The organism is Pseudomonas sp. Ma2-10, from assembly GCF_054330215.1.
The window spans coordinates 1-57,671 of record NZ_JBTEYL010000012.1; the positions used below are offsets into that span (position 1 = coordinate 1).

The window sequence follows — 57,671 nt, forward strand, 5'->3', positions numbered from 1 at the left end:
AAGACTATGAAGCGTTGTTGCCGTGGAACTGCTCACCGCAAATGCCACGGTAAACCAAGGCCTCACCTTGCGGTAGGTGGGGTTTATGGATCAGTTACGGTTTTACGTAGGGTGGGTCGGGGTGAAGAGTTTTCATCGATTTTAGTCCTAACGTATGGATTGACGCCGCCAGAAATCGCTTCCACGCAATGGGTGGCGGCTGTACGCAGGTGTGGAAGACCGAGACGTTAGGCACCCGGCGCACTCGAAAGCGCCCCGCGCACAGCCACCATAAAACACAGACGATAAAACACGCCGAACTGGTGGCGCTTGATGCGCCTAACGATAGAAGGGCTTCCACGCCCTGTCACTGAATTTGCAGTGACAGCTAAGAGACTATCGATGAGGCGCGTTGCGCACCAGTTCATGGAAACCGCTACAGGTTGAAGGAAACTTCCGATGACCTTGCCCAGAAATTCCGCTGTCTCTAAGACCGTCTTCGCGGGCAAGCCACACTCCTACAGATCGCCACCGTACTGTGGGAGCGTGGCTTGCCCGCGATTGAGCGCGAAGCGGTCATAAAATCTATCCGACTCAGGGATAACAAGCCTTACCAGGTTGATTGGTCTTCAAGACTGGCCTTATGAAGGTCGTCTTTCCATTCAATAGTCGCTAAGCGAAAGATGTCCTCAAAAAATGTTCTGGTGTTCTCCATCTCATCCCAACCATCAGGAAATGAAGAATATGCTTCTGGGTCATATGCCAGCAGCGACTGAAAATAATAATTTTCGTCCTGGAGAGCTTCCTCCAGACTCTTTACCAACTCGCTGGTTCTTCAAGACTGGCCTTTTGAAGGTCCTCTTTCCACTCGATAGTTGCCAACCGATAAATATCTTCAAAAAAAGCTCTCGTATTTTCCATATCATCCCACCCACAGGGAAATGAGGAGTACGCCTCTGGCGTCGTACTTAAAAAGCGACTGAAAGTCGTAGTTTTTATCCTCAAGCGCCTTTTCCAAACACTTATAAAGTAAAAAGCGGTGTCGATAGGTACGTTTTCTAACCAGACAATACTTGAGTATTAATTCCTCCCTATCCGACGGATCATTCGGATTAAACTTCTCCAATCCCTCTCCAAGTGTTTCTTCACGATCATAAATATCGAAACACCCCAAAAAATATGAAGGCGTCGGTATATATGGCTGCCCAGTACCAAAATCAATAAGCATAACCCCCTCACTTAACCGGATACAACGTAAACGGAATGTCTTTATCACCAAACTTGAAAAAAACGGGACGGGTTTATTTATTTTAGAACTGCATAGTTTTTATTTCATTTCAGCCTCATATCGCAACAGGCATTCCAGAAGGACCTGCATGAATTTCCGTTGATCTTCAACCTCGTCATCAAAATAGGTTGTCAATTTATCAAAAACAGAATTAAAGCCCTCCTCCAGCCCCAAATAATATATCAATGTATCGATATACCACTCGCGATCACTGTCACTATAGGCAGTGAATTCTGGCCTCATTAGCATATCGAACAACTCAGCGAGCTCCGCCTCATCATTAACGTTTTTAGAAACTATTATCTCTTCTCTTTCAACGTCATCAACATTGTCAATGTCGAATAGAAAAAGCAGGCCGCGCAAGATAGAAAGCTTAGGTTGGCGTTTCATATTCAAAAATCCGCATAAGTTGTTATAGGAGCACCGGCTCTATCTAGTATGACGACTGCGTCTGTTTGTTTGCCATAGACCAAACCACCTCGCTTGTACCCCTCGCCTATTTGCTTACCCATATTCATTGGCTCTTTAGATGCAGCATGACCATTACGCCTGAATATTAGCTGAGCACGGTGAATAGCGTTCAACTGATCTCTATAACTAATAAAACGTGTCGCCGCACTAGGAATCTTTGGCTGACCAGCCCTTCTCCCGCTTGTGTATCTTTCAATAGCTCCCGTTGTAGGGTTTCGTCCGGTCGTTGCTCGCTCACGTTGCGACGCCAAACTAGTTTGCTTGCCATGTTTTTCTAGAAAATGAGCACCTGGAGTGGCCCTTTCCATCTCATCTAAACGTCGATATGCATTCGCTTCCGCCAGCTCATCGATACGCGCTCTTCGCTGATCCCCCGTCAGCTTCGGCAGCGCCGGCTCACCTTCATCAACCCTAGCGCCAGTCGTATCATCCGGCGCCGAACACCCAGGCTTATTCGGCGGCGGACAACTGCCGCTCAGCCCCAACGGATCAACCCACCCCGTCGGATTCGGTGTGTACTGGTACTGGTTCAGCCCGCCCGCCAACTTGATCGGGTCCGGCGTCAGATAGCGTCCAACCTCCGGATCATAGTACCGATGGCGGTTGTAGTGCAGGCCGCTTTCAGCGTCGAAGTACTGCCCCTGAAACCGTAACGGTTGCTCGAGTTGCTCGCCCCCACCGAACGTCTGGCGAGTGATTTTGCCGTAGGCGTTGTACTTCGCCGACCAGACAATCTCGCCACCAAAATCGGTGAGTTCCTGCGGTGTGCCGAGGTGGTCGAGTTGGTAGTAGAACGGGCAGGCTTTGCGCGGGCCTTTGCCGTCGAGCATGGCCAGTGGGCGGAAGCTGCCCGGTTCGTAGACGTAGCTGCGGTAGTGCTCGCGGCTGCTTTCGGCGATGAGGTGGTCGCCTTGCCAGAAAAAATCGGTGTTTTTGCCGTCGATGGTTTTGCTGATGCGACGACCGAAGGCGTCGTAGCGATAATTTGAGCAACGACCGTCCGGGGTGATGACGCCGACCAAGCGGTGCTGGCAGTCGTAGCGGTATTCGGTGACGAGTTTTTGCGCGGTGCCACGCCGTTCGCGGATCAAGTTGCCGAAGGCGTCGTAATCGTAGTGGCGGTCGCCTTGCATCAGCAGGCGATTGCCCTTGACGGTCGCGGCGCCGGGACGGTCCTGCATCAGCAGGTTGCCGGCGGGGTCATGGGCGAAGCTTTCCGGAGAGTCGTCGCGGGTGTGGCGGACGCGGGTCAGGCGGTTGAGCGGGTCGTATTGGTAATTGCGCTGGCCGTGACGGGTGTCGGCGATGCTGTCGAGATTGCCGTTGGCGCTGTAGGCATAGTCGCGGCGATACAGCGTTTGCTGCTGTTGACTGACAGCGTGGGCCTTTAGGCGACCCTGATCGTCGTAGGCATATTCGCTGAACACCTGACCCTGCTGGCGTTGCTGCTCGCGACCGAAGGCAAATTGATGGGTCGTGAGTCGCGAGCCGTTGAGGTCGATGGCCGTCAGCACCCCGCCCTTGGCATGGTGATAATCGAGTTTGCTGCCGTCCGGCAGGCGCAGGCGATTGAGCTGGCCGCAGGCGTCGTAGCCATAGCGCAGGGTGCCCCAGCCTTGGTGCTCGGTGATCAGGCGGTCCTGTTGGTCGTATTCGAACTCCAGCGGATGGTCGTGGCCATCGTCGACGCTGACCAGGCGGCCAAGGCTGTCGTAGCGGTATTCAACCTTGTTGCCGTCGGGCAGCGTTTTGACCAGCAGGCGTCCGGCCGAGTCCCGCTCGTAAGCGGTAATCAGCTGCGAGCCGTCATCACCGAACTCGGTTTTCTCCAGCAGTTGACCATTGAGGTCGTAGGCGTACGCCGTGCATTGGCCGTCGAATCCGGTTTCCTGTCGGATCAAGCCATTGGGCGTGTAGTCCAGCCGATATTGTTCGCCGGATTCGTTTTCGATTTCCGTGAGTAATAGCTGGGCGTTGTCGTAGCGGTACTTCAGCTGGGTGCCGTCGGCATTGATCCGGCGGCTGACCAGGTGCAGGTCGTCGATGTATTCGTAGCGCGTGACGCGGCCCAATTCATCGCGTTCGGCAGTGATCTTGCCGTAGGCGTTGTAGCTGAACGCGCGACTGGCGCCTGTAGGCAGCGTGGTCTGGATCAGTCGACCGACGGCATCCCATTGGTACTGGGTAACGGCACCGTGTTCGTCCTGACGGGTAATCTGCCGCCCCAACCCATCGTAGGAAAACCGCCGCACACCACCATCCGGCAGCGTTTCCTCAACCAACTGTCCCAAGCCATTCCAGACGAACACATGCCGGCTGGTGTCCGGGTAACGGATCGACAGCAACTGACCTTTGCCGTCGTAGTGATAGTGAGTGACATGCCCGTCGGGGTCGGTCGCTTCGATGACGTCACCGTGGGCGTTACGCTGATATGTCCACACCGCTTTGCCGCGAAACCGTGCGTGCAGGAAACCGTTGCGATACTCGTAGGCCGTCGGTTCGTCTTCTGGCGGAATCAGCGCAATAAGCCGTCCGACTTCGTCGTAGCGGTACTCAGTGACAGCGCCGAGCGGATCCTGCTCGGCAATCAGCCGACCGTTGTCGTCGTAAGCCTTGAGGTGTTCGCCACCGTCCAGCTCGACCTTGCGCACCAGCCGTGCGCGGTCGTCGTGGACGTAAACCTCTTCGCTGCCATCGATGTTCTGGACGGTGACACCGCCCTCGTCATCCCAGACGTAACGCGCGTCCATCTGCGAAAACGACGCCCAATGCCGGACACATCGGGCCGCTTTGCCGGACCTTTCCCACTCCCAGAAGAAACTCGCCCCACCGGTCAGTTGCCGCTGCAGGATGACGTGCTGATCGTCGTAGTCGTAGCGCTCGCCTTCGCCGGCAGCGTTGGTGGCTTCGATCAGTTGATCGCGCTCGTCGTAGCTGTAACTGACCAGTGTCTGCTCGGTGTGCCAAGCCTCGTCGAGGGTCTGGGCCGGGACAAAAACCTGATAGTCGATGGCGACCAAATGGCTGCGGTCATAGCGCAATCGCAAAGCACGGCCCGCGCCATTGTCGAGGCGTTTGATGCGGCCCTGGCGGTCGCGGGTGATGCGCAGGCGGTTGTCGTACGCATCGCTGATCGCTGTAAGAAAACCGTTAAGGAAGTGGTAGAAACGTGTCTCGTCACCCGCCTGGGCGAGGATCAGTTCTTCGGGTTCATCGCCGAGATAAATCGCCGCCCGCGAGAGGCTGTTGTGGATCGCCGGGCGTTCGCGGTTTGGCAGCGGAAAAGTCGTACGACGGTTTTCGTGGTCGATCCAGATGACGTGGTCGTCGTCGATCTCCAGTCGATGGGATAACGAATGACTCCAGCCAAAACCGAGGCCGCTGTCGATTTCGGCGGCGCTGGTGCGATAGAGCCGGGTGAAGTCGAACGGCAAAATCCCGTCCAGCGAGCGGTCGGTGAGGGTCAGCAGTTCTTCGCCGGTGACCATCGACACCGGGCAGTTGTTGGTGGCGGTTTTATCAACGGAATCGGCGCTGTCGCCGTTGGGGTTTTTCGCCTGATTCGACGCGTTGTCGTGGTGTTCGTCTTTTTTCAACGTGGAGTTCTTGCGGCCATACCAGCGCAATTGCATCCGACCTTGTTTCAGACCGGCCGCGACACCGCGCGCAGCGACTGTTTTGTAGCGATCGACGTAGGCCATGAAGTTGTTGATGATCGTGACCATCGACTTCACGAAGCCCATTGCGGCCTGAAAAATCTGCGCGCCGTACTTGGCCAGGCGCACTGTCAGCCAAGCAATGCCAACTCCAACCACGCTCAGCACCAAGCCAATCAACAAGTCGATGATCAATCCAACTACGACCTTGGAAATGGCTTCCGCCGAGGACCCGGCAAGTTGCGAAGGTGGCAATGCTTCAAGCCATAGCACTGCGGTGCGCATCAGCAAACACAGCGCTGCCTCGTCGCTGGCCAGCAACATGGCTTTTTCCATCAGGTCGGGGGCGGTTACAGCCAGACCGGCAAGTTGCCCAGCACTTTCGCCAAGCTTCTCGGCAAAAGCGTTGGGGTCCTTCAGGATGTCGCTGAGTTCACCGATGCCATCCCAAACCCCCTGAATGGCTGCCCAACCTCCTGCGAGCATTCCATTGCCTACAGCCGCTAATGACGATGACGCAGATTGCTGCGACCACTGCGGCTTAAAACCTGCCCACTCTTTGCGTAGCCAACTTTCCAGTTCTAGGGTCAGGCCGTCATAGGACAAGAAGAGATCATTAATTTGCTCGGGAGTGACTTCACTCTGGACATGAACACGATAGAACTTGCCAGGGGTGCCTTTGAACTGTCCTTTACCGTTTTCATCGAGCCCGACCGGTTTGCTCCCACCACCATCCATGGCAATCACATCGACCTGAATATTCCCCAACGGGATGTCATAGACAGATTCGAACTTGCTCTCGATCTCCAGAATTCCGTTCGCAGGACACCGCGCCAAACCCGAGAAAAAATCATCGTCGCGACTACTCACCGCTGTCGTCGTATCGCCAAGCTTTATCAGTCGCTCCATGCCCAACAGCGAAGGCATGTCCATCGCCCGGCTGACCTTGTCCGCATTCCGGCTCAAGAATTCGCCAAGCTGTTGGCGATACAAAACCAGTGTGTCCTTGAAACCGTCGAGCTCCTGCTCGATCCGTACAATCTGATCCATCAGTTCAGCTCCGTTATCAAGTAATCCACCAAGGCTAATTTCGGTGCTTGAGGCAGATCCGGTGCCTCCAGAAAGATCGCGACTTTGTGCCGCAATACGCTCGCCGAAAACGCCTCATAAAGATCAGGTCGGTCCTCGCTCAACCACATCAGCAAGTTGTTAATGCGGGTTGTTGCGGACTCGTTGGCGAGGTGCTTGAGCAGCGATTCGGATACTTCCCACCACGGAAGAACCCTGGAGGTTTTCAACGCACTGCCACCAATGTCGAGCGGCTGGCCGTTGATCAAACAGCGCCCGATCACCGGCATCAGCTGCGTAGCGTCAACCTCGGCCGACCGAAGAATCGGCAGCAAATAACGCCCATCCCAGAAGCGAAAAAACACCGCATCGCCGTTGGGCAGAAGGACTTGGGTAAGGCTGCGTAAATGCTCGACCAGCACCTCTTGAGAGGCAGAAGAAACCGCCAGCCAACCCCAGTCGCGAGACTCGGTATTGTCGACCCACTGCAGAAACTCACTGCCTGCAGCGACGATTCCGACATAGGGCATCACCGGTTCCCACTCGGCGTACGCGGTGTCGGCCCAGATCGGACTGGGTGCTTGAGCGGAGATCGAACGCTGCCAGGCTTTGAACGGTTCTGCGGCGCTCGCGCTGCTGAAAATCGCGAACAACTGCTCGGAAGGTTTGAGCGGTTGGCGATCCAGCCAGGCGAGGGGTGACAAGGCATCAGGCTGCACAGACACCCTCCTTGCAGCGCTCGCATTCCTCACAAAACGGCGCGTCGCTTTTCAGGCTCAGAATCTGCGCGGCACTCAGCAGCGCCGCCGGGGCAGCGACAAGTTTCAGCGGCGTATCCGGCGAGGTCGGCGCAGCGGCCATGGCCGGCATCAGCGCACCACCCACCTGAATCGGTACGCTACTGAAAATCCCGCCGGGGCCAATGTTGATCCACTGCCCGCCCGCCTGGATGGTGGCGCTGGCCCCGCCGTCGATCACCACTTGCTGGCCTGCGCTGACATGGAATTGCTGACTGGCATTCAGCGCTTGGCTGGTCACGCGAATGTGTCGATCACCCACGACCACCAAGTGATCGTCCAGCTTCACTTCGGTCTGGCGCTGGCCGTGAGTGATACGTTGCTCGTCGGCCTTCAGTTCATGGCGAGCAGTGCCGGTGACGACGATGCTGCGGGCGTTATCGACCTGCACCTGTTGATCATTCAGCACGTGCTGAGTCCAGTTTCGCTGTGCACGCAGGTAGATTTCCTCGGCGCCTTTGCGATCCTCGATGCGCAATTCGTTATAACCACCGCCACCGGGACTGCTCTGGCTGCGGAAAATGCTGCGAGTCTTGTCAGCGGGCAGATCGAGCGGCACCGGGGTAGCTGCGTTAGGCAAGCAACCCATCACCAGCGGTTTGTCGGCATCGGCGTCGACGAATCCCACCAGCACTTCCATGCCGACTCGCGGGATCATCACGCTGCCATAACGGTCGTGCGCCCAACCTGTGGCGACGCGCAGCCAACAACTGGAGTGCTCATCGAGCTGACCGTCGCGGTCCCAGGCGAGCTGAACCTTGACCCGACCGAACTCGTCGCAATGGATTTCGCTATCGGCCGGGCCGGTGACCACGGCGGGTTGATAGCCGAGCATCCGGGGCTTTGCTGGCCCCAGTGGCGGACGAAAGGAAACGTCCCACGGGGTCGCCAGAAAGGTATTGCGATAGCCCTGGAAATCGTCCGGACTGTCGCTGGTAACCGACTCTTCCAGCACTTGCGGCTGTCGGCCTCGGTGCTCAATGCCAGTGATCAGCCATAGATCGTTCCACGCCTGACGCGGGTGCTCGGCCATGTGCAGGAAGTGCCCGCTGACCAACGCCGATTCGTCGCCACGACCTTCGGCCTGACGGAAGTCGGCGTTGTGGCGTTCGAGTGCTCGTTGGGCCAGATGCCTGCCGAGTTCGCGGTCGGTGAATTGGCCCGGGAAGTGGTAATCCTCGAGCACCGGTCGCCGCTCACTGTCGAGGCGGCTTTCAAGTTGCAGGCGAGGTTTTTTGAAATCGTAGTCGCGACGGGTTACCGCTGTCGTTCGGGTTTCCAGTCGCACGTTGAAACGTTTGATGGCCGGCGCATCCGCCGCCATTCCGCTGCCCGGCAGGTATAGCGTTGGCTCGGCCAGACGAGGGAAAACCGTCTGGTCATCACCAAACACCAACAGGTGCCCCTCAAGGCTGTGCTGAAAGTGGTAGTGAATGCCGATTTCGGCACACAGCCGCTGGATGAACGCCAGGTCACTTTCGGCGTATTGCACGCAGTACTCGCGCGCTGGGTAGTCGCTGCCGAGCCGGAACTCGAAGGCATCGCGCTGGATGCCGTGATCCTTGAGAACTTGCGCGACGATCGCCGGCACGCTTTTGTGCTGGAAGATCCGCTGATTGATGCGCTGGCCGAGGTAGGTCAGACGCGGCACGAGACTGATTTGGTAACCCGTCAGGCGTTGTCCAGAATCGCTTTGACCGACGCGAAATATCTGGCCATGGATGCCGGAACCCTGCGCATCAAAACTCAGAAACGCCTGACGATGCAGGAGGTTTTCAAGCGCTATGTCGGGTCGCTCACTGACCAGTTCCAGGTCAAAACGGTAGGGCTCGCTGATGGCTTCCGTGCCCGAGAACTCAAGTACCTTGAGTTCGTTCTGGACGCCGTCGATCATCAATGTGAAACGCGGTTGATTGGCAGGAGCGAACATCCGATGTGTCTCTGCAGAATGAAGGCGGGCGATTCTGCATGAGCGACAAGGGGCGTTGATGGAGGGACAGGAAAATCAGATTCGCCCTACTTTTTTAGAGATTTTTCCTTCAACAATCAGTGTGTTTGGCTATAGACAACTCTTTCATCCCCCCGGGAACTGACAGTGCTTCGAGATTTGCGTGACCCAAAAAAAACGGCCCGCCTCCAAAAGGAAGCGGACCGTTTTTATCTACAGCTAAAGGTCAGAGCGTCAGCTCATCCCGATCACTTGTTCAGGCGGAAATCTGCCTCGGCAGCAGCGAAACGCTGAAGCATGCCTTTAGTAGGCTCACCCAGTTTGCTGACGAAGTAGATGGCCAGGCTGGCGAAGATGAAGCCTGGGATAATTTCGTACAGGCCCAGCAGGTTGAAGTGCTTCCAGACGATCACAGTGATCGCGCCAACCACGATACCGGCCAGTGCGCCGTTGCGGGTCATGTCTTTCCAGATCACGGAGATCAGGACCACCGGACCGAACGCGGCACCGAAACCGGCCCAAGCGTAGCTGACCAGACCCAGTACGCGGTTTTCCGGGTTAGCGGCCAACGCGATGGCGATCAGGGCAACCAGCAGCACCATGGCACGGCCGACCCAGACTAGCTCAACCTGGGAAGCGGTTTTGCGCAGGAAGGTTTTGTAGAAGTCTTCGGTCAGGGCGCTCGAACACACCAGCAATTGGCAGCTCAGGGTGCTCATCACCGCAGCCAGAATGGCCGACAGCAGGATACCGGCAACCCATGGGTTGAACAGGACTTTGGCCAGTTCGATGAATACGCGCTCCGGGTTTTCAGTCACAGGAGCGGCCAGTTCAGGGTGCGCCGCGAAGTAAGCAATACCGAAGAAACCTACCGCTACAGTGCCGCACAGGCACACGATCATCCAGGTCATGGCGATGCGACGGGCTTTAGCGATCGACTTGACCGAATCCGCCGCCATGAAGCGCGCCAGGATGTGCGGCTGGCCGAAGTAGCCCAGGCCCCAGCCCATCAGCGAGATGATGCCGATGAAGGTCGTGCCTTTTAACATGTCGAAGTTGCTTGGATCCTGCGCTTCGATCGCCAGGAACGTAGTGTCAACGCCACCGGTGGCCAGCAGCACGAAAATCGGCGTCAGCAACAGGGCGAAGATCATCAGGGTGGCTTGTACGGTGTCTGTCCAGCTGACTGCCAGGAAACCGCCGATGAAGGTGTAGGCAATTGTCGCAGCAGCACCGGCCCACAGCGCCGTCTCGTAGGGCATGCCGAAGGTGCTTTCAAACAGACGAGCGCCCGCCACGATGCCGGAAGCGCAGTAGATGGTGAAGAACACCAGGATCACGACGGCGGAGATGATTCGCAGCAGGCCGCTTTTGTCTTCGAAACGGCTGGAGAAGTAATCCGGCAGGGTTAGCGCATCACCGTTGTGTTCAGTCTGCACGCGCAGACGGCCGGCGACGAACAGCCAGTTCAGGTAAGCACCGATGACCAGACCGATGGCGATCCAGCCTTCGGAGAGACCGGACATGTAGATGGCGCCCGGCAGGCCCATCAACAACCAGCCGCTCATGTCGGAGGCGCCGGCGGACAATGCTGTCACGACGCTGCCCAGACTGCGACCGCCCAGAATGTAATCTGAAAGGTTGTTGGTGGAGCGATAGGCCATTAAGCCGATCAGCACCATTGCTGCGATGTAGATCACGAACGTGATCAGTGTTGGATTGCTTACGCTCATTAGGTTACGCCCTGGCTTTGTTTTTATGTAGCGGCGGCTGGTGAACCGCGCGCAAACGACGACGTTTGACAGACGGTCCTGGATCCCGCGCATTTATGACTGATGTTTCCCCAGGAAAGCCATCAGCCGGCACACCTGCCTTTTCTGACGGGTTGTACCTTGGGCGCGAATGCTATTCAACAAAGCAAATAAGGTGCAACCAGTTTCGCGCGAATAAGTTGCACCTAGTCGGTTTTATCCGGAAAAAACCTGTTTTTGCTCCCTTTTAGCGCAGTCTTGACGATTTACTAGAAGCAAAAGCACCAAGCAGGAGCGGTAAGTTCGTACCGGAATTGTTTTCCTGACGAGCTGCTTATAATTCCGACAAAAAAAGGGTTGCACCCGGTTGCACCTCGACGGTTGCGCGGCTAATCTTGCCGCCAGCTGATGCCACGCGGTCGTGGCAAACATGAGGATAAAAATATGGCTACCACCACCCTTGGGGTCAAACTTGACGACCCAACCCGCGAGCGCCTCAAGGCCGCCGCGACCTCGGTTGATCGAACGCCGCACTGGCTGATCAAGCAGGCAATTTTCAATTACCTGGAAAAACTCGAGGGTGGTGCAACCCTGACCGAGCTGAGCGGTTTGATCAGCAAAGACGCTGACGACGCTGGCGAAGTCCACGCTGACCCTGCGCACCAGTGCTTCCTGGAATTCGCTGAAAGCATCTTGCCGCAGTCGGTGCTGCGCGCCTCGATCACCGCCGCTTACCGTCGTCCTGAGCCGGAAGTCGTGCCGATGCTAATCGAGCAGGCTCGCCTGCCGGTTGCCATGGCCGAAGCCACCAACAAGCTGGCCGCTTCGATTGCCGAGAAGCTGCGCAATCAGAAGAGCGCCGGCGGCCGTGCAGGGATTGTTCAGGGCCTGTTGCAGGAATTTTCCCTGTCGTCCCAGGAAGGCGTGGCGCTGATGTGCCTGGCCGAAGCACTGTTGCGGATCCCGGACAAGGGCACCCGTGATGCGCTGATCCGCGACAAGATCAGCACCGGCAACTGGCACCCGCACTTGGGCAATAGCCCGTCGCTATTCGTCAACGCTGCCACCTGGGGCTTGCTGCTGACCGGCAAACTGGTCGCCACCCACAACGAAGCCGGCCTGACTTCGTCGTTGAGCCGCATCATCGGCAAGAGCGGTGAGCCGATGATCCGCAAGGGCGTCGACATGGCCATGCGCCTGATGGGCGAGCAATTCGTGACTGGCGAAACCATCGCCGAAGCCCTGGCCAACGCCAGCAAGTTCGAAGCCAAAGGCTTCCGCTATTCCTACGACATGCTGGGTGAAGCCGCACTCACCGAGCACGACGCCCAGAAGTACCTGGCCTCGTACGAACAAGCCATCCATTCGATTGGCAAAGCGTCCCACGGTCGTGGGATTTATGAAGGCCCGGGCATTTCGATCAAGCTGTCGGCCCTGCACCCGCGTTACAGCCGTGCCCAGTACGAGCGCGTGATGGAAGAGTTGTACCCGCGCCTGCTGTCGCTGACCCTGCTGGCCAAGCAATACGACATCGGTCTGAACATCGACGCCGAAGAAGCCGACCGCCTCGAGCTGTCGCTGGATCTGCTGGAGCGTCTGTGCTTCGAGCCGCAATTGACCGGCTGGAACGGCATCGGTTTCGTGATCCAGGCGTATCAAAAGCGTTGCCCGTACGTGATCGACTACGTGATCGACCTGGCTCGCCGCAGCCGTCATCGCCTGATGATCCGTCTGGTGAAAGGCGCGTACTGGGACAGCGAAATCAAGCGTGCTCAGGTCGAAGGCCTGGAAGGCTATCCGGTCTATACCCGCAAGGTGTACACCGACGTTTCCTACATCGCCTGCGCACGCAAACTGCTGTCGGTACCGGAAGTCATCTACCCGCAGTTCGCCACGCACAACGCCCACACCCTGTCGGCCATTTACCACATCGCCGGTCAGAACTATTACCCCGGCCAGTACGAGTTCCAATGCCTGCACGGCATGGGCGAACCACTGTACGAACAGGTTGTAGGTAAAGTTTCAGAAGGCAAGCTGAACCGTCCGTGCCGCGTGTACGCACCGGTCGGCACCCACGAAACGCTCTTGGCGTATCTGGTGCGTCGTCTGTTGGAAAACGGCGCGAACACCTCGTTCGTCAACCAGATCGCCGATCAGTCCATCTCGATTCAGGCGCTGGTGGCCGATCCAGTGGCCAGCATCGAGCAGATGGCGACGCTGGAAGGCGGCTTCGGCTTGCCACACCCGCGTATCCCGCTGCCGCGTGATCTTTATGGTGCCGAGCGCGCCAACTCCAGCGGCATCGACATGGCCAACGAACATCGTTTGGCTTCGCTGTCCTGCGCCTTGCTGTCCACCGCTCATAACCAATGGAAAGCCGCACCGATGCTCGGTTGCGCGTCCAGCACTGAAACCCCTGCGCCAGTCCTCAACCCGTCCGATCTGCGTGACGTGGTCGGCCATGTACAGGAAGCGACCGTCGACGACGTCGACAACGCGATCCAGTGCGCCCTGAATGCTGCGCCGATCTGGCAGGCCACTCCGCCCGCCGAACGTGCCGCGATTCTGGAACGTGCCGCCGATTTGATGGAAGGCGAAATCCAGCCGCTAATGGGCCTGCTGGCTCGCGAAGCCGGCAAGACCTTTGCCAACGCCATCGCCGAAGTGCGTGAAGCCGTGGACTTCCTGCGTTATTACGCGGTGCAGGCGCGCACCGATTTCACCAACGACGCCCATCGCCCATTGGGCCCAGTGGTGTGCATCAGCCCTTGGAACTTCCCGCTGGCCATCTTCAGTGGCCAGGTCGCTGCGGCACTGGCCGCCGGTAACCCGGTGCTGGCCAAGCCTGCGGAACAAACCCCGCTGGTAGCCGCTCAAGCCGTGCGCTTGCTGCTCGAAGCCGGGATTCCGGAAGGCGTGCTGCAACTGCTGCCGGGCCGCGGCGAAACCGTTGGCGCGCGTCTGGTCGGTGACGATCGGGTCAAAGGCGTGATGTTCACCGGTTCCACCGAAGTCGCTCGTTTGCTGCAACGCAACATCGCGGGTCGTCTGGACGCTCAAGGTCGCCCGATTCCACTGATCGCCGAAACCGGTGGCCAGAACGCAATGATCGTCGACTCCTCGGCACTGACCGAACAAGTTGTCATCGACGTGGTGTCGTCAGCCTTCGACAGCGCCGGTCAACGGTGCTCGGCTCTGCGTGTCTTGTGCTTGCAGGAAGATTCCGCCGACCGTGTCATCGAAATGCTCAAAGGTGCCATGGCTGAATGCCGTCTCGGTAACCCTGAGCGCCTGTCCGTGGACATCGGCCCGGTAATCGACGCCGAAGCCAAGGCGGGCATCGAGAAGCACATCCAGGGCATGCGCGACAAGGGTCGCAGCGTGTACCAGGTGGCCATTGCCAACACCGAAGAAGTCAAACGCGGCACCTTCGTGATGCCGACCCTGATCGAACTGGAAAGCTTCGATGAGCTGCAACGGGAGATCTTCGGTCCAGTGCTGCACGTGGTTCGCTACAAGCGCAAAGACATCGATCACCTGATCGGTCAGATCAACGCTTCCGGCTACGGCCTGACATTGGGCGTGCATACTCGCATCGACGAGACCATCGCCAAGGTGATCGACAACGTCAACGCCGGCAACGTCTACGTGAACCGCAACATTGTCGGTGCTGTGGTCGGCGTGCAGCCGTTCGGTGGTGAAGGCCTGTCGGGGACTGGCCCGAAGGCAGGTGGCCCGTTGTACCTGTACCGCCTGTTGTCGACGCGTCCTACCGATGCAATCGAACAATCCTTCGCTCGCGGTGATGCCATCGCGGCCCCGGATGTTCGTCTGCGTGATGCCATGAGCAAACCGCAGAAGGCGCTGCAAGCCTGGGCTGACAGCAACAAGTTTGCCGACCTGAGCACCCTGTGCACGCAGTTCGCGGCGCAATCGCAAAGCGGGATCACCCGTGTTCTGGCCGGCCCGACCGGCGAGCGCAACAGCTACGCCATCCTGCCCCGCGAACACGTGCTGTGCCTGGCGGAAGTCGAAGGCGATCTGCTGACGCAACTGGCAGCGGTACTGGCTGTAGGCGGCTCAGCGGTATGGCCGGAAGCTGAATTGACCAAGGCGTTGTTCGCACGTTTGCCGAAGGAAGTTCAGGCACGGATCAAGCTGGTTTCCGACTGGAATAAGGACGAAGTGCTGTTTGACGCGGTTCTGCATCACGGCCATTCCGATCAGTTGCGTGCGGTCTGCAAGCAAGTGGCCAAGCGTGCCGGTGCGATCGTTGGGGTTCATGGCTTGTCGCAAGGCGAAACCAACATTGCGCTGGAACGCCTGGTGATCGAGCGAGCGTTGAGCGTCAACACGGCGGCTGCAGGTGGTAATGCCAGCCTGATGACTATCGGCTAAACCGCAACAAGACCGGGCGTCCGCAATGGGTGCCCGGTATGCACAATCCCTTGTGGGAGCGAGCTTGCCCGCTCCCACATTAGTTGTTTTGGGTGCCTGGTAAGTCGCTGCGCTGATCTACCATCACGCTCATCAATCATCCTGTTCACCCCGCCCTCCGCATGCCTAGACTCGGCCCATTCCAAAAAGAAGGTAGGCCGCCATGTCTGAGACGTTGCTCAGTTCCCGTAATCTGGCTTTCGAGCTGTATGAAGTCCTCGATGCCGAAGGCCTGACTCAGCGTGAGCGTTTCGCCGAGCACAACCGCGAGACCTTCGACGCCGCCATCGGCACCGCTCGCCACATCGCCGAAAAGTTCTTCGCCCCGCACAATCGCAAGGGCGACGAGAACGAACCGCGCTACGAGAACGGTCAGGCGATTCTGATTCCGGAAGTGAAACCGGCGGTGGATGCCTTCCTTGAAGCCGGTTTCCTCAACGCCGCGCGCAGTTTCGATGCGGGCGGCATGCAACTTCCTACGCTGTTATCCCAAGCCTGCTTCGCACACTTTCAATCGGCCAACGCGGCGTCGACCTCTTATCCGTTCCTGACCATGGGCGCGGCGAACCTGATCGAAAGTTTCGGCACCGAGGAGCAGAAACAGCGCTTCCTGCAACCGATGATCGACGGACGCTTCTTCGGCACCATGGCGCTGACCGAACCGCATGCCGGCTCGTCGCTGTCGGATATTCGTACCCGCGCAGAGCCTGCGTCTGACGGCACCTATCGACTCAAGGGCAACAAGATTTTCATCTCTGGCGGTGATCACCCACTGTCGGAAAACATCGTGCACATGGTGCTGGCGAAATTGCCGGACGCACCGGCTGGTGTGAAAGGAATTTCGTTGTTCATCGTGCCCAAGTTTCTGGTCAACGAGGACGGCCGTCTGGGCAAGCGCAACGATGTACTGCTGGCCGGGCTGTTCCACAAAATGGGATGGCGCGGTACTACGTCCACCGCGCTGAACTTCGGCGACAACGGCGAGTGTGTCGGCTACCTCGTGGGCAAGCCTCATCACGGCTTGAGCTACATGTTCCAGATGATGAACGAGGCGCGGATAGGCGTCGGCATGGGCGCGGTGATGCTCGGTTATGCCGGGTATTTGTATTCTTTGGAATACGCCCGCGAGCGTCCGCAAGGTCGCGTGCCGGACAGCAAGGACCCGAATACCGCGCCGGTAGCGATCATTCAGCACGCCGACGTCAAACGCATGTTGCTGACCCAGAAAGCCTACGTCGAAGGCTCGTTCGACTTAGGGTTGTACGCGGCACGGTTGTTTGACGACACCACCACCCTTGAGACTGAAGCCGAGCGCAAACAGGCCCACGAACTGCTGGATTTGCTGACACCCATCATCAAATCCTGGCCGTCGGAGTTTTGCCTGAAGGCCAACGAACTGGCGATCCAGATACTCGGCGGCCATGGCTACACCCGCGAATACCCGGTGGAGCAGTATTACCGCGACAACCGCCTGAACCCGATTCACGAAGGGACTCACGGCATTCAATCGCTGGACTTATTGGGCCGTAAACTGGCACAGAACGGTGGTGCGGGGCTCAAGCAATTGATCCGTCTGATCGCCGATACCGCCGAACGCGCTCAAGCGTATGAATCGTTAACCGCGCTGCGTGAGCCGCTGGAAAAACTGGTGGCGCGTGTGCAATCGGTGACCATTGGTTTGCTGACGGATTTGGGCCAAGGCCAGGTTGCTAGCAGCCTGGCGAACTCGGCGCTGTACCTGAAAGTGTTCGGGCACACCGTGATTGGCTGGCGCTGGCTGGAGCAGGCGATTCGCGCTGAGGAAGGGCTGGCCAAAGGGAATGTGGCGGATGTGAGCTTCTATAGAGGCAAGCTGCAGGCGGCGCGGTATTTTCTGACATGGGAAGTGCCGGGTTGCCACCATGAATTGGCGATTCTTGAGGCTCGGGATGATGTGTGTCTGACGATGCGGGATGAATGGTTCTAAAGGGACGCAGAGCGTCCCAGGCCGCATTCCCACGCGAAGCGTGGGAATGATCATGTCAACCGAAAACTACCCATCTGTCGCGCCAGATCATCGGCCAACCGCTGTAACGTCTGACAGTCTTCACGGCACGCTCTGACCTCACCGGCGGTGGCATGGGCCAGATCGGAAATTCCCTGCACGTTCCGGTTAATTTCCTCCGTCACCGCCGACTGCTCTTCCGTCGCCGCCGCCACCTGATGGTTCATGTCGCTGATGCGCTCCACCTGGCCGGTAATCGCCGTCAAAGACGCCCCGGTCCGCTGGCTCGACTCGACACCCGTACCGGTCGCCGCTTGCCCGGAATGCATCGACGACACCGCGTTCTCCGCGCCTTGCTTGAGGCTGCCAATCATCTGCTGAATCTCATCGGTCGACGACTGCGTCCGTCGCGCCAACGTCCGCACCTCATCCGCGACTACCGCAAACCCACGCCCCATGTCCCCGGCCCGCGCCGCTTCGATAGCCGCGTTAAGCGCCAACAAGTTGGTCTGCTCGGAAATGCCGCGAATCACTGCCAGCACCTGATCGATGGATGCCACCTGATGGGCCAACTCACCCACCGCACTGGCAGCGAGGCCAATCTCATCGGACATGTTTTCAATATGCCGGATCGATCCGCCCACCACTTCCCGCGCCTGCATCGCCTCATCACGGGCAGTTTGTGAAGCCATCGCAGCGTTACCGGCATTCTGGGCAATTTCCTGCACGGTCAAGCCCATTTCGTGAACGGCGGTGGCGACCATGTCAGTCATTTCCTGCTGACGGCCGGAGCGTTCGGCCGTGTTGTCCACCACCCGCGCCACCTGGCCGACTGCCGTGCGTAAACGCTCGCTGGTGGTCAGTACTTCGCCGATCATGTCACGCTGGCTTTCCAGGAATCGATTGAAGCCGCGAGCCAGGTCACCCAGTTCATCGGCGCGACTGGAATCTAACCGGTGGGTCAAATCTCCACCACCGCTACCGATGGCTACCAGCGCTTCTGTTACCTGACGGATCGGCCGCACCAATCCACGGGCCAACAACACCACCAGCATCAGGCAAACCAGCGCCACCGCGAGGCCGATGCCGCTGCTCATCCACATCGCGCGGCGGGCTTCAGCATAGATCTGCGACTGTGGCACTTCGGCCACCAGGGTCCAGCCCAAGTCCCGCAATGGCAGGCTCAATGCCAGGAAATCTTCGCCTTCGCGTACAAAGCGGCTACTGGTGGCGGCTTTTTGAGCCATGGCCGCTTGCGCCGCCGAGGCACCGATCTGTTCGGCGAGTGTGCGCTTGCCACTGAACTGCGCTTGGGGGTGAACCTGGATCAAACCATCGGAACGCACGAGATAGACCTTGCCGCGCTCACCGAAGTTGAAGTTGTGGATCAGTTCCGACAGCTCTTTCATGCTCAGGCCTAGCCCGGCAACGCCCACGACTTTACCGGCCTGCTCGACTTTGAGGTCGATGAACAGCGCCAATTCTCCGGTCGCGGTGTCATTGTCGATATTAAGGGTGCGCGACTGGTTGCTGTCGAGGAACGCGTAGAACCAGGCGTCTTTGGGGTTGGAGCGGCTGAGGGTCCGGTCCAGGCCTTTTTCGGTGAAGTAGTGGTTTGAAGCGGTGCCGACGATCAGCGCGGTAAAGGCTTTGTGCTCGGCGCGGATGCCTTCCAGATAGGTCACGAAGGTGTTGGCCTGGTCACTGCTTTCGCCGCCGGCCAACCAGTCACGCACCATGCTATTGCTGGCGATGTCCTTGGCGGCGGTGAGGGGTTGAACGAGGATTCGCTCGATGTCGTTGCGTATCGCTTCGATGCTCGACGGTAGCGCTTGTTCGACCAGATAGCGCTCGGCGAGGCGGTTGACCACGAGGGTATAAATGCCAACCACGATCAGAATACTGACCAGCTGGGCGGTGCCCATGCTCAGGATCAACTGCCATTGAATACTGCGTCGCCAGAACTGCATGGAGCACCCCCAAAGAATAAGAGGCTGAAACACTGCAACAGCCGTGCCGATTGTATACAACGCAAGCGACAATTTATTCTTTGGTTGTGCGCAAAGCTGATCAGGCCTGATTGATCGTCTTGGCGATCACTTCAACCGTGGCGCTGACTTGCTCTTGGTAACGGTCGAGTTCCTGCTTGTGTTGTTTGCGCATTTCGATCTGCTGTGAGCAAAGATTCATCGCGGCCAGCACCAACAAGCGGTCACCGATCAGTGTCGGGTACTTCTTTTTGGTGTCGGCCAAGGCAGCCTTCAGCATTAACGCGGCGTCCAGCAGGGTTTGCTCTTCCCCGGCCGGCGCCTTGATCGAATAGTCCTCCCCCAGGATCGAGACGACGTTTACCCCTGCGGCGCCGTGATTCATGCGCTGACTGGGCCGGCGCTGACGCGCTCAACCAGGGCCTGAATGCGTGCAGCAGTGGCACCTTGTTTCTCTTCCTGTTCCATCAGGCTCAGCTGCAGGCTTTCGTTTTCATCCTTGGCCTGGGCCAGTTCTGCGCTCAGGGTTTGGTGGGTGCCGAGCAGGGCCTGGTTCTGTTGCACCAGGTCGCTGACCAGCTGTTCCAATTGGCTTAGGGATGCTTCCAACATTTGATTTTCCAGGCATTTTAAAAGGGCGCGTACGATAAAGAAAAGTCACCCCGGATGCCAGGGTTATACCGGCGCAAAGCCTTGATTTTCCTGACGAGCAACCTTTCTCGCGAACTGTAGAGACTGCGATTGGCGGATCTGGTTCCTGCACTTCGTCGCGGGGGCACTTATGCGACAAAAACGCGCAGAGCCTCAAGACTTTAGTCGTATGACCGATAAGTCCCCCATACAGCAGCCTCAGCTCCGCGCGGACGCGCTCATTTCGGTAAACACTATGTCCCTTCGTAATATGAATATCGCCCCTCGGGCGTTCCTCAGTTTTGCCCTGATCGGCGGCTTGATGATGGTTCTGGGGGTGTTTGCCTTGAATCAGATGAGCAAGATCCGCGGCGCCGCCGAGGACATCACGTCCAACAGCGTGCCGAGCATCAAAAGCCTCGACGAGTTCACGCAACTCACCTTGCGCCTGCGGGTGTTGTCTTACCGTTTGCTGGTGAACCGCGAGCCGAGCGTCCAGCAAAAGACCCTGGAGCTGCTGGACACTCGCAATCAGCAGATTCGCGCGGCTCAGGCGATTTACGAAAAACTGATCAGAACCCCGCAAGAGCGTTCGGTCTACGACCAGTACGTGCAGTTGCTCGGCCAGTACCGTCAGATAGAAGACCGGATGAAGGCTCTGTCGCGCAACAATCAGGTCGATGAATTGCGCACCCTGCTCAACACCGATCTGCTGACCAATTCCGAAGCGGTGAATGCCGTGTTGAGCCGCCTTCTGGAGATCAACACTCAGCAGACCCTCGACACCAATCAGCAAGCCGCCGACCAGTATTCATCGGCCTTCAACCTGGTGGTGACGCTGCTGATGATCGCCACCGGCCTGACGTTGTTGTGCGCTTGCTTACTGACCAACAGCATCACCAGGCCGATCGCCAACGCTCTGAGCGCCGCCGAAGAAATTGCCGAAGGCAACCTGACTCACCCGATCACCGTAGACGGTGAGGACGAAGCCGGCCGTTTGCTGTTAGCCATGTCGAAGATGCAGGAAAAACTGCGCGACACCCTGCAACGGATTTCCGGCTCCGCCACGCAACTGGCGTCCGCCGCTGAAGAGCTCAACAGCGTCACCGACGAAAGCGCCCGTGGCCTGACACAGCAGAACAACGAAATCGAACAGGCCGCCACCGCCGTCAATGAAATGACCAGCGCCGTGGAAGAAGTCGCGCGCAACGCGGTTAGCACCTCCGAAGCCTCGAAAAATGCCACCACCTCCGCCGGTGACGGCCGTGACCTGGTGCAGGAAACTGTCAGCGCCATCGAACGCATGAGCGCCGATGTGCAGAGCACCGCGACCCTGATCGGCGACCTGGCTAATGAGTCCCGTGACATCGGTAAAGTGCTGGACGTGATTCGCGGCCTGGCTGACCAGACCAACTTGCTGGCATTGAACGCAGCCATTGAAGCGGCCCGCGCCGGTGAGGCCGGTCGTGGTTTTGCCGTGGTAGCGGATGAAGTACGAGCCCTGGCGCATCGCACCCAGCAGTCGACCAGCGAAATCGAACGCATGATCGGCAGTATCCAGACCGGTACCGAACACGCGGTGGATTCGATGCGCAACAGCACCGAGCGGGCGGAATCGACCTTGAACATCGCCCGTGGTGCTGGCATGTCGCTGGACACTATTAATAGCGCCATCGTCGAAATCAACGAACGCAACCTGGTGATTGCCAGCGCTGCCGAAGAGCAGGCGCAGGTGGCCCGCGAAGTGGACCGCAATCTGGTGAACATTCGTGATCTGTCGGTGCAGTCGGCGACCGGGGCGAATCAGACGAGCGCTGCCAGCAATGAGTTGTCACGGCTGGCGCTGGACCTGAACAACATGGTTGGCCGGTTTAGTCTCTAAAGGACGATCGCTTCGCGTGGGAACGATCACAGCCCCTGCGTCTCCCCAACTGCAAAAGCTTTTTGACAGCATCACATTTCAACAGGTTAGAATCGCTGGCACGCAGACTGCATGGTCTGTTTGTGCCCGCCTTTAGCTTTCTGGAGTACTGCCTTTGAATGCGACGACCATCAACAGCCTGTTCTTGATCGGCGCGTTGCTGGTGGGTGCGAGCATTTTGGTGAGCTCACTTTCGTCCCGCCTCGGTATCCCGATTCTGGTGATCATCCTCGCGGTGGGCATGGCGGCCGGCGTCGACGGCGCCGGCATTATTTTCGATAACTACGCAACGGCTTATCTGGTCGGCAACCTCGCCCTGGCAGTCATCCTGCTCGACGGCGGCTTGCGCACCCGGGTTTCCAGCTTCCGCGTGGCGTTATGGCCAGCGCTGTCGCTAGCGACGGTCGGGGTGTTGATTACCACCGGGCTGACCGGCATGGCCGCCGCCTGGTTGTTCAATCTGAACCTGATTCAAGGCCTGCTGATCGGCGCTATCGTCGGCTCCACCGACGCCGCGGCGGTGTTCTCGCTGCTCGGCGGCAAAGGCCTGAACGAGCGGGTGTCCGCCAGCCTCGAGATCGAGTCCGGCAGCAACGACCCGATGGCGGTGTTCCTCACCGTGACCCTGATCGACATGCTCGCCAGCGGCCAGACCGGTCTGCACTGGAGCCTGTTGACCCACCTGCTGCGTGAGTTCGGTATCGGTGCCGTCATCGGCCTGGGCGGTGGCTGGGTCATGCTGCAACTGGTCAACCGTATCCACTTGGCCACCGGCCTTTATCCGATCCTGGTCATTGCTGGCGGATTGGTCGTGTTTGCCCTGACCAACACCTTGCACGGCAGCGGCTTTTTGGCGGTTTACCTGTGCGGCCTGGTCATCGGCAACCGCCCGGTGCGCAGCCGCCACGGCATGTTGCACATGCTCGATGGCATGGCCTGGCTGGCGCAAATCGGCATGTTCCTGGTACTGGGGCTGCTGGTAACGCCCCACGACTTGTTGCCGATTGCCCTGCCCGCTCTGGGTCTGGCGTTGTGGATGATTCTGTTTGCCCGGCCGTTGTCGGTGATCGTCGGCCTGCTGCCCTTCAAAGCGTTCCATGGGCGCGAGAAAGCGTTCATTTCCTGGGTCGGGTTACGCGGCGCGGTCCCGATCATTCTGGCGGTGTTCCCGCTGATGGCCGGCCTGCCCAACGCCCAGCTCTATTTCAACCTCGCCTTCTTTATCGTGCTGGTGTCGCTGCTGGTGCAGGGCACGAGCCTGCCGTGGGTGGCGAAGCTTTTGAAAGTGACTGTTCCGCCGGTGCCGGTGCCCATCTCCCGCGCAGCCCTGGAAGTGCACGTCACCAGCGAGTGGGAGCTGTTCGTTTATCGCCTCGGTGCCGAGAAATGGTGCATCGGCTCGCCCCTTCGTGAACTGAAAATGCCCGAAGGCACCCGGATTGCAGCACTGTTTCGTGGCCAGCAACTGCTCCATCCGTCGGGCAGTACGGTGCTCGAAGTCGACGATTTGCTGTGCGTAATCGGTCACGAACACAACCTTCCGGCCCTGGGAAAACTCTTCAGCCAGGCACCACAACGGGGTCTCGATTTGCGCTTCTTCGGCGACTTCGTACTCGAAGGAGACGCCCAGCTGGCCGCGGTTGCGGCGCTGTACGGGTTGAAAGTGGAAGGCATCGATCCGGACATGTCGCTCGGCCACTTCATTGCCCAGAAAGTAGGCGGTGCACCCGTAGTCGGTGACCAGGTGGAGTGGAACAACACCATCTGGACTGTCGCGGTCATGGAAGGGAACAAGATCGGCAAAGTGGGCGTCAGATTCCCCGAAGGAAGTCGCCCCGGTCCAGGCTTGTTCCTCTAAACTCCATACTTCGTCTCGTTTTAGATCGGTCTCTATGTCAACCCTGCGCACCTTTTTCGTTATGGCCCTGCTGGGCTTGAGTCTTGCTGTCGGTACATTGCAAGCGGCCGAACCGCCGTCCAGCGAAGCCGTGCAGGCGAGCCTGGATAAGATCGCCGACCGCAAACTGCCGGAAGCCGATCAGAAAGCCCTGCAGAGCCTCCTGCAAAACACGCTGACACAGCTCAACAACCAGCGTGATTACGAGCAGAAACTGGCCGATCTCAAGCAGAAACTGGCCAACGCCCCAAAGCAGAACATCGAGAACCAGCGAGAACTGGCCAAGCTCAAAGCCAGCAACGTGCTGCCAGTACCGCAGCGCTATGCCAAAGAGCCTATTCAACAACTGGAGCAAATGCTCACCGAGCGCTCCACCCAGCAAAGCGATCTACAGAAAGCTTTGTCTGACGCCAACAGTCTGGTGATTACTGCCCAGACCCGCCCCGAGCGCGCACAGGCCGAAATTTCCACCAGCCAGATACGCATCCAGCAGATCAACAACATCCTCAAGACGGGCAAGGAAGCCGGCAAGACCTTGACCTCAGAGCAACGCGACCTGCTCAACGCAGAGCTCGCGGCACTCAATGCCCTGATCCCGTTGCGTCGCCAAGAACTGGCTGGCAACAATCAACTGCAGGACCTGGGCAACAGCCAGCATGACTTGCTCTCGGAAAAATCCGACCGTCTGGATCAGGAAATCCAGGAGCTGCAAAACCTGATCAACCAGAAGCGCCTGGCCCAGTCCCAGGAGACCGTGACGCAGCAATCCATCGAAGCGCAGAAGTCCGGCGGCAGCAGCCTGCTGACGACGGAAAGCGCGGCCAACCTTAAGCTTTCTGACTACCTGCTCAAAAGTACTGACCGCCTCAACGAAGTCACCCAGCAGAACCTGCAGACCAAGCAGCAACTGGACAACGTGACCCAGAGCGACTCGGCGCTGGACGAGCAAATCAACGTGCTCAAGGGCAGCCTGCTGCTCTCCAAGATCCTTTACAAACAGAAACAGGCCCTGCCTCGCCTCAAGCTTGACCGTGACCTGGCCGACCAGATCGCCGACATTCGTCTCTATCAATTCGAAGTCAGCCAGCAACGGGAACTGCTCAGCAACCCGGCGACCTACGTCGACAATCTGCTGTCGACTCAGCCACCCGAGCAAGTCACCCCGCCATTGCGCAAGAGCCTGCTGGAACTGGCCTCGACCCGCGCCGACCTGCTGGAACGGCTGAACCGCGAACTCAGCGCGGTGCTCAACGAATCCATCACGTTGCAACTCAATCAGAAGCAACTGCTCAGCACCGCGCAAAGCCTGCGGGCGACCCTCGATGAGCAAATGTTCTGGATTCCCAGCAACAAACCGCTGGACCCGGAGTGGATGCGTGCCGTACCGAAGCGCCTGGAACGTCAGGTCACCACACTGCCGTGGGCTTCCAGCCTGAGCGAATTAAGTGATGGCCTGACCCAGCGGCCGCTGCTGTTCCTGCCCTTGGCGCTGTTGATCGGTGCCCTGCTGTGGCGGCGCAAAAACCTGTACGCCCGACTGAACAAAGTTCACCAGGACATCGGCCACTTCAAACGTGACAGTCAGTGGCACACACCGCAGGCAATCCTGATCAACATTCTGCTGGCAATGCCGATCGCCCTGGGGCTGGCCTTGTGTGGCCTGGCCTTGCAAATCGACGCCCGCGGACAGAACACGAATATGGGCGCGGCGTTGCTGCAAATGGCTCAGGCCTGGCTGGTGTTCTACACCGCCTACCGGACCCTCGCACCGGGCGGCGTGGCCGAACTGCATTTTCGCTGGGAAAAACCTCAGGTCGAATTCCTGCAAGGCTGGGTCCGTCGTCTCGGGCTGGTGGTCATGGCGTTGGTCGCGGTGGTGGCAGTCGCCGAGCTGCAACCCGCGGCCCTGGCCGATGACGTACTCGGCATGCCGGTGGTGCTGACCTGCTACGCGCTGATGGCCTGGTTGCTCGGCCGCCTGCTGATCAGCAGCCCGACTCACCAGAACGCTTCGCTGTTCCGCAAGGCCGTGGGGATGATGTTCACCGTCCTGCCTGTCGCGTTGTTCGTGGCGGTGTGCTTTGGCTACTACTACACCGCGCTGAAGCTCAGTGACCGGCTGATCAACACCCTTTACCTGCTGATGTTCTGGCTGGTGATCGAGGCCACCTTCGTGCGCGGCCTCAGCGTTGCGGCACGACGCCTGGCCTACCAGCGCGCCCTGGCCAAACGCCAGGCCGCGAAAGAGGCCGGTGACGGCGAAGCGGTGATCGAAGAGCCGACCCTGGATATCGAGAAGGTCAACGAACAGTCCCTGCGCCTGATCCGCCTGGCACTGCTTGGCGGTTTCATCGCGGCGTTGTACTGGGTCTGGTCGGACCTGATCTCGGTGTTTTCGTACCTGGATAACGTCACCCTCTACGAATACACCAGCGGCACCGGCGCCAACATGAGCATGGTGCCGATCAGCATTGGCGACATGCTCGGTGCGCTGATCATCATCGGCATCACCTTCGCCCTCGCACGCAACTTGCCGGGGCTGCTGGAAGTGTTGGTGCTGTCGAAGCTGGACCTGGCTCAGGGCAGTGCCTATGCCACCACCACCTTGCTGTCTTACGTGATCGCCGGCATCGGCTTCGTCTCGACCCTGTCGACACTCGGCGTGAGTTGGGACAAGTTGCAATGGCTGGTGGCAGCGCTGTCGGTGGGTCTCGGCTTCGGGATGCAGGAAATCTTCGCGAACTTCATCTCCGGGATCATGATCCTGTTCGAACGTCCGGTGCGGATTGGCGACACCATCACCATTGGTAACTTGTCCGGTACGGTGAGCAAGATCCGCATCCGCGCCACGACCATCACCGACTTCGACCGCAAGGACATCATCGTCCCGAACAAGACGTTCATTACAGGACAACTGATCAACTGGTCCCTGACCGACACCATCACCCGAGTGACCCTCAAGCTCGGTGTCGATTACGGCTCGGACCTGGACTTGGTCAAGGAACTGCTGCTCAGGGCCGCACGCGATAACCCGCGAGTGCTGAAAGACCCGGAGCCCCACGTGTTCTTCCTGAACTTCGGCGAAAGCACCCTCGACCACGAGTTGCGCATGCATGTTCGCGACCTCGGCGACCGTAACCCGGTGCTCGATGAGGTCAACCGCTTCATCAATCGCGAGTTCAAGAAACATCACATCAACATCTCGTTCCGGCAGTTGGAGGTTTACCTCAAGAATCTTCAGGGCCAAGAATACAAAATGGTACCCATCGAACCGGAAACCAAGAACATCGCACCCACGACCGATGGCAAACCGCTGCAAGAGCCGCCGGCCGCCAAGCTCGACTAAGCGGCTTATCCCTAGCAGAATGCTCGGACATTCTGCTGGAGATGGCCCTTGAAAGCCCTCGACGAACTGACTTTCGATAATCGCTTCGCCCGCCTGGGCGATACGTTTTCCACCCCCGTGCTGCCCGAGCCAATCGACAACCCGCGCCTGGTGGTAGCCAGCCCCGCCGCCATGGCGCTGCTCGATCTCGACCCTACCGTGGCCGAAACCCCGGAGTTCGCCGAACTGTTCAGCGGCCAAAAGCTCTGGGCTGACGCGATTCCGAGGGCGATGGTCTATTCAGGCCATCAGTTCGGTTCCTACAACCCACAGTTGGGCGATGGTCGCGGTTTGTTGCTGGGCGAGGTCTACAACGAAGCTGGCGAGCATTGGGACCTGCACCTCAAGGGGGCCGGCCAGACACCCTTTTCGCGCATGGGTGATGGGCGGGCGGTGCTGCGGTCCTCGATCCGCGAATTTCTCGCCTCCGAAGCCCTGCATGCCCTGAACATCCCGACTACCCGTGCACTGTGCGTGATCGGCTCCGACACGCCAGTGTGGCGCGAGAAGCAGGAACGGGCGGCCATGGTCCTGCGCATGGCGCCGAGCCATGTGCGTTTTGGGCATTTCGAATATTTCTACTACACCAAACGTCCCGAGAAGCAGAAAGAACTCGGCGACCACGTGCTGGCCATGCATTTCCCGGAATGCCTTGAACAGCCGGAACCGTACCTGGCGATGTTTCGCGAAATCGTCGAGCGCAATGCCGAACTGATCGCCAAATGGCAGGCTTATGGCTTCTGCCACGGCGTGATGAACACCGACAACATGTCGATCCTCGGCATTACCTTCGATTACGGCCCGTTCGCCTTCCTCGACGACTTCGATGCCCACTTCGTCTGCAACCACTCCGATGACCAGGGTCGGTACTCCTTCAGCAACCAGGTGCCGATCGGCCAGTGGAACCTCAGCGCCCTCGCCCAGGCCCTGACGCCGTTCATCAGTGTCCAAGCCCTGCGCGAAACCCTCGACCTGTACCTGCCGCTGTACCAGGCCCATTACCTGGACCTGATGCGCCGTCGCCTCGGCTTCACCACGGCCGAAGACGATGACCAGAAACTGCTGGAGCACCTGCTGCAACTGATGCAGGGCAGTGGCGTCGACTACAGCCTGTTCTTTCGCCGCTTGGGGGAAGAATCACCGGAACTGGCCGTCACCCGTTTGCGCGATGACTTCGTCGACATCAAAGGCTTCGATGCCTGGGGCGAGCTCTACATCGCTCGGGTGGCGCGTGAAGGCGAGGCTGATCAGGAACAACGCCGCAAACGAATGCATGCGGTCAATCCGCTGTACATCCTGCGTAATTACCTGGCGCAGAAAGCCATCGATGCGGCGGAGAGCGGCGACTATTCAGAGGTACGCCGGTTGCACGCGGTGCTGAGTAATCCGTTCGAGCAACAGCCGGGGATGGAGAGTTATGCCGAGCGACCGCCGGAGTGGGGCAAGCATTTGGAGATCAGTTGTTCGTCATAAAAGGCTCTGAAAAAGTGCTGCACATCACCTTAGATACAAGGTGATTTGCAGGGATGCCTGATTAACTGATGTAGGTGGCTGCATTAAGGAGCTCAGCGAAATGTTCCTGATATGTTTGTGCGTCGCCTATCTCAGAAGGGTTGTAAATTTCTTTCTGTACGAGCGCCATCTTTTCCTTTAGGGACACTCTGAAAAAGCCCCCGGTTTCTGGTGAAGTGAGGATTTGCGACAAGCACGTCGCGCCCGCGGACCTTTCACGGCTTGATAAAAGCAGTTTGCGACACCAGATCAGTTCTAGATTGCCCATTCATACAGAGCACGACTATGTCCGACCCACTCCTCATCCCCTGCCCCCACTGCAACGGCCTCAACCGCATCCCCGCCGAGCGCCTCAACGACCATCCAAAATGCGGCCGCTGCAAAGCCGAAGTTCTGCTGAATAAACCCTTCGAGTTGAAGCAAAGCGATTACGCCAGCCAGATCAAAGGTGATCTGCCGTTACTGGTGGACGTGTGGGCGGATTGGTGTGGGCCGTGCAAGTCGTTTGCCCCGGTGTTCGAACAGGCAGCGGTTCAATTGGCAGGCAAGTGTCGACTGGCCAAGCTGGACAGCGAGGCCAACCAGCCGTTGTCGGCGCAGCTGGGGATCCGTTCGATCCCGAGCCTGATTCTGTTCAAGAACGGCCGGGAAGTCGCGCGCCAGAGCGGTGCCTTCCCATTACCGCAGCTGATGAGCTGGTTGCGCAGCCAAGGGATCTGACGTCGAGTTGTCAGGCATTTTCCAGCAAGTTGTGCAGATCGACGAATTGCTGAGTCAGCTTATGACGTGGGTCGAGGTGAATCAGAGGCGTGTTGGCCTGGTGGGATTCACGCATGCGCACCGAACTGCCCAGGTACACCGGTAATACCGGCAGGCCTTCGGCGATAAGTTCGTCGAGAATTTGTTGGGGCAGACTGGCGCGAGCCTGGAACTGGTTGACGACGATACCTTCGACTTCCAGCCCTTCGTTATGGTCATCCTTCAATTCTTCGATCTCCGCCAACAGGCCGTACAGCGCCTGACGCGAAAAGCTGTCGCAGTCGAAGGGGATCAGCACACGATCAGCGGCAATCAATGCAGATACCGCGTAGAAATTCAACGCTGGCGGGGTATCGAGATAGATCCGGTCGTAATCGCTGTCCAGCTCCTCGAGCAATTTGCGCAGCTTGTTGATCTTGTGCTTGGCCTCAAGCTTGGGCTGCAAGTCAGCCAGCTCGGCAGTGGCAGTGATGACGTGGAGGTTGTCGAACGGGGTTTCGTAAATATCGACCTTGTTTTTCTTGGAGAACGGTCCAGAAGACAGGATCTGCTTGAAAAAATCAGCGATCCCCATCGGAATGTCATCACCGGTGAGCCCCGTCAGGTACTGAGTGGAGTTGGCCTGGGCATCGAGATCCACCAATAGGGTGCGATAGCCCTCGCTGGCACTGACCGCGGCCAGATTGCAGGCAATGCTGGATTTTCCTACGCCACCTTTCTGATTGAACACCACGCGCCGCATGTCAAAACCTCCGTGTATCAAAGAATGACCGAGTGTAGTAGTCCACGGCGCTGCTTAGCTACCTCGCCAGCATCGGGACTACACAGTCATCGGCAATCTCTCAATAAAAAAGCCACTAACTCTGCCGTTGACCACTGACAGAGCCGACAGACATACGCACCACGATGTGGATAATGGCCAAACGACAGCCATGCACGAACCAACCGGTATATTTCATTGAGCAAAATGTAACCATCATTTGCTACACGCCCGCCGCAACGGGATAATGCGCGCCACTCGGCGCTAAGCGCTACGTAAGGGAGTCCGCGTTTTTTGCGACTCACCGCGTCAAGGAAGCCCGCAGGGGCGGGATAAATGTCTGTGATCAATTTCAACATCGCCCAATGGCGCGCGTGGGCCCCTGGGCTCGAAAGCGTGGACGATTGGCAGGCCTGGAGCCGACAACCGGTCGTGCTTGCGAGCAGCGATGCAGCCCCCGACGTCTCGTTTCTGCCGGCCATGCAGCGCCGGCGACTCAGTCGCCTGGCGCGGATGACGTTCAGTGTCGGCTGGCCCTTGGCCGATGGCCGCCAGGACCTACCGTTGGTCTTTATTTCTCGCCACGGCGAAACCTCTCGCACCTTCGATATTCTCAGTGATCTGGCTGCCGATCAGCCGCTGTCGCCGACTCAATTCAGCCTGTCGGTGCACAACGCGATCATCGGCCTGTGGTCGATCATGCGCGGCGAAACCAGCGAAATGACGGCTCTCGCTGCAGCCGGCGATGGCCTTGAACACGGCATGCTAGAGGCCGCCGCTTTGATTTCCGAGGGCGCTCCCGCAGTACTGCTGATCGTCACCGAAGAGCAACCGCCCGAGCCCTACGCGACCTGGATCGACGACGTGCCGTTCCCTTACGCGGTCGGCCTGCTGATCACCCCCGGAAACGACTGGCAGTTGTCCCTGAACAGCGCCTCGGATGAATTGTCCAAAGCCCACTGGCCCCATGCCCTGAACCTATTGCGTACCCTGCTCGGCCAGCAGACAACCTGCCAACATGCCTGGAAAAATCGTGAATGGACCTGGCAACGCAACCTGTAACCGATAAAACCCGCGACGCCTATTACTGGCGCCTGCTGGCTACCGCCGCAAGCTTCACCCTGTTCGGGTTGGGCGGGCTGTGCCTGCGGCTTGTGGTTTTCCCGTTACTGAACTGCCTGCCCGGCGATGCCCGGACACACCGGCGGCGAGCGCGACATACCGTCGCCCGTCTGTTCTGGTTTTTTGTGCGATTCATGGCTCGCACCGGCGTGCTGACTTACGACATCCAGGGTGCCGAAAAACTCGGTCGAGCGGGGCAAATGATCATTGCCAATCACCCATCGCTGATTGATGTGGTGTTCCTGATCGGCCTGGTGCGACACGCCAACTGCGTGGTCAAGAAAAGCCTCTGGGAGAACCCTTTTACCCGAGGCCCGCTGCGCAGCATCGAATACATCAGCAACGACGGCAGCATGGACATGCTCGATGCCGCTGCCGACACACTGAAAAGCGGCCAGACCCTGATCATCTTTCCTGAAGGCACCCGCACTCAGCCCGGTCAGGCGCCAACCTTCCATCGGGGTGCGGCGGCAATCGCTCTGCGCGGTGCGAAAATCCTCACGCCGGTGATTATCAAGGTCAGCCCGACCACGTTAACCAAAGCCGAGCCCTGGTATCGGATCCCCAAACGCCGTGTGCACTTCAGTTTCCGTGTCGGGGCCGATATAGACCCACAAGCCTTCGCCGCGTGTGGCCCAGCTCCTCAGGCCTCGCGCAAGCTCAATGACTATTTGCATCATTACTATATTAAGGAGCTCGCCGAAGATGAGCGATCTACACCGTGAAATCAAAGAACTGATCATCGACGCCCTGGGCCTTGAAGACATCAGCGCACAAGACATCGGCGACGACCAGACGCTGTTCGGCGAAGGCTTGGGCCTGGATTCGGTAGACGCTCTGGAACTCGGCCTGGCGATCCAGAAAAAGTACGGCATCAAAATCGACGCCGACGCCAAAGACACCCGCAATCACTTCAGCAACGTGGCAAGCCTTGCGGCGTTCGTCACTGCAAAACAGGCAGCTTGAGACCGGACCATGCAAACTCGTGACGACATCTTCAACACCCTGCGCGATGCTCTGGTTGAACTCTTTGAGCTGGACCCCGAGCGCATAAGCCTCGAATCCAACCTGTATCAGGACCTGGAAATCGACAGCATTGACGCGGTCGACCTGATCGATCACATCAAACGCCAGACCGGCAAGAAAATCGCTGCCGAAGAGTTCAAATCGGTGCGTACCGTCAGCGACGTGGTCGAGGCGGTCTACCGTCTGGTTCAGCCGGCCGCATGAGCCGATTGATCGGCCTCGGCCTGCTGCTGGCGGGCCTGCTGTATCCCTTCGCGGTGTATTTCGGCATGGAACATTTCGCGCCGTGGCAGTTTGGTCTGCTGCTGGGCAGCCTGTGGCTGGCCCGGGCACTGCTCGGTACGCGCAAACCCGGCAGCTTGTGGATGGCAGTCACCGCGATTGCTTTTTGCCTGTTGCTGGCGTTGTTCGACAGCCCGCTGCTGCTGCGCTGGTACCCGGTGCTGATCAGCGCATTCATGCTCGCACTGTTTGGCCTGAGCTTGATCGTTGGTCCGCCGATCATCGAACGCCTGGCGCGTTTGCGCGAACCGCAACTACCGGCCAAGGCGATTGTTTATACCCGCCAGGTGACGATCGTCTGGTGCGTGTTTTTCTTCTTGAACGGATTGCTCGCCGCCGCCCTGACTCTCTGGGCGCCGCTAAGTTGGTGGATGTTGTACACCGGCCTGATTTCCTACGGATTGATGGGCCTGCTGTTTGCCATTGAATGGCTTATACGACAACGGGTACGAGGCCACCCATGAATTGGATAAAACTTGAGCATCTGTTGCTCAAGGCGCAACCGGAGCGTGCTGTGACGGCCGAACCGGCACTGAATCACGCACAGCTTTGCGAACAGGCATTAAGCCTCGCCGCAGGCCTGCAAGCCCAGGGCGTGCGGCGTATTGCCGTGCACCTTGAGGACGCCGCTGACCTGGCAATTGCCCTGTTGGGTGCCTGGCGCGCCGGGGTCAGCGTGCTGCTGCCCGCAGACCTGCAAGCCCAGACTCGCCAGCGCTGGTCGACCGAAGTCGATCTGTGGCTGACCGATCAAGCTGATGATGCGCAACTGAGCGATTATCGGCATCCGCCGTTGATGGCCGCCGTGCTGGACCTGGATTGCTGTTCGTTGAGCCTGTGCACGTCCGGCTCCAGTGGCGAACCCAAGCGCATCGATAAAACCCTGCGCCAACTGGCCAATGAAGTCCAAGCGCTGGAGCAACTCTGGGGGGCCGATCTTGGCGCGGCTTGCATCATCGGCAGCGTCGCCACTCAACATATTTATGGATTGTTGTTTCGAGTGCTGTGGCCGCTGTGCGCCGGGCGCACGTTTGTGCGCAAGCAGCTGGCATTCCCTGAAGACCTGCAGCGCGCCAGCCGCGAACACCCGGTGTTCGCCTGGGTCGCCAGCCCGGCGCTGCTCAAGCGCATGGGCGACAACCTCGACTGGCCCGCTTTAAGTGCGGTTCGCCGGGTATTTTCCTCCGGTGGTGCCTTGCCGGCCGAGGCCGCACAAAGCCTTCAGCAACGCCTGCAGCAATGGCCGACAGAAATCCTCGGCAGCTCGGAAACCGGCGGTATCGCCTGGCGTCAAGGCCACGCACTCTGGCAGCCCTTTGCTGACATCGAGTTGAGCCAGGACAGCGACGGCGCCCTGCTCATTGCATCGCCGTACTTGCCTCCCGGGCATATCGAACACACCGCGGATGCCGCGCAAATCGCTGCCGATGGCCGGTTCGAACTGCTCGGACGACTGGACCGGATCGTCAAACTGGAAGAAAAACGTATCTCGCTACCGATGTTGGAACAGGCACTCGTCGCCCACGACTGGGTCGCCGAAGCGCGTCTTGGCGTGGTTCAGGAAAACCGCGCTTCGTTGGGTGCGTTGCTGGTGCTGACCGAATCAGGCCTGTATGCGTTGCGCAATCAGGGGCGGCGCACCCTCACGCAAGAATTGCGTCAGCATTTGAGCCAGCATTGCGAGGCCCTGGCGTTGCCACGACGCTGGCGCCTGCTGCGGCAACTGCCGCTGAATGCCCAGGGCAAACTGCCCCAGGCCACCGTTGAAGCCCTGCTGCTGGCGCCGCGTCCAAAGACGCCGGAAGTGCTGGATCAGGTCGAAGTCGACGGCGAGTGGAGCCTGCAACTGGTGGTTCCCCACGACCTCGCCTACTTCAGCGGCCACTTTCCTCGGGCGCCGGTATTGCCCGGTGTGGTGCAAGTGGAGTGGGCGCTCACACTGGGCCAGCAATTGATGAATCTGCCGGCAAAATTCGCCGGCATGGAAGTGCTGAAATTCCAGCAACTGGTACGCCCCGGCGATGAAGTCCAACTGCACCTGCGCTTTGATCCGACGCGCAGCAAGTTGTATTTCGCCTATCGCAACCAGACCGCGACCTGCTCCAGTGGGCGGATCTTGCTGGAGGCGGCAGACGATGCATAACCCCTGCGCCGTAATTCCGGTGTACAACCACGAAACCGCCATCACCACGGTGGTTGATGCGCTGCTCGCCAGCAGCCTGCCCTGCATTTTGGTGGACGATGCCAGCAGCCCGGCCTGTGCAAAGGTGCTTGATCAACTGACCCAGCGCGACAAAGTGTTCCTGATCCGGCTAGGCGCCAACCAGGGCAAGGGGGGTGCGGTCATGACCGGTTTTCGCGAAGCCTCGCGCCTGGGCTTCAGCCATGCCTTGCAAGTGGACGCCGACGGTCAACACGATCTGCAAGACGTCCAGACCTTCATCGAACTGTCACGCGCCCACCCCGAGGCGGTGATCTGCGGCTATCCGCGATACGACGCCAGCGTGCCGAAAGGCCGTTTGTACGCCCGTTACCTGACTCACGTCATGGTCTGGATCAACACCCTGTCGTTGCAGATTCGCGATTCCATGTGTGGCTTCCGCGTCTATCCGTTACCACCGACCCTGGCGCTGATCGAATCGGCGAAGATTGGCAAGCGCATGGACTTCGACTCGGACATTCTCGTACGGCTGGCCTGGCGCAACCTCCCCATGCAATGGCTGCAAACCAACGTCCACTACCCGCTGGATGGCGTCTCGCATTTCCGCCTGTTCCACGACAACGTGCTGATTACGAGCATGCACACCCGGTTGTTCTTCGGCATGTTGCTGCGGGCGCCAGTGATGCTCTGGCGACGGTGGCGAGCATGAGCGCAGACAAAAAACACTGGGCTGACCGTCAGGAACGCGGCAGTTTCTGGCTGATGAAACTCACCGCATTCGGCGCCAAAGTACTCGGTCGCAGGGTGTTGAGCCCGCTGTTGTACGGCATCGTTCTGTACTTTTTCCTGTTCGGACGCAGCGCCCGTCACAGCGCCTGGCAATACCAGCAGCGGCTCGCTGACTGGAGTGGCCGGCATGAACTGCGCCCGACCCATTGGCGAGTCTTCGGCCAGTTCATGGCCTTCGCCGATTCCATGCTCGACAAACTCGACGTATGGAACGGCAAGTTGCGCATCGAGCAGATCGAAATCATCGACCCGGCCTTGCTGCGCAATCAACTGCGCGGCAGCCGCGGGCAGATGCTGGTGGGTGCGCACTTGGGCAATCTCGAGGTCTGCCGTGCACTGGCGGAAATCGGTGAAAAAGTCACGATGAACGTGCTGGTACACACCAAGCACGCCGAACAATTCAATCGTTTGCTCGGCGAAGCCGGCGCGACCAATTTGCAGCTGATTCAAGTCAGCGAATTGGACCCGCTGATCATGCTGCAACTCCATGAGCGCCTGGAGCGCGGCGAGTGGCTGGCGATTGCCGGCGACCGCGTGCCACTGCATGGCGGGCGCAGCGTGACGGTGGACTTCCTCGGCCATCAAGCCGCGTTCCCTCAGGGCCCCTGGTTGCTGGCCGGTCTGCTGAAATGCCCGATCAACCTGATGCTGTGCCTGAAAAAACCGACGGGTGACTATCGACTGACCCTCGAACCATTCGCCGAGGCCGTGGTGTGGAAGCGCAGCGACCGTGAGCAGGTCATTCATCAGTGGGCCTCCCGCTATGCCAAACGCCTGGGTCACTATTGCCTTGAAGCGCCCCAACAATGGTTCAACTTTTACCCTTTCTGGAAGACCGATGACGACGCCAACGCTTGAGCCGGTAACCTTCGGCGAACTCCCTTTGCGCATCGAAGACGTACTGGCCCTGGCCAACCGTCAGGTGCCGACGCAGTTGCAAGACGACCCGGCGTACCGCGAGCGTATCGCCAAGGGTGCGCGATTCCTCGACTCCCTGCTGGACAAGGAAGGCGTGATCTACGGCGTGACCACCGGCTACGGCGATTCCTGCGTGGTCGCGGTGCCGCTGCATCACGTCGAGGCGTTGCCCCGTCATCTGTACACGTTCCACGGCTGCGGCCTGGGCAAGCTGCTCGACGCACAGGCCACTCGCGCGGTATTGGCGGCGCGTTTGCAGTCGCTGTGCCACGGCGTGTCCGGGGTGCGCGTGGAACTGCTGGAACGCCTGCAAGCCTTCCTCGAACACGACATTCTGCCGCTGATCCCGGAAGAGGGCTCGGTGGGTGCCAGCGGTGATTTGACGCCGCTGTCCTATGTCGCCGCAACACTGTCCGGTGAACGCGAAGTGATGTTCCGGGGTGAGCCCCGCCAAGCCGCCGATGTGCATCGCGAACTCGGCTGGACGCCGCTGGTGCTGCGTCCCAAAGAAGCCCTGGCATTGATGAACGGCACCGCCGTCATGACCGGCCTCGCCTGCCTGGCCTATGCCCGCGCCGATTACCTGCTGCAACTGGCCACGCGCATCACCGCGTTGAACGTGGTCGCACTGCAAGGCAACCCCGAGCACTTCGACGAACGCCTGTTCGCCACCAAACCGCATCCGGGGCAGATGCAAGTCGCCGCGTGGCTGCGCAAGGATCTGGCGATCGACGCGCCGACCGCGCCGTTGCATCGCCTGCAAGACCGTTATTCCCTGCGTTGCGCCCCCCATGTCCTCGGCGTATTGGCCGACAGCCTGAACTGGCTGCGCTCATTCATCGAGATCGAACTCAACAGCGCCAACGACAACCCGATTATCGACGCCGAAGCCGAACGCGTGCTGCACGGCGGGCACTTCTACGGCGGCCACATTGCGTTCGCCATGGACAGCCTCAAGAACCTGGTGGCCAACGTCGCCGACCTGCTCGACCGTCAACTCGCCCTGCTGGTGGACGAGCGCTACAACCACGGCTTGCCGAGCAACCTGTCCGGCGCCACCGCTGACCGTGCGATGCTCAATCACGGCTTCAAGGCCGTGCAGATCGGCACCAGCGCCTGGACCGCCGAAGCGCTGAAAAACACCATGCCGGCCAGCGTCTTCTCGCGCTCCACCGAGTGCCACAACCAGGACAAAGTGAGCATGGGCACCATCGCCGCCCGCGATGCGATCCGTGTACTGGAACTGACCGAACAGGTCGCCGCAGCCACCCTGCTGGCCGCCAACCAAGGCGTCTGGCTGCGCAGCAAGGCCGAGGATGCCCGCCCATTGCCGCCAGCCCTGGCCGCCATGCACGAGGAGTTGGCCAAGGACTTCCCGCCGGTCATCGAAGACCGCGCGCTGGAAGGCGAGTTGCGTCTGTGCCTGAAGCGAATTGCCGAACAACACTGGAGGCTGCATGCGTAGCAAGGGAGTGCTTCACACCGATACGGAAATCCTCGTGCCGTTCTTTGATGTCGACACCATGAACGTCGTCTGGCACGGCCATTACATCAAATACCTGGAAATCGCCCGCTGCGCGCTGCTGGACAGAATCGGCCACAACTACACCGCCATGGTCGAGTCGGGCTACGCCTGGCCGGTGATCGATCTGCAATTGCGCTATGTGCGCGGCGCCGTGTTTGGTCAGAAGCTGAACGTGCGGGCGAATCTGGTGGAGTGGGAAAACCGTCTGAAAATCAATTACCTGATCAGCGATCTGCAAACCGGCGAACGCTTGACCCGCGCCAGTTCCGTGCAGGTCGCCGTCGACATGAGCAGCCGTGAAATGTTGTTGGCCTCACCCAAGGTCTTCACCGACGCTGTTGAAAGGATGCTCGCATGACCCCGTTCTTCAAATGCCTCGGCGCGTTGGCGCTGCTCGGGTTGTCATCGATCGCCAACGCCTTCGATCTGCAACAGCTCAGCGATCAACTGGCCAAACCCGACGTCATCCACGGCAGTTTCATCCAGGAAAAACACCTGCGCGCCCTGCCCCAGCCGTTGACTAGCAAGGGCACCTTCGTCCTGGCTAAAAACCACGGTTTGCTCTGGCTGCTGAAAACCCCGCTGCAACAGGATTACCGCATCAGCGACAAAGGCATTGCCCGGCGTGACGCCAACGGTTGGCAAATGCTGCCGAGCAAGAGTGCCGGCGCCGAACAGAACCGTTTGTTCCTCGCCGTACTGCAAGGCGACAGCAGCGGGCTGCAACGGGATTTCGAGCTTTCGCTGAGCGGTGACGCACAGCACTGGAAGCTGACGCTGACCCCGCGGTCCATGCTGCTCAAGCAAGTGTTCACTCAGATCAACATTGCCGGCAGTGAACTGGTGCACAGCATCGAGCTGCTCGAAACCCAGGGTGACAGCACGCTTTTGCGCATGCAGGACAGCACCCGCTTCCAACCGTTGAGCGATGCGGAGCAACATGATTTTGCCGAGTGAACGGAGGCTACCACGGCTATTTCTGATCCTGCTGCTGGCGATGCTCGCACTCGCCGGTTGGCAATGGCGTGACGGCGCCCCGCTGTCGGCCAACCTGATGGAATTGGTGCCAGGCACGGCGCCGGACGCGCTGGAACTGCGCGCCGAACAACGCATGCAAGAACCGCTGAACCGAGAAATGCTGGTGCTGGTCGGTCACACCGATCGCCAACAAGCGGTCGCGATGGCGCAGAAACTGGGAGAGCAATGGCAGGCGAGCGGCGTGTTCGAAAAGGTCCAATGGAACCTGCAAGCCGACTTGCCGGCGCTGCGCACTCAGTTGCTCAATGGCCGACTGGCAATGCTTTCAGCGGCTGATCGGCAGCAATTGATCGAGCATCCCGACGCGTTTATCCAGCAGCGAGTGCAAGCGCTGTTCGACCCCTTCACCGGTTTCAGTCTGGTGCCGAGCCAGGATGACTGGCTGGGCCTGACCGGACGCATCCAGAACAGCCAGCCGCAGCACGGTTCGGTGCAACTGGACATCGGCAGCGGTGCGCTGGTCGCCGATGCCGACGGCAAGAGTTGGGTGCTGCTGCGCTCGCGCACCACGGGCAACGCCTTCGACATGAACCTGCCGCTGCAAGTGGCCGACCTGCTCCAGCACAGCCGTGAAGAAGCGGCCCAGGCAAATGTTCAATTGCTCGCCGCCAGCGGCTTGCTCTATGCGGCCAGTGGGCAAAAGCAAGCCACCCGGGAAATGACCTGGGTCGGTGGCGGCGCCATGGCGGGCATTCTATTGCTGTTGCTGTTGGCCTTCCGACACTGGCGGGTGTTGCTGGCCTTCGTCCCGGTGCTGGTCGGCATGCTCTTCGGTGCGGTGGCCTGCGTGGCACTGTTCGGCCATATGCACGTGATGACGTTGGTGCTCGGTTCGAGCCTGATCGGCGTGGCGGTCGATTACCCGCTGCATTACCTGTCCAAGAGTTGGAGCCTGAAACCCTGGCACAGTTGGCCGGCCCTGCGCCTGACGTTGCCGGGCCTGACGCTGAGCCTGATCACCAGTTGCATCGGTTACCTGGCCCTGGCCTGGACACCGTTCCCGGCGCTGACCCAGATCGCCGTGTTCTCTGCCGCCGGTCTGCTCGGTGCTTATTTGTCCGCGGTGTGCCTGCTGCCGGCACTGCTCAAAGGCACAGACCTGCGTCCAGCGCAGTGGCCGCTGCGGGTGTCCGAGTATTTGCTGGGGCGCCGTGAAGCGTTGCTCAAACTCGCGAGTACGCCGGTGCTACTGGCGCTGCTGATTGCCTTTTGTGTGGGCGGTCTGTTGCAACTCGACACCAAAAACGACATTCGCCAATGGGTCGGCGCACCGCAGCAACTGACTGACGAAGCACAAACCATTGCACGCATCACTGGCTATCAACCCACCAGCCAGTTCTTCCTGGTGCGCGCGGCCAACCAGCAGCAATTGCTGGAACGCCAAACCTCGCTGAGCGAGCGGCTGGATCAGTTGGTCAACCTGGAAAAACTCCAGGGTTATCTGTCGCTCAATCAATTGGTCAGCCAACCCACCGAACAGCGGCAAGTGCGCGCAGCCTTGAACAAATTGCCGCAGTTCTGGCAGCCGCTGCTCGATGTCGGCGTGCCGGCTGAGGCGCTGCAAGCAGAGCTCACAAAATTGCAGGCACTGCCCACCGAAGACATCGACGCGGCGCTGATCGGTCCATTGGCGGAACCCTATCGCGCGCTGTGGCTGGGACCCACCGATGACGGCGTAGCGGCGATGGTCAGTCTGCAAGGCCTGAACAACCCCTCTCTGCTGCGCGTTCAGACGCTGGATTTGCCGGGCGTGGAACTGGTGGATCGCCTCGGTGAGTTGAGCAAAGTGTTCGCCGCCACTCAGGTCAGTGCCGCCGAGTTGAAACTCGCTTCCTGTGTGCTGATCGTGCTGGTGTTGATCCTGCCGTTCGGCTTCGGCGGCGCGCTGCGAATCGTCACCCTGCCGCTGCTGGCCGCGCTGTGCAGCCTGGCCAGTCTCGGCTGGCTGGGCCAACCGTTGACACTGTTCAGCCTGTTCGGCCTGCTGCTGGTGACGGCCATCAGTGTCGATTACGCGATCCTCATGCGCGAACAGGTCGGCGGTGCGGCTGTGAGCCTGCTGGGCACCTTGCTGGCGGCGCTGACCACGTGGCTGTCGTTCGGTTTGCTGGCGGTGTCCAGCACGCCGGCGGTAAGCAACTTCGGTCTGTCGGTGACCCTGGGGCTGGCCTTCAGCTTCATTCTTGCGCCGTGGGCCGGACGCCAGGTTCACGCCGCCCCGGTCACGGAGTCGGCAACATGATGATCGCCTTGTTCTGGGTCATGGCCCTGGCGCTGTTCGCCGTGGCCAGCCTCGGCTGGGCCGGCGCCTCGTTTGAAGGCGCCAGTCGCTGGTGGGAAAGCGTCTTGCTGAATATTCGTGGTTTGAGCGAGATCGTCTTTCTCAACCTGCTGCTGCAACAACAACTCATCAGCCCGGCGCTGTACTTCGCGCTGATGGTGATGGGCCTGATTGCGACATTGCGGCCGGCACTCGCCGGCATGCACCGCCGCCCTTTGAACATCGCCGTCCCGGCAAGGAGCCTCCGTGCCAACAGTTGAAATGGAACATCGCCAGGTCGTGGTTATCGGTGCAGGTCCATCGGGCGCCATCGCCGCTGCGCTGCTCAAGCGCAAAGGTCACGACGTATTGATGATCGAACGCCAGCATTTCCCAAGGTTTTCCATCGGTGAAAGCCTGCTGTCCCACTGCCTGGATTTCGTCGAAGAAGCCGGCATGCTCGAGGCGGTAAATGCCGCCGGATTCCAGTTAAAAAACGGTGCAGCATTCGCCTGGGGCGAGCAATACAGCGCCTTTGATTTCGGCGAGACGTTCAGCAACGGCAAACCGACCACTTTCCAGGTCCAACGTGCCGACTTCGACAAGCTGTTGGCCGATCAGGCCGCGCTGCAAGGCGTCGACGTTCGTTACGGCGAAGCCATCGTCAGCGTCGATTTCACCCTGCCCAAACCGCAGCTCGACGTGCTTCGCGAAGACGGTAGCCAGTACCGCGTCGAAGCCGATTTCGTGCTCGATGCCAGCGGCTACGGGCGAGTGTTGCCGCGCTTGCTCGACCTTGAAGCGCCGTCGGATTTCCCGGTGCGCCAGGCCGTGTTCACCCACGTCGAAGACCACATCGACAGCCCGGCCTTCGAGCGGGAAAAAATCCTCATCACCACCCATCCGATCCACCGCGATATCTGGTTCTGGACCATCCCGTTCAGCAACGGCCGTTGCTCGGTGGGCGTGGTCGCGGCAGCCGGACACTTCGACGGTCGAATGGAAAATCTGGACGAGTGCCTGCGAGGGTTTATCGCGCAAACCCCAAGCCTGGCCAGAGTGCTGAACAACGCCGTTTGGGATACGCCTGCGAGAACCATCGGCGGCTACTCGGCCAACGTCAAAACCCTCCACGGGCCAGGCTTTGCCCTGCTTGGCAACGCGGCGGAATTCCTCGACCCGGTGTTCTCCTCCGGCGTGACCATCGCCATGCGCTCGGCGAGCATGGCCGCCGGGGTTCTGCATCGCCAACTGCAAGGCGAAAGTGTCGATTGGCAGACTGAGTTCGCCATCCCGCTCAAGCGCGGTGTCGACACGTTCCGGTGCTACGTCGAAGGCTGGTACACCGGGACGTTCCAGGATGTGATTTACCATGAGGGCGGCTCGCCCGATATTCGCCGCATGATCAGCTCGATCCTGGCCGGGTATGCCTGGGACGAGCGTAATCCGTTCGTCGCCGAACCCAAGCGCCGGCTGCGGATGCTCTCGGAGCTCTGTGCAAGGGACGCCACATGAGCTACTTGAGCGACACCTACGTCGAAGAAACCCGTTTCGGTGTCTGGTTCCTGCGCAGCCACACCTGGCAGCACCATGTTCTGCGAGTGGCAATCACCGATCTGCGCAGCCTGTTCAGCGAAACACCGCCGAGCAACCCGGTGCTGCTGGATGCCGGTTGCGGTCAGGGCAAGTCATTCCAGTACCTGCGCCAGACCTTTGCGCCACAGCGCCTGATCGGTCTGGACGCCGACCCTCGCAGCCTGACCCTGGCCGGCGAGGAAGCCGTCCGCCAGGGCATGGAAGTGGAATTGATCGGCAGCGACTGCGCGAGCATCAACGTCCCGGACGCCAGCGTCGATCTGCTGTTCTGTCACCAGACCTTCCATCATCTGGTGCAGCAGGAACAGGCACTGGCCGAGTTCAACCGCGTGCTCAAGCCCGGTGGCTATCTGCTGTTCGCCGAATCCACCGAGGCTTACATTGATACTTGGGTGATCCGCTGGTTGTTCCGCCATCCGATGCACGTGCAAAAGAGCGCCGCCGGGTACCTGGACATGATTCGCCAGCAGGGTTTCGAACTCGGCCCGCAAAACGTGTCTTATCCATACTTGTGGTGGAGCCGTGCCAAGGATTTCGGTCTGCTTGAACGCTTGGGTCTGCGCCGGCCAAAGCCCTTTGGCCAACGGGAAGAAACCCTGGTCAATGTGGTCGCGCGCAAACCCCTTGAAAGGTGTGTTTGATGATCCGTTTTCTGCTTTTGGGTTGTGTCCTGTTGCTGAGCGCCTGTGCCAGCCGGGCGCCGCTGCCCGAGCACACCCCGAACCTGTCGTTGCCGCTGCAATTGCACATCCAGCGTCTGGTGGCCGACCAACGGCAGGACTGGGTATTGGTGATCCAGCGTGAAGGCCCTGGCATTCGCTGGTCGATGATGGACTTGCTGGGCATTCCCCAGGCACGCCAGAAACTGGTCGATGGCGAGTGGCAGGCTGACGGTCTGCTGCCGCCCAACCCGCAAGCGCGAGAGCTGTTCGCCGCGCTGCTGTTTGCGCTCACCCCCAAAGAAGAACTGTCGGGCAACTATCCCGCCGCGTGGCAGCATGGCTCGCTACGGTCCTTGCCAGCGCACTGGGAAGTCCGCTACTCACAACCCATGAGCTTTGAATTGAACCTGCCCAAAGGCCCGAAATATCAAGTCACGCCGCTCAGCGGGGACGCACCATGACGGCCTATCTGAATGCCCTCGGGGTGATCTGCGCCCTGGGCCGTAACAAGTCCGAAGTCGCTCGCAACCTGTTTGCCGGTGACTGTTCAGGCATGCGCAATGAGGCCGGCTGGGTGGCGAAACGGACGCTGCCCGTGGCCGCGGTCCAAGGCGAACTGGCGCCGATCCCGGCTGAGCTTGCGTCGCATAGCACCCGCAATAATCAATTACTGCTGGAAGCCGCGTTGCAAATTCGCGACGACATCGACCAGGTAATCCAGACCTACGGCCGCGACCGCATCGGTATCGTTCTGGGCACCAGCACCTCGGGCATCGACGAAGCCAGTCGCGGCCTGGCCCATTACCTCCGCGAGCATCAGTTCCCGGCCGATTATGACTACCAGCAACAGGAACTCGGCGCCCCGGCGAACTTCCTCGCCGACTGGCTGCAATTGAGCGGCCCGGCCTATGTGATTTCCACGGCCTGCACGTCCAGTGCCCGAGCGTTGATGAGCGCTCAGCGACTGCTGGACCTGGGCTTGTGCGACGCCGTGTTGTGCGGCGGCGTCGACAGCCTGTGCAAGTTGACCCTCAATGGGTTCTCGGCGCTGGAAGCGGTGTCTGAACAACGCTGCAACCCGTTTTCGGTGAACCGTAACGGCATTAACATTGGCGAAGCGGCGGTGCTGTTTTTGATGAGCAAAAATGTCGGCGACAGCCCGCCAATTGCCCTGCTCGGCAGTGGCGCCAGCTCCGATGCGCATCATATTTCCGCACCGGAACCCAGCGGCCGCGGCGCCCTGCAAGCGATGCGCAAAGCCTTGAGCCGAGCACAACTGCAACCGCAACAGATCGATTACCTGAACCTGCACGGCACCGCCACCCAGCACAACGACGCCATGGAAAGCCTGGCGGTGGCGACGTTGTTCCCGGCGGGTGTGCCGTGTTCGTCGACCAAACCCATGACCGGCCACACCCTCGGTGCGGCCGGCGCTCTGGAAGCGGCGTTCTGCTGGTTGAGCCTGAGTGCAGGCAACCGCGAGCACGCCCTGGCGCCTCACGTCTGGGACGGCCAACCGGACCCCGAATTGCCAGCCCTGAATTGGGTGACCCCGGCCAATCGCCTGACGTCCATTGCACCTCGCTATCTGATGAGCAATTCGTTTGCCTTCGGTGGTAACAACGTCAGCCTGATTATCGGAGACGCCCCATGATTGACTGGCCGATCGCCGAACTGCTGCCGCACGCTGGCGACATGATCTTCATCGAGCAGGTCCTGTCGTTCGATGACGAGCAGATTCACACCCGTCTCACGGTCAAACCCGATGGCCTGTTCAACCGCCCGGACGGCAGCCTGCCAGCCTGGGTCGGCATCGAACTGATGGCCCAGAGCGTCGCCGCCTACGCCGGTTGCCATGCGCGCCAGCGTGGCGACGCGGTGGAGCTGGGGTTTCTGCTCGGCACCCGCAAATTCGAATGCAACGTCGAGCACTTCCCCGCTGGCACGGAGCTGACCATCCACGGCATCCGCTCGCTGGAAGACGACAACGGCATGGGCGTGTTCGAATGCCACATCACCGCCCCCGGCATTCACGCCACCGCCCGTCTGAACGTGTTCCGTCCGCCTCAGGCCGCTCAATACCTTCATGAAACCCAAGGAACCCAGCCATGACTGAATCCGTACTGATCACCGGTTCCAGCCGTGGCATCGGCCGCGCTATCGCTTTGCGTCTGGCCCAGGCCGGGCATGACATCGTGCTGCATTGCCGCAGTGGCCTGGCGGACGCTGAAGCCGTGAAGGCCGAAATCGAAGCCTTGGGACGCAACGTGCGCATTGTGCAATTCGACGTGTCCGATCGCGCCAACTGCAAAGCCATTCTCGAGGCCGACGTGGAAACCCACGGCGCCTATTACGGCGTGGTGCTGAACGCCGGCCTGACGCGCGACGGTGCTTTTCCAGCCTTGAGCGAGGATGATTGGGACATGGTGATGCGCACCAACCTCGACGGTTTCTACAACGTGCTGCACCCGGTGATGATGCCGATGATTCGTCGTCGCGCGGCCGGACGGATTGTTTGCATCACTTCGGTTTCCGGGTTGATCGGCAACCGTGGGCAGGTCAACTACAGCGCCTCCAAGGCCGGGTTGATCGGTGCGGCAAAGGCGTTGGCGATCGAGTTGGGCAAGCGCAAAATTACGGTTAACTGTGTCGCACCCGGCTTGATCGACACCGCGATGCTCGATGAAAACGTGCCGGTGGAAGAACTGATGAAAATGATCCCCGCACAACGCATGGGCACCCCGGAAGAGGTGGCCAGCGCGGTAAATTTCCTGATGTCGGCGGAAGCGTCGTACATCACCCGCCAGGTTCTGGCCGTTAACGGAGGCCTGTGCTGATGAAGCGCGTCGTCGTCACCGGCATGGCCGGCATCACCTCACTCGGCAGCGACTGGGAGACCATCGCCGGCAACTTCGCGGCCAACCGTAGCGGTATCCGCCGGATGGACGAGTGGGATCGTTTCACCGAACTCAACACGCGCCTCGCGGGGCCGATCGATGACTTCAAAGTGCCAAGCCACTGGACCCGCAAACAATTGCGCAGCATGGGCCGGGTCTCGCGCCTGGCGGTCGGCGCGGCAGAACAGGCATTGGCCGATGCCGGTCTGTTGGGTGACCCGTCGATCAAAGACGGGCGCATGGGTGTTTCCTGCGGCTCATCCACCGGCAGCACCGACGAGATCAAGGCGTTCGGCAACATGCTGCTCAACTCGGTGGCCGAGGGCCTGAACGCCAACTCCTATGTGCGCATGATGCCGCACACCACGGCGGCGAATATCAGCATCTTCTTCGGCCTCACCGGTCGGCTGATCCCCACCTCCAGCGCTTGCACCAGCGGCAGTCAGGGCATCGGTTATGCCTACGAGTCGGTCAAGTTTGGTCGCCTGCCATTGATGCTCGCCGGCGGCGCCGAAGAACTGTGCCCCACCGAAGCCATGGTCTTCGACGCGCTCTACGCCACCAGCCTGAAAAACGATGCGCCGCAGACTTCCCCACGCCCCTACGACAGCGGCCGCGATGGCCTGGTGATCGGTGAAGGCAGCGGCATGCTGGTGCTCGAGGAACTCGAACACGCATTGGCTCGCGGTGCGCACATCCACGCCGAACTCGTCGGTTTCGGCAGCAACGCCGACGGCCAGCACGCCACCCGTCCAGAGCAGGTCACCATGCGCCGGGCCATGGAACTGGCGCTGGAAGACGCCGGGTTACAGCCTTCGGACATCGGCTACGTGAACGGTCACGGCACGGCCACTGAACAGGGCGACATTGCCGAAACACTGGCAACGAGCGCGTTGTTCGGCGAGCACATGCCGATCAGCTCGCAGAAGAGTTTTCTCGGTCACACCCTCGGAGCCTGCGGTGCGCTGGAATCCTGGTTCAGCATCGAAATGATGAACCGCGACCTGTACATCCACACCCTCAACCTCGAGGACGTCGACCCGCACTGCAGCAAACTCGATTACCTGCGCGGCGAGTTCCGGCAGATGAGTAATCAGTACGTGATGAACAATAATTTTGCGTTTGGTGGGGTTAATACGTCGCTGATCTTTCGGCGTTGGTCGTAACGCCAGAAACGACAAAGGGCGCCTTTCGGCGCCCCCTTTTAATTTGGCTCAGGTACTGGCGTGTAACTTCAATCCTAAAGCTTTCACGACTTTAAGGATGGTACCGAACTCTGGATTCCCTTCACCTGACAGGGCACGGTAAAGACTTTCCCGAGATAGTCCCGCATCCCGCGCAACCTGAGTCATGCCGCGAGCACGTGCAATGGTCCCGAGAGCCTTGGCGATGAATGCTGGATCATCTCCCGCTTCCTCCATACAAGCGTCAAGATAATTGGCCATGTCCTCCTCGGTCTTGAGGTACTCAGCAGAGTCCCAGCGAGTGAATTGTTCGGTCATGGGTTTTGCTCCTTCCAGGATTTAGCCATTAGCCTGGCTTGTTGGATGTCACGGGTTTGGCTGCTTTTGTCACCACCACAAAGGAGGATGACCAACTGGTTGCCTTGTTGCATGAAATAGACCCGATAACCGGGACCATAGTTAATTCGTGCTTCACTCAACCCGTCTCCGATAGCTTTGACATCACCAAAATTCCCTTCGGACATGCGGTCAATTCGCACTTGGATGCGCATCCCGGCGCGGCTATCGGCCAGCTTCAATAGCCAGCCGAGAATGTTGAACTTCGAAGGATCTCCGTCATGCGCCGAGTGTAGCTCTTGAGCTACACGTGCTCAGCCAGGAATCCTGATGAGTCGACATTCGGCAGTCTAGTAATTGATCAATTGCGCGGCAGCTATGGCTTCAATGGCTCAACCTTCCTCGTCAACAACGCCACAAACGCCCTGGCCATCGGCGACTTCTGATCTTTGCGCTGCACCAGCCACACCGCCGACACCGCCTCTGGATCGAGCAGCGGCCGATAGACCACCCCTTCGATGCGCATCCGCTGATAAGACGCCGGCAGCACGGATACACCCAACCCCGCCGCCACCAGACCAATGATCGTCATCGCCTCGCCCGCCTCCTGAGCGAAGTGCGGACTGAACCCCGCCTCCCGGGCCAGGCTGAGCAATTGTGCGTACAGACCACTGCCATAGCTGCGCGGGAAAAATACGAAGGGTTCGAGGGCCAGGGCTGACAGATACAAGCCCTCTTCGCTGTCGCTCACCAAAGGATGCTTGGAGCTGAGTACCGCCACCAGTGGCTCACGCATCAACTCCACCACGCTGAGGGAATCCGGTAACCCAAGCGGCCGCATGATCCCGACTTCTATCGACTCATCCACCAACGCATCCGCTACCTGGGTGCTGCTCATCTCCCGCAGGTTCAGGTGCACCGCCGGGAATCGCTGGCGGAACGAAAAAATCGCCTGTGGAATGGTCGAGTTGAACGGCGCCGACGAGGTAAAACCAATCTTCAGTTCGCCCAGTTCACCCAACTGCGCCCGCCGTGCCACATCTGCCGCTTTATCGACCTGCGCCAGCACCAGCCGCGCCTCTTCCAGAAACAGCCGGCCGGCTTCACTGAGTTCGACCCGACGATTGGTACGCTCGAACAACCGCGCACCCACCTCCTGCTCCAGCGCCTGAATCTGCTGGCTCAGGGGCGGTTGCGAGATGCCCAGCACCTGGGCCGCGCGGCCGAAGTGCAGCTCTTCGGCGACAGCAATAAAGTAGCGCAGGTGACGCAATTCCATGAAAACTCCATTAGGTCGCTAAACCTATCAAACAGGTCGAACAATATATTGGATTGAATCATTAGGCAGCTATATGCTTTTTTCATTACCTGACCGGCTGCGCCCTCCGAGGTCCGAAGTGAAAACTGCTGTCGCTCCACTTGCCCATGAAGTTCCGCCCACGGCGGTGGACGATGTTGTCGCCGAATTAAAGGAAATCTACATCGAAAAAGGCACGCCGATGTTCATGCGCACGGTGCTCGCGCTGTTCTGCGGTGGTTTCGCGACCTTCGCTCTGCTTTATTGCGTGCAACCGATGATGCCGCTGTTGTCCCATGAATTTTCCATCAATGCGGCCCAGAGCAGCCTGATCCTCTCGGTCGCCACCGGCATGCTCGCCATCGGCTTGTTGATCACCGGCCCTATCTCCGATCGCATCGGACGCAAACCGGTGATGGTCGCCGCACTGTTCGCCGCCGCGCTCTGCACAATCGCCAGCTCAATGATGCCGAGCTGGCACGGCGTGCTGGTGATGCGGGCGCTGACAGGGTTGTCGTTGAGCGGTCTGGCAGCCGTCGCCATGACTTATTTGAGCGAAGAAATCCACCCGCAGCACATCGGTCTGGCCATGGGTTTGTACATTGGCGGCAACGCGATTGGCGGGATGTGCGGCCGCTTGATCACCGGTGTATTGATCGACTTCGTCAGTTGGCACACGGCGATGCTGGTGATCGGCGGCCTGGCCCTGATTGCGGCGGCGGTGTTCTGGAAAATCCTTCCCGAGTCGCGCAACTTCCGCGCCCGTTCATTGCACCCGCGCAGCTTGATTGACGGCTTCACCATGCACTTTCGCGACGCCGGCCTGCCACTGCTGTTCCTTGAAGCCTTCGTGCTGATGGGCGCGTTCGTCACCCTCTTCAACTACATCGGCTATCGCCTGCTGGCCGAGCCGTACCACCTGGATCAGGCCTTCGTCGGGCTACTCTCGGTGGTGTATCTGTCGGGTATCTACAGCTCCGCGAAAATCGGTGCCTTGGCCGACCAGCTCGGTCGTCGCAAAGTGCTCTGGGCAACCATCGCGCTGATGATCGCCGGCCTCGCGCTGACCCTGCTCACGCCGCTGCCGGTGGTGATCATCGGCATGTTGATCTTTACCTTCGGCTTCTTCGGCGCCCATTCGGTCGCGAGTAGCTGGATTGGGCGTCGTGCGATCAAGGCCAAGGGGCAAGCCTCTTCACTTTATCTGTTCAGCTATTACGCCGGTTCGAGCATCGCCGGGACGGCAGGCGGGGTGTTCTGGCACATGGGTGGCTGGAACGGGATCGGGCTGTTCATTGGCGGGTTGCTGGTGATTGCGCTGCTGGTGGCGTTGAAACTGGCGAAGTTGCCACCGCGGGAGAATGTGAAGGCGTGACGCACCGCCGCTCCCACATTGACCGTGTACGATCTGGTACCTCATACAAAAACGCCCGGCATAAGCCGGGCGTTTTTTATTGGGCGACGATTACTCGTGATACTGCGCCGACAGTTCATGCACCGCGCGCATGAAAGCGCCGGCGTGTTCCGGATCGACTTCCGGTGTGATGCCATGGCCGAGGTTGAACACGTGACCGCTGCCCTTGCCGTAGCTGGCGAGGATACGGCCGACTTCGGTGCGAATGGTTTCTGGCTTGGCGTACAGCACGGTCGGGTCCATGTTGCCTTGTAATGCGACTTTGCTGCCGACGCGATCACGTGCATTGCCGATGTCGCAGGTCCAGTCCAGGCCCAGGGCGTCGGCGCCAGCGTCGGCGATGCTTTCCAGCCACAGCCCCCCGCCCTTGGTGAACAGGATGACCGGCACCTTGCGGCCTTCGTGCTCACGGATCAGGCCGCTGACGATTTTGCGCATGTAGGCCAGGGAGAATTCCTGGTACGCCGCCGCCGAAAGGCTGCCGCCCCAACTATCGAAGATCTGCACCGCTTGCGCCCCGGCCATAATCTGGCCGTTGAGGTAGCTGGTGACCGTCTGCGCGAGCTTGTCCAGCAGCAGGTGCAAGGCTTGCGGATTGTCGTAGAGCATAGTTTTGGTCTTGCGGTAGTCTTTCGACGAGCCGCCTTCGACCATGTAGGTGGCCAGGGTCCATGGGCTGCCGGCGAAGCCGATCAGCGGCACGCGGCCGTTCAGTTCGCGGCGGATGGTGCTGACCGCGTCCATGACGTAGCCGAGGTCTTTGTGCGGATCAGGGATCGGCAGCGCTTCGATATCAGCCATCGTGCTGATGACTTTCTTGAAGCGCGGACCTTCACCGGTTTCGAAGTACAGGCCTTGGCCCATGGCATCGGGGATGGTCAGGATGTCGGAGAACAGGATCGCCGCGTCCAGTTGTGGATAGCGGTCGAGCGGCTGCATCGTGACTTCGCACGCGAACTCCGGGTTCATGCACAGGCTCATGAAGTCGCCGGCCTTGGCACGGCTGGCGCGGTATTCCGGCAGGTAGCGACCGGCCTGACGCATCATCCAGACAGGCGTGACGTCTACGGGTTGCTTGAGCAGGGCGCGAAGGAAACGGTCGTTCTTCAGGGCAGTCATATCGGCATCCGGAAAAAAAGTGCGGGCATTTTCTCAGAGCGCGACGCAAAAGGCACGGCAAGAGCCGTGCCTTTTGTCTATCGGGTCAATTTGTCGCGGTGAAACCCGGTTTTCGCAACACCACAAAACTTGTAGGAGTGAGCCTGCTCGCGCCTACAAGTTTTGTGTCGCTAGCTTAGACGCCTAAATAGTCCAGGATCCCTTCGGCGGCATTGCGACCTTCGAAGATCGCCGTTACCACCAGGTCGGAACCGCGAACCATGTCGCCACCGGCGAAGATTTTCGGGTTGCTGGTCTGGTGCTTGTACTGACCTTGTTCCGGGGCCACAACGCGGCCCTGGCTGTCGGTCTGGATGCTGTGCTGTTCGAACCACAACGCCGGGCTCGGACGGAAACCGAACGCAATGACCACGGCATCAGCCGGAATGATCTCTTCGGAACCCGGAATCGGCTCAGGACTGCGACGGCCACGGGCATCGGGTTCGCCGAGACGGGTCTCGACCACCTTCACGCCTTCGACGCGGTCTTCGCCGACGATCGCGATTGGCTGGCGGTTGTAGAGGAATTTCACCCCTTCTTCCTTAGCGTTTTTCACCTCTTTGCGCGAGCCCGGCATGTTCGCCTCGTCACGACGATAGGCGCAGATCACCGACTTGGCGCCCTGGCGAATCGAGGTACGGTTGCAATCCATCGCCGTGTCGCCGCCGCCCAGCACCACCACCTTCTTGCCTTTCATGTCGACGAAATCTTCCGGCGACTTTTCAAAGCCCAGGTTGCGGTTGACGTTGGCGATCAGGAAGTCGAGCGCGTCGTGCACGCCCGGCAAGTCCTCACCGGCAAAACCGCCCTTCATGTAGGTGTAGGTGCCCATGCCCATGAACACGGCATCGTATTCTTCGAGCAGTTGCTCGATGGTCACGTCCTTGCCCACTTCGGTGTTCAGGCGGAACTCGATGCCCATGCCGGTGAAGACTTCGCGGCGATTGCTCAGCACGGTCTTTTCCAGCTTGAACTCAGGGATGCCAAAGGTCAGCAGACCACCGATTTCCGGGTTCTTGTCGAACACCACCGGCGTTACGCCGCCGCGTACCAGCACGTCGGCACAGCCCAAACCGGCCGGGCCTGCGCCGATCACTGCAACACGTTTGCCGGTCGGTATGACCTTGGACATGTCCGGGCGCCAGCCCATGGCGAACGCGGTGTCGGTGATGTACTTCTCGACCGAACCGATGGTCACCGCGCCGAAACCGTCGTTGAGGGTGCAGGCACCCTCGCACAGACGATCCTGCGGGCACACCCGGCCGCACACTTCCGGCAGGGTGTTGGTCTGGTGCGACAGCTCGGCAGCCTGGAGGATGTTGCCCTCGGCCACCAGCTTCAGCCAGTTCGGAATGAAGTTGTGCACCGGGCACTTCCATTCGCAATACGGGTTACCGCAACCCAGGCAGCGGTGGGCCTGATCGGCCGAATGCTGGGGTTTGAAGGGTTCGTAGATTTCCACGAACTCTTTCTTGCGTTGACGCAACAGTTTCTTCTTCGGATCTTTGCGCCCGACGTCGATGAACTGGAAGTCGTTATTCAGACGTTCAGCCATTGTTAAAACCTCATCAAACTCTTCAAGCGCATATCACTGCGGATTGGCACGGGTGCTGGAAAGCAACGATTTCAGGTTGGCAGCCTTGGGCTTGACCAGCCAGAAACGGCGCAGATAGTCATCGAGGTTTTCAGCGAGGTTACGACCCCATTCGCTGTCGGTTTGCGCGACGTATTCGTCCAGCACGCGTTGCAGGTGGCTGCGATAGGCTTCCATCGCTTCGCCGCTGATCCGCTGGATTTCCACCAGTTCGTGGTTGACCCGGTCGACAAAGGTGTTGTCCTGGTCGAGCACGTAGGCGAAACCGCCGGTCATGCCTGAGCCGAAGTTGTAACCGGTCTTGCCCAATACGCAGACGAAACCACCGGTCATGTACTCGCAGCAGTGATCGCCAGTACCTTCCACCACGGTGTGAGCGCCGGAGTTACGCACCGCAAAACGCTCGCCTGCAGTACCGGCGGCGAACAACTTGCCGCCCGTAGCGCCGTACAGGCAGGTGTTACCGATGATGGCACTGTCCTGAGTCTTATAGACGCTGCCCTTCGGCGGAACGATGACCAGTTTGCCGCCGGTCATGCCCTTGCCGACGTAATCGTTGGCGTCGCCTTCCAGGTACATGTTCAGGCCACCCGCGTTCCACACACCGAAGCTCTGACCGGCCGTCCCTTTGAAACGGAAGGTGATCGGCGCATTCGCCATGCCTTGGTTGCCGTGTTTGCGAGCGATTTCACCGGAGATCCGCGCGCCGATCGAACGGTCGCAGTTGCAGATATCCAGGGCGAAATCGGCGCCGCTCATGTCGTTGATGGCCGAGGTGGCCAAGTCGACCATTTTCTCGGCCAGCAGGCCTTTGTCGAACGGTGGGTTGCGCTCGACCTGGCAGAACTGAGGCTTGTCTGCCGGGATGTGATCACTGCCCAGCAATGGCGTCAGGTCCAGGTGTTGCTGCTTGGCAGTCTGGCCTTCGAGGATGTCCAGCAGATCGGTACGACCGATCAGCTCTTCGAGGGAACGCACGCCCAGCTTGGCCAGCCACTCACGGGTTTCTTCGGCGACGTAAGTGAAGAAATTCACCACCATGTCGACGGTCCCGATGTAGTGATCCTTGCGCAGCTTCTCGTTCTGAGTCGCGACGCCGGTGGCGCAGTTGTTCAGGTGGCAGATACGCAGGTACTTACAGCCCAGCGCGATCATTGGCGCGGTGCCGAAGCCGAAGCTTTCAGCGCCGAGGATGGCAGCCTTGATCACGTCGAGGCCGGTTTTCAGGCCGCCGTCGGTTTGTACCCGCACTTTGCCGCGCAGGTCATTGCCGCGCAGGGTCTGGTGAGTTTCGGCCAGGCCGAGTTCCCACGGAGCACCGGCGTATTTGATCGAGGTCAGCGGCGATGCACCAGTGCCACCGTCGTAGCCAGAGATGGTGATCAAGTCCGCGTAGGCCTTGGCCACACCGGCGGCGATGGTGCCGACGCCTGCTTCTGCTACCAGCTTCACCGAGACCAGTGCTTTCGGGTTGACTTGTTTCAGGTCGAAAATCAGCTGCGACAAGTCTTCGATCGAATAGATGTCGTGGTGCGGCGGCGGCGAAATCAGGGTCACGCCCGGCACTGCGTAACGCAGCTTGGCGATCAGACCGTTGACCTTGCCGCCTGGCAGCTGACCACCTTCGCCGGGCTTGGCGCCCTGAGCGACTTTGATCTGCAACACTTCAGCGTTGACCAGGTATTCCGGGGTCACACCGAAACGGCCCGTCGCAACCTGCTTGATTTTCGAGCTCTTGATGGTGCCGTAACGCGCCGGGTCTTCGCCGCCTTCACCGGAGTTGGAACGTGCACCAAGGCGGTTCATGGCTTCGGCGAGGGCTTCGTGAGCTTCCGGCGACAAGGCGCCCAACGAGATGCCTGCAGAGTCAAAGCGCTTGAGCACCGATTCCAGCGGTTCGATCTCGCTGATGTCCAGCGGCGTGTCCAGGGTTTTGACCTTGAACATGTCGCGAATCATCGACACCGGACGGTTGTCCACCAGCGCCGTGTATTCCTTGAACTTGCTGTAGTCGCCCTGCTGCACAGCGGCTTGCAGGGTGTTGACCACGTCCGGGTTGTACGCGTGATATTCGCCACCGTGGACGAACTTCAACAAACCGCCCTGCTGGATTGGCTTGCGCGGGCTCCAGGCTTCGGCGGCCAGGGCTTTCTGCTCGGCTTCGATGTCGACGAAACGGGCGCCCTTGATGCGGCTTGGCACGCCACGGAAGCTCAGGTCGCAGACTTCTTCGGACAGGCCGATGGCTTCGAACAGCTGCGCACCGCGGTACGAGGTGATGGTCGAGATGCCCATCTTCGACAGGATCTTCAGCAGACCTTTGGTGATGCCTTTGCGGTAGTTCTTGAACACCTCGTAGAGGTCGCCCAGCACCTCACCGGTACGGATCAGGTCGCCCAGCACTTCGTAGGCCAGGAACGGATAGACCGCCGAGGCGCCGAAACCGATCAACACTGCAAAGTGGTGCGGATCGCGAGCGGTCGCGGTTTCCACGAGGATGTTGGAGTCGCAACGTAGGCCTTTTTCGGTCAGGCGGTGGTGTACCGCGCCGGTGGCGAGCGAAGCGTGGATCGGCAATTTGCCCGGGGCAATGTGACGGTCACTCAGCACGACCTGGGTACGACCGGCGCGCACGGCTTCTTCGGCTTGATCGGCGACATTGCGGATGGCCGCTTCGAGGCCGACGCTTTCGTCGTAGTTGAGGTCGATGATCGTGCGCTCGAAGCCTGGACGATCGAGGTTCATCAGCGAGCGCCACTTGGCCGGGGAAATGACCGGCGAGCTGAGGATCACACGCGAGGCGTGTTCCGGCGACTCCTGGAAGATGTTGCGCTCGGCACCGAGGCAGATCTCCAGCGACATGACGATGGCTTCACGCAACGGGTCGATCGGCGGGTTGGTGACCTGCGCGAATTGCTGGCGGAAATAGTCGTACGGTGTGCGCACACGCTGGGACAGCACGGCCATCGGCGTGTCATCGCCCATTGAGCCAACGGCTTCGTAGCCTTGCTCGCCGAGCGGACGCAGCACCTGATCACGTTCTTCGAAAGTGACCTGGTACATCTTCATGTACTGCTTGAGCTGGTCGACGTCGTAGAACGCCGAACCGTGGTCGTTGTCTTCCATGGTCGCCTGGATGCGCAGGGCGTTCTTGCGCAGCCATTGCTTGTACGGATGGCGAGACTTCAAGCGGTTGTCGATGGCATCGGTGTCGAGGATCTGACCGGTTTCGGTGTCCACGGCAAAGATCTGGCCCGGACCCACACGGCCCTTGGCGATCACGTCTTCAGGCTGGTAGTTCCAGACGCCGATTTCAGAAGCCAGGGTGATGAAACCGTTTTTGGTGGTGACCCAACGCGCCGGACGCAGACCGTTACGGTCGAGCAGGCACACCGCGTAACGACCGTCGGTCATTACCACGCCGGCCGGGCCGTCCCACGGTTCCATGTGCATCGAGTTGTATTCGTAGAACGCCCGCAGGTCCGGGTCCATGGTTTCGACGTTCTGCCACGCTGGCGGAATGATCATCCGCACGCCACGGAACAGGTCGATACCACCGGTGACCATCAGCTCAAGCATGTTGTCCATGCTAGAGGAGTCAGAACCGACGCGGTTGACCAGCGGGCCAAGCTCTTCCAGGTCCATCAGATCGTTGGTGAACTTGGTACGACGGGCCACGGCCCAGTTACGGTTGCCGGTGATGGTGTTGATCTCGCCATTGTGGGCGAGGAAACGGAACGGCTGCGCCAACGGCCATTTCGGCAGGGTGTTGGTCGAGAAGCGCTGGTGGAACACGCAGATCGAAGTTTGCAGGCGCTCGTCGCTGAGGTCCGGGTAGAAGGCGGTGAGATCCGCCGGCATCATCAGGCCTTTATAAATGATGGTCTTGTGCGAAAAGCTGCAGATGTAGTGATCGGCGTCGGCGGCGTTGGCCACGGACGAGCGACGACGGGAGGTGAACAGCTTGATCGCCATGTCCTGATCGCTCAGGCCTTCACCGCCGATGTACACCTGCTCGATCTGCGGCAGGCGCTCGAGGGCCAGGCGGCCGAGGACGCTGGTGTCGATCGGCACTTTGCGCCAGCCGACGAGGGTCAGGCCAGCAGCGAGGATCTCGCGGTTCATGTTCTCGCGAGCGGCTTCGGCTTTGACCGGGTCCTGGTTGAAGAAGACCATGCCCA

42 protein-coding genes and 4 pseudogenes (1 of these 46 running past the window's edge) are annotated in these 57,671 nt (G+C 59.7%); 29 read left to right on the forward strand and 17 right to left on the reverse strand.

The window, feature by feature from the left end:
• Nucleotides 1-901: 901 nt before the first annotated feature.
• From ACXPVS_RS15785 to putP, 6 genes are all read right to left on the reverse strand, one after another.
• On the reverse strand, nucleotides 902-1,207 hold the full coding sequence (locus tag ACXPVS_RS15785; protein WP_458510763.1) for a hypothetical protein: 306 nt from the start codon (nucleotides 1,205-1,207) through the stop codon (nucleotides 902-904).
• A 99-nt stretch (nucleotides 1,208-1,306) separates the two neighbouring features.
• Nucleotides 1,307-1,657: a hypothetical protein gene (locus ACXPVS_RS15790; RefSeq protein WP_458510764.1), complete on the reverse strand. Its 351-nt coding sequence runs from the start codon at nucleotides 1,655-1,657 to the stop codon at nucleotides 1,307-1,309.
• Nucleotides 1,658-1,659: 2 nt separating this feature from the next.
• Nucleotides 1,660-6,444: an RHS repeat-associated core domain-containing protein gene (locus ACXPVS_RS15795; protein ID WP_458510765.1), complete on the reverse strand. Its 4,785-nt coding sequence runs from the start codon at nucleotides 6,442-6,444 to the stop codon at nucleotides 1,660-1,662.
• Nucleotides 6,444-7,181, reverse strand: a complete 738-nt coding sequence (locus ACXPVS_RS15800; protein ID WP_458510766.1) for a DUF4123 domain-containing protein — start codon at nucleotides 7,179-7,181, stop codon at nucleotides 6,444-6,446. Before ACXPVS_RS15800 ends, ACXPVS_RS15795 begins: the two co-directional genes overlap by 1 nt.
• Nucleotides 7,171-9,189, reverse strand: a complete 2,019-nt coding sequence (locus ACXPVS_RS15805) for a type VI secretion system Vgr family protein (protein WP_458510767.1) — start codon at nucleotides 9,187-9,189, stop codon at nucleotides 7,171-7,173. The genes ACXPVS_RS15800 and ACXPVS_RS15805 overlap by 11 nt, the downstream gene beginning before the upstream one ends.
• A 266-nt stretch (nucleotides 9,190-9,455) precedes the next feature.
• Complete coding sequence (putP, locus tag ACXPVS_RS15810) at nucleotides 9,456-10,940, reverse strand: sodium/proline symporter PutP (protein WP_458510768.1); 1,485 nt, start codon at nucleotides 10,938-10,940, stop codon at nucleotides 9,456-9,458.
• A gap of 462 nt (nucleotides 10,941-11,402) precedes the next feature.
• On the opposite strand from putP, the gene putA reads away from it, so the two are divergent.
• Nucleotides 11,403-15,356, forward strand: a complete 3,954-nt coding sequence (gene putA / locus ACXPVS_RS15815) for a trifunctional transcriptional regulator/proline dehydrogenase/L-glutamate gamma-semialdehyde dehydrogenase (RefSeq protein ID WP_458510769.1) — start codon at nucleotides 11,403-11,405, stop codon at nucleotides 15,354-15,356.
• Between the two features lie 202 nt (nucleotides 15,357-15,558).
• Entirely contained in the window at nucleotides 15,559-17,361 is a 1,803-nt protein-coding gene (locus ACXPVS_RS15820) for an acyl-CoA dehydrogenase (protein ID WP_458510770.1), read from the forward strand.
• A 50-nt stretch (nucleotides 17,362-17,411) separates the two neighbouring features.
• Here ACXPVS_RS15820 and ACXPVS_RS15825 read toward each other — a convergent pair whose 3' ends face one another.
• The 4 genes and pseudogenes from ACXPVS_RS15825 to ACXPVS_RS15840 form a co-directional block, all read right to left on the reverse strand.
• Nucleotides 17,412-18,257 (reverse strand): methyl-accepting chemotaxis protein, encoded by an 846-nt coding sequence (locus tag ACXPVS_RS15825; protein ID WP_458510886.1) that lies wholly within the window; start codon nucleotides 18,255-18,257, stop codon nucleotides 17,412-17,414.
• A gap of 21 nt (nucleotides 18,258-18,278) precedes the next feature.
• Nucleotides 18,279-19,349: pseudogene (locus ACXPVS_RS15830) on the reverse strand (HAMP domain-containing protein); the annotation flags it as partial.
• 100 nt (nucleotides 19,350-19,449) lie between these two features.
• Nucleotides 19,450-19,752, reverse strand: coding sequence for a cell division protein ZapA (locus ACXPVS_RS15835; protein ID WP_458510771.1), 303 nt, complete (start codon nucleotides 19,750-19,752; stop codon nucleotides 19,450-19,452).
• Complete coding sequence (locus ACXPVS_RS15840; protein ID WP_458510772.1) at nucleotides 19,749-19,979, reverse strand: hypothetical protein; 231 nt, start codon at nucleotides 19,977-19,979, stop codon at nucleotides 19,749-19,751. The genes ACXPVS_RS15835 and ACXPVS_RS15840 overlap by 4 nt, the downstream gene beginning before the upstream one ends.
• Nucleotides 19,980-20,268: 289 nt before the next feature.
• Between ACXPVS_RS15840 and ACXPVS_RS15845 the strand changes: the two are divergent.
• The 6 genes and pseudogenes from ACXPVS_RS15845 to trxC all read left to right on the forward strand — a co-directional run.
• Nucleotides 20,269-21,024 (forward strand): annotated as a pseudogene (locus ACXPVS_RS15845) (MCP four helix bundle domain-containing protein); the annotation flags it as partial.
• Nucleotides 21,016-21,879 (forward strand): methyl-accepting chemotaxis protein, encoded by an 864-nt coding sequence (locus tag ACXPVS_RS15850; protein WP_458510887.1) that lies wholly within the window; start codon nucleotides 21,016-21,018, stop codon nucleotides 21,877-21,879. The pseudogene ACXPVS_RS15845 and the gene ACXPVS_RS15850, both read left to right, overlap by 9 nt.
• Nucleotides 21,880-22,033: 154 nt before the next feature.
• On the forward strand, nucleotides 22,034-23,776 hold the full coding sequence (locus ACXPVS_RS15855; protein ID WP_458510773.1) for a potassium/proton antiporter: 1,743 nt from the start codon (nucleotides 22,034-22,036) through the stop codon (nucleotides 23,774-23,776).
• Between the two features lie 34 nt (nucleotides 23,777-23,810).
• Nucleotides 23,811-27,161 (forward strand): mechanosensitive channel MscK, encoded by a 3,351-nt coding sequence (gene mscK, locus ACXPVS_RS15860; RefSeq protein ID WP_458510774.1) that lies wholly within the window; start codon nucleotides 23,811-23,813, stop codon nucleotides 27,159-27,161.
• Between the two features lie 48 nt (nucleotides 27,162-27,209).
• Nucleotides 27,210-28,673, forward strand: a complete 1,464-nt coding sequence (gene selO, locus ACXPVS_RS15865) for a protein adenylyltransferase SelO (protein ID WP_458510775.1) — start codon at nucleotides 27,210-27,212, stop codon at nucleotides 28,671-28,673.
• Nucleotides 28,674-28,997: 324 nt separating this feature from the next.
• Nucleotides 28,998-29,432, forward strand: coding sequence for a thioredoxin TrxC (gene trxC / locus ACXPVS_RS15870; RefSeq protein WP_458510776.1), 435 nt, complete (start codon nucleotides 28,998-29,000; stop codon nucleotides 29,430-29,432).
• 10 nt (nucleotides 29,433-29,442) lie between these two features.
• On the opposite strand, the gene ACXPVS_RS15875 is transcribed toward trxC, so the two are convergent.
• Entirely contained in the window at nucleotides 29,443-30,213 is a 771-nt protein-coding gene (locus ACXPVS_RS15875) for a ParA family protein (protein ID WP_458510777.1), read from the reverse strand.
• Between the two features lie 354 nt (nucleotides 30,214-30,567).
• Between ACXPVS_RS15875 and ACXPVS_RS15880 the strand changes: the two genes are divergently transcribed.
• From ACXPVS_RS15880 to ACXPVS_RS15975, 20 genes and pseudogenes are all read left to right on the forward strand, one after another.
• Nucleotides 30,568-31,293 carry a beta-ketoacyl synthase chain length factor gene (locus ACXPVS_RS15880; RefSeq protein ID WP_458510778.1) on the forward strand — a complete coding sequence of 242 codons (726 nt, stop codon included), beginning with the start codon at nucleotides 30,568-30,570 and terminating at the stop codon, nucleotides 31,291-31,293.
• Entirely contained in the window at nucleotides 31,269-32,078 is an 810-nt protein-coding gene (locus ACXPVS_RS15885; RefSeq protein ID WP_458510779.1) for a lysophospholipid acyltransferase family protein, read from the forward strand. The genes ACXPVS_RS15880 and ACXPVS_RS15885 overlap by 25 nt, the downstream gene beginning before the upstream one ends.
• Nucleotides 32,059-32,319 carry a phosphopantetheine-binding protein gene (locus tag ACXPVS_RS15890; RefSeq protein WP_008149626.1) on the forward strand — a complete coding sequence of 87 codons (261 nt, stop codon included), beginning with the start codon at nucleotides 32,059-32,061 and terminating at the stop codon, nucleotides 32,317-32,319. Before ACXPVS_RS15885 ends, ACXPVS_RS15890 begins: the two co-directional genes overlap by 20 nt.
• Before the next feature lie 9 nt (nucleotides 32,320-32,328).
• On the forward strand, nucleotides 32,329-32,583 hold the full coding sequence (locus ACXPVS_RS15895; protein ID WP_007936741.1) for an acyl carrier protein: 255 nt from the start codon (nucleotides 32,329-32,331) through the stop codon (nucleotides 32,581-32,583).
• Nucleotides 32,580-33,125, forward strand: a complete 546-nt coding sequence (locus tag ACXPVS_RS15900) for a hypothetical protein (protein WP_458510780.1) — start codon at nucleotides 32,580-32,582, stop codon at nucleotides 33,123-33,125. Before ACXPVS_RS15895 ends, ACXPVS_RS15900 begins: the two co-directional genes overlap by 4 nt.
• Nucleotides 33,122-34,804 carry an AMP-binding protein gene (locus ACXPVS_RS15905; protein WP_458510781.1) on the forward strand — a complete coding sequence of 561 codons (1,683 nt, stop codon included), beginning with the start codon at nucleotides 33,122-33,124 and terminating at the stop codon, nucleotides 34,802-34,804. Before ACXPVS_RS15900 ends, ACXPVS_RS15905 begins: the two co-directional genes overlap by 4 nt.
• Nucleotides 34,797-35,531, forward strand: a complete 735-nt coding sequence (locus ACXPVS_RS15910; protein WP_458510782.1) for a glycosyltransferase family 2 protein — start codon at nucleotides 34,797-34,799, stop codon at nucleotides 35,529-35,531. The genes ACXPVS_RS15905 and ACXPVS_RS15910 overlap by 8 nt, the downstream gene beginning before the upstream one ends.
• Nucleotides 35,528-36,469, forward strand: coding sequence for an LpxL/LpxP family acyltransferase (locus ACXPVS_RS15915; RefSeq protein ID WP_458510783.1), 942 nt, complete (start codon nucleotides 35,528-35,530; stop codon nucleotides 36,467-36,469). Before ACXPVS_RS15910 ends, ACXPVS_RS15915 begins: the two co-directional genes overlap by 4 nt.
• Nucleotides 36,450-37,994 carry an HAL/PAL/TAL family ammonia-lyase gene (locus ACXPVS_RS15920; protein ID WP_458510784.1) on the forward strand — a complete coding sequence of 515 codons (1,545 nt, stop codon included), beginning with the start codon at nucleotides 36,450-36,452 and terminating at the stop codon, nucleotides 37,992-37,994. The genes ACXPVS_RS15915 and ACXPVS_RS15920 overlap by 20 nt, the downstream gene beginning before the upstream one ends.
• Nucleotides 37,987-38,412, forward strand: a complete 426-nt coding sequence (locus tag ACXPVS_RS15925; protein ID WP_458510785.1) for an acyl-CoA thioesterase — start codon at nucleotides 37,987-37,989, stop codon at nucleotides 38,410-38,412. The genes ACXPVS_RS15920 and ACXPVS_RS15925 overlap by 8 nt, the downstream gene beginning before the upstream one ends.
• On the forward strand, nucleotides 38,409-39,011 hold the full coding sequence (locus ACXPVS_RS15930) for an outer membrane lipoprotein carrier protein LolA (protein ID WP_458510786.1): 603 nt from the start codon (nucleotides 38,409-38,411) through the stop codon (nucleotides 39,009-39,011). The genes ACXPVS_RS15925 and ACXPVS_RS15930 overlap by 4 nt, the downstream gene beginning before the upstream one ends.
• Nucleotides 38,995-41,334, forward strand: a complete 2,340-nt coding sequence (locus ACXPVS_RS15935; RefSeq protein ID WP_458510787.1) for an MMPL family transporter — start codon at nucleotides 38,995-38,997, stop codon at nucleotides 41,332-41,334. Before ACXPVS_RS15930 ends, ACXPVS_RS15935 begins: the two co-directional genes overlap by 17 nt.
• Nucleotides 41,334-41,633: pseudogene (locus ACXPVS_RS15940) on the forward strand (sodium:proton antiporter); the annotation flags it as partial. The gene ACXPVS_RS15935 and the pseudogene ACXPVS_RS15940, both read left to right, overlap by 1 nt.
• Nucleotides 41,620-42,867 (forward strand): NAD(P)/FAD-dependent oxidoreductase, encoded by a 1,248-nt coding sequence (locus ACXPVS_RS15945; RefSeq protein WP_458510788.1) that lies wholly within the window; start codon nucleotides 41,620-41,622, stop codon nucleotides 42,865-42,867. The pseudogene ACXPVS_RS15940 and the gene ACXPVS_RS15945, both read left to right, overlap by 14 nt.
• Nucleotides 42,864-43,589, forward strand: a complete 726-nt coding sequence (locus ACXPVS_RS15950; protein WP_458510789.1) for a class I SAM-dependent methyltransferase — start codon at nucleotides 42,864-42,866, stop codon at nucleotides 43,587-43,589. The genes ACXPVS_RS15945 and ACXPVS_RS15950 overlap by 4 nt, the downstream gene beginning before the upstream one ends.
• Nucleotides 43,589-44,071, forward strand: a complete 483-nt coding sequence (locus ACXPVS_RS15955) for a hypothetical protein (protein ID WP_458510790.1) — start codon at nucleotides 43,589-43,591, stop codon at nucleotides 44,069-44,071. Before ACXPVS_RS15950 ends, ACXPVS_RS15955 begins: the two co-directional genes overlap by 1 nt.
• A complete protein-coding gene (locus ACXPVS_RS15960; RefSeq protein WP_458510791.1) occupies nucleotides 44,068-45,264 on the forward strand; it encodes a beta-ketoacyl-[acyl-carrier-protein] synthase family protein in 1,197 nt (398 codons plus the stop codon). Before ACXPVS_RS15955 ends, ACXPVS_RS15960 begins: the two co-directional genes overlap by 4 nt.
• On the forward strand, nucleotides 45,261-45,722 hold the full coding sequence (locus ACXPVS_RS15965) for a hotdog family protein (protein WP_458510792.1): 462 nt from the start codon (nucleotides 45,261-45,263) through the stop codon (nucleotides 45,720-45,722). The genes ACXPVS_RS15960 and ACXPVS_RS15965 overlap by 4 nt, the downstream gene beginning before the upstream one ends.
• The gene (gene fabG / locus ACXPVS_RS15970; protein ID WP_458510793.1) at nucleotides 45,719-46,447 is read left to right on the forward strand and encodes a 3-oxoacyl-ACP reductase FabG; all 729 of its coding nucleotides are present in this window, start codon (nucleotides 45,719-45,721) and stop codon (nucleotides 46,445-46,447) included. The genes ACXPVS_RS15965 and fabG overlap by 4 nt, the downstream gene beginning before the upstream one ends.
• Nucleotides 46,447-47,673 (forward strand): beta-ketoacyl-ACP synthase, encoded by a 1,227-nt coding sequence (locus ACXPVS_RS15975; protein ID WP_458510794.1) that lies wholly within the window; start codon nucleotides 46,447-46,449, stop codon nucleotides 47,671-47,673. The genes fabG and ACXPVS_RS15975 overlap by 1 nt, the downstream gene beginning before the upstream one ends.
• A 48-nt stretch (nucleotides 47,674-47,721) precedes the next feature.
• On the opposite strand, the gene ACXPVS_RS15980 is transcribed toward ACXPVS_RS15975, so the two are convergent.
• From ACXPVS_RS15980 to ACXPVS_RS15990, 3 genes and pseudogenes are all read right to left on the reverse strand, one after another.
• A complete protein-coding gene (locus ACXPVS_RS15980; RefSeq protein ID WP_007943750.1) occupies nucleotides 47,722-48,009 on the reverse strand; it encodes an addiction module antidote protein in 288 nt (95 codons plus the stop codon).
• Nucleotides 48,006-48,310, reverse strand: a pseudogene (locus tag ACXPVS_RS15985) (type II toxin-antitoxin system RelE/ParE family toxin). Before ACXPVS_RS15985 ends, ACXPVS_RS15980 begins: the two are co-directional and overlap by 4 nt.
• Before the next feature lie 93 nt (nucleotides 48,311-48,403).
• The gene (locus ACXPVS_RS15990) at nucleotides 48,404-49,306 is read right to left on the reverse strand and encodes a LysR family transcriptional regulator (RefSeq protein WP_458510795.1); all 903 of its coding nucleotides are present in this window, start codon (nucleotides 49,304-49,306) and stop codon (nucleotides 48,404-48,406) included.
• Between the two features lie 118 nt (nucleotides 49,307-49,424).
• On the opposite strand from ACXPVS_RS15990, the gene ACXPVS_RS15995 reads away from it, so the two are divergent.
• Nucleotides 49,425-50,699 carry an MFS transporter gene (locus ACXPVS_RS15995; RefSeq protein WP_458510796.1) on the forward strand — a complete coding sequence of 425 codons (1,275 nt, stop codon included), beginning with the start codon at nucleotides 49,425-49,427 and terminating at the stop codon, nucleotides 50,697-50,699.
• 90 nt (nucleotides 50,700-50,789) lie between these two features.
• On the opposite strand, the gene hemE is transcribed toward ACXPVS_RS15995, so the two are convergent.
• From hemE to gltB, 3 genes are all read right to left on the reverse strand, one after another.
• Nucleotides 50,790-51,857, reverse strand: a complete 1,068-nt coding sequence (gene hemE, locus ACXPVS_RS16000) for a uroporphyrinogen decarboxylase (RefSeq protein ID WP_458510797.1) — start codon at nucleotides 51,855-51,857, stop codon at nucleotides 50,790-50,792.
• Between the two features lie 175 nt (nucleotides 51,858-52,032).
• Nucleotides 52,033-53,451 (reverse strand): FAD-dependent oxidoreductase, encoded by a 1,419-nt coding sequence (locus ACXPVS_RS16005; RefSeq protein ID WP_458510798.1) that lies wholly within the window; start codon nucleotides 53,449-53,451, stop codon nucleotides 52,033-52,035.
• A 33-nt stretch (nucleotides 53,452-53,484) separates the two neighbouring features.
• Nucleotides 53,485-57,671, reverse strand: the 3' portion of a protein-coding gene (gltB, locus tag ACXPVS_RS16010) for a glutamate synthase large subunit (protein WP_458510799.1). The gene runs 259 nt beyond the window's last position; 4,187 of the gene's 4,446 nt are visible here — the last part of the coding sequence; its start codon lies beyond the right edge, outside the window; its stop codon occupies nucleotides 53,485-53,487.

Coding starts and splice junctions, on each gene's coding strand:
- ACXPVS_RS15920 (WP_458510784.1), top strand. CDS start 36,450: ATGACGACGCCAACGCTTGAGCCGGTAACCTTCGGCGAACTCCCTTTG.
- putA (WP_458510769.1), top strand. CDS start 11,403: ATGGCTACCACCACCCTTGGGGTCAAACTTGACGACCCAACCCGCGAG.
- putP (WP_458510768.1), bottom strand. CDS start 10,940: ATGAGCGTAAGCAATCCAACACTGATCACGTTCGTGATCTACATCGCA.
- ACXPVS_RS15835 (WP_458510771.1), bottom strand. CDS start 19,752: ATGAATCACGGCGCCGCAGGGGTAAACGTCGTCTCGATCCTGGGGGAG.
- ACXPVS_RS15825 (WP_458510886.1), bottom strand. CDS start 18,257: ATGATCGGCGAAGTACTGACCACCAGCGAGCGTTTACGCACGGCAGTC.
- ACXPVS_RS15790 (WP_458510764.1), bottom strand. CDS start 1,657: ATGAAACGCCAACCTAAGCTTTCTATCTTGCGCGGCCTGCTTTTTCTA.
- ACXPVS_RS15980 (WP_007943750.1), bottom strand. CDS start 48,009: ATGACCGAACAATTCACTCGCTGGGACTCTGCTGAGTACCTCAAGACC.
- ACXPVS_RS16005 (WP_458510798.1), bottom strand. CDS start 53,451: ATGGCTGAACGTCTGAATAACGACTTCCAGTTCATCGACGTCGGGCGC.
- ACXPVS_RS15960 (WP_458510791.1), top strand. CDS start 44,068: ATGACGGCCTATCTGAATGCCCTCGGGGTGATCTGCGCCCTGGGCCGT.
- ACXPVS_RS15975 (WP_458510794.1), top strand. CDS start 46,447: ATGAAGCGCGTCGTCGTCACCGGCATGGCCGGCATCACCTCACTCGGC.
- ACXPVS_RS15950 (WP_458510789.1), top strand. CDS start 42,864: ATGAGCTACTTGAGCGACACCTACGTCGAAGAAACCCGTTTCGGTGTC.
- ACXPVS_RS15840 (WP_458510772.1), bottom strand. CDS start 19,979: ATGTTGGAAGCATCCCTAAGCCAATTGGAACAGCTGGTCAGCGACCTG.
- ACXPVS_RS15880 (WP_458510778.1), top strand. CDS start 30,568: ATGTCTGTGATCAATTTCAACATCGCCCAATGGCGCGCGTGGGCCCCT.
- ACXPVS_RS15900 (WP_458510780.1), top strand. CDS start 32,580: ATGAGCCGATTGATCGGCCTCGGCCTGCTGCTGGCGGGCCTGCTGTAT.
- ACXPVS_RS15915 (WP_458510783.1), top strand. CDS start 35,528: ATGAGCGCAGACAAAAAACACTGGGCTGACCGTCAGGAACGCGGCAGT.
- fabG (WP_458510793.1), top strand. CDS start 45,719: ATGACTGAATCCGTACTGATCACCGGTTCCAGCCGTGGCATCGGCCGC.
- ACXPVS_RS15805 (WP_458510767.1), bottom strand. CDS start 9,189: ATGTTCGCTCCTGCCAATCAACCGCGTTTCACATTGATGATCGACGGC.
- ACXPVS_RS15910 (WP_458510782.1), top strand. CDS start 34,797: ATGCATAACCCCTGCGCCGTAATTCCGGTGTACAACCACGAAACCGCC.
- hemE (WP_458510797.1), bottom strand. CDS start 51,857: ATGACTGCCCTGAAGAACGACCGTTTCCTTCGCGCCCTGCTCAAGCAA.
- ACXPVS_RS15850 (WP_458510887.1), top strand. CDS start 21,016: ATGCAGGAAAAACTGCGCGACACCCTGCAACGGATTTCCGGCTCCGCC.
- ACXPVS_RS15885 (WP_458510779.1), top strand. CDS start 31,269: ATGGACCTGGCAACGCAACCTGTAACCGATAAAACCCGCGACGCCTAT.
- ACXPVS_RS15965 (WP_458510792.1), top strand. CDS start 45,261: ATGATTGACTGGCCGATCGCCGAACTGCTGCCGCACGCTGGCGACATG.
- ACXPVS_RS15905 (WP_458510781.1), top strand. CDS start 33,122: ATGAATTGGATAAAACTTGAGCATCTGTTGCTCAAGGCGCAACCGGAG.
- mscK (WP_458510774.1), top strand. CDS start 23,811: ATGTCAACCCTGCGCACCTTTTTCGTTATGGCCCTGCTGGGCTTGAGT.
- ACXPVS_RS15925 (WP_458510785.1), top strand. CDS start 37,987: ATGCGTAGCAAGGGAGTGCTTCACACCGATACGGAAATCCTCGTGCCG.
- ACXPVS_RS15930 (WP_458510786.1), top strand. CDS start 38,409: ATGACCCCGTTCTTCAAATGCCTCGGCGCGTTGGCGCTGCTCGGGTTG.
- ACXPVS_RS15820 (WP_458510770.1), top strand. CDS start 15,559: ATGTCTGAGACGTTGCTCAGTTCCCGTAATCTGGCTTTCGAGCTGTAT.
- ACXPVS_RS15795 (WP_458510765.1), bottom strand. CDS start 6,444: ATGGATCAGATTGTACGGATCGAGCAGGAGCTCGACGGTTTCAAGGAC.
- ACXPVS_RS15935 (WP_458510787.1), top strand. CDS start 38,995: ATGATTTTGCCGAGTGAACGGAGGCTACCACGGCTATTTCTGATCCTG.
- ACXPVS_RS15990 (WP_458510795.1), bottom strand. CDS start 49,306: ATGGAATTGCGTCACCTGCGCTACTTTATTGCTGTCGCCGAAGAGCTG.
- ACXPVS_RS15890 (WP_008149626.1), top strand. CDS start 32,059: ATGAGCGATCTACACCGTGAAATCAAAGAACTGATCATCGACGCCCTG.
- ACXPVS_RS15785 (WP_458510763.1), bottom strand. CDS start 1,207: ATGCTTATTGATTTTGGTACTGGGCAGCCATATATACCGACGCCTTCA.
- ACXPVS_RS15895 (WP_007936741.1), top strand. CDS start 32,329: ATGCAAACTCGTGACGACATCTTCAACACCCTGCGCGATGCTCTGGTT.
- ACXPVS_RS15955 (WP_458510790.1), top strand. CDS start 43,589: ATGATCCGTTTTCTGCTTTTGGGTTGTGTCCTGTTGCTGAGCGCCTGT.
- ACXPVS_RS15875 (WP_458510777.1), bottom strand. CDS start 30,213: ATGCGGCGCGTGGTGTTCAATCAGAAAGGTGGCGTAGGAAAATCCAGC.
- trxC (WP_458510776.1), top strand. CDS start 28,998: ATGTCCGACCCACTCCTCATCCCCTGCCCCCACTGCAACGGCCTCAAC.